The sequence below is a fragment of the Sphingomonas longa genome (genome assembly GCF_016892685.1).
Classification (GTDB): Bacteria; Pseudomonadota; Alphaproteobacteria; order Sphingomonadales; family Sphingomonadaceae; genus Sphingomonas; species Sphingomonas longa.
In genome coordinates this window covers 164441-218978 of record NZ_JAFEMC010000003.1, presented here as the reverse complement: position 1 = coordinate 218978, position 54538 = coordinate 164441, and the positions used below count along the sequence as shown (strand labels likewise).

Annotated in this window: 57 protein-coding genes, 1 tRNA gene and 2 pseudogenes (2 of these 60 cut by a window edge); 40 read left to right on the top strand and 20 right to left on the bottom strand. The window is 67.4% G+C overall.

Annotated features, from left to right (window positions below; translation table 11 throughout):
* From ribB to gltX, 6 genes are all read right to left on the bottom strand, one after another.
* Positions 1-418 carry the beginning of a 3,4-dihydroxy-2-butanone-4-phosphate synthase gene (gene ribB, locus ILT43_RS10965; protein WP_204199008.1) on the bottom strand. It extends 716 nt beyond the left edge of the window, so only the first 418 of its 1134 coding nucleotides appear in the window; the start codon lies at positions 416-418; its stop codon lies off the left edge, out of view.
* Positions 408-1010, bottom strand: coding sequence for a riboflavin synthase (locus ILT43_RS10960; protein WP_204199007.1), 603 nt, complete (start codon positions 1008-1010; stop codon positions 408-410). The genes ribB and ILT43_RS10960 overlap by 11 nt, the downstream gene beginning before the upstream one ends.
* Before the next feature lie 10 nt (positions 1011-1020).
* Positions 1021-1959 (bottom strand): bifunctional diaminohydroxyphosphoribosylaminopyrimidine deaminase/5-amino-6-(5-phosphoribosylamino)uracil reductase RibD, encoded by a 939-nt coding sequence (gene ribD / locus ILT43_RS10955; protein WP_204199006.1) that lies wholly within the window; start codon positions 1957-1959, stop codon positions 1021-1023.
* A gap of 20 nt (positions 1960-1979) precedes the next feature.
* The gene (locus tag ILT43_RS10950; protein WP_204199005.1) at positions 1980-2327 is read right to left on the bottom strand and encodes a hypothetical protein; all 348 of its coding nucleotides are present in this window, start codon (positions 2325-2327) and stop codon (positions 1980-1982) included.
* An 88-nt stretch (positions 2328-2415) separates the two neighbouring features.
* Positions 2416-3096 (bottom strand): energy transducer TonB, encoded by a 681-nt coding sequence (locus tag ILT43_RS10945; protein WP_204199004.1) that lies wholly within the window; start codon positions 3094-3096, stop codon positions 2416-2418.
* Between the two features lie 108 nt (positions 3097-3204).
* A complete protein-coding gene (gene gltX / locus ILT43_RS10940) occupies positions 3205-4530 on the bottom strand; it encodes a glutamate--tRNA ligase (RefSeq protein ID WP_204199003.1) in 1326 nt (441 codons plus the stop codon).
* Positions 4531-4631: 101 nt separating this feature from the next.
* On the opposite strand from gltX, the gene ILT43_RS10935 reads away from it, so the two are divergent.
* The gene (locus ILT43_RS10935; RefSeq protein WP_204199002.1) at positions 4632-5567 is read left to right on the top strand and encodes a ribose-phosphate pyrophosphokinase; all 936 of its coding nucleotides are present in this window, start codon (positions 4632-4634) and stop codon (positions 5565-5567) included.
* A 184-nt stretch (positions 5568-5751) separates the two neighbouring features.
* On the opposite strand, the gene ILT43_RS10930 is transcribed toward ILT43_RS10935, so the two are convergent.
* Positions 5752-6084, bottom strand: coding sequence for a PilZ domain-containing protein (locus ILT43_RS10930; RefSeq protein ID WP_204199001.1), 333 nt, complete (start codon positions 6082-6084; stop codon positions 5752-5754).
* A gap of 203 nt (positions 6085-6287) precedes the next feature.
* Between ILT43_RS10930 and sucC the strand changes: the two genes are divergently transcribed.
* The 3 genes from sucC (at position 6288) to ILT43_RS10915 (ending at position 9348) form a co-directional block, all read left to right on the top strand.
* Positions 6288-7487, top strand: a complete 1200-nt coding sequence (gene sucC, locus ILT43_RS10925; protein ID WP_204199000.1) for an ADP-forming succinate--CoA ligase subunit beta — start codon at positions 6288-6290, stop codon at positions 7485-7487.
* A gap of 185 nt (positions 7488-7672) precedes the next feature.
* Positions 7673-8422, top strand: coding sequence for an electron transfer flavoprotein subunit beta/FixA family protein (locus ILT43_RS10920; protein ID WP_204198999.1), 750 nt, complete (start codon positions 7673-7675; stop codon positions 8420-8422).
* Positions 8419-9348, top strand: coding sequence for an FAD-binding protein (locus ILT43_RS10915; protein WP_204198998.1), 930 nt, complete (start codon positions 8419-8421; stop codon positions 9346-9348). Before ILT43_RS10920 ends, ILT43_RS10915 begins: the two co-directional genes overlap by 4 nt.
* On the opposite strand, the gene ILT43_RS10910 is transcribed toward ILT43_RS10915, so the two are convergent.
* Positions 9314-10273, bottom strand: coding sequence for an acyl-CoA desaturase (locus ILT43_RS10910; protein WP_204198997.1), 960 nt, complete (start codon positions 10271-10273; stop codon positions 9314-9316). The genes ILT43_RS10915 and ILT43_RS10910 overlap by 35 nt on opposite strands.
* Before the next feature lie 81 nt (positions 10274-10354).
* Between ILT43_RS10910 and ILT43_RS10900 the strand changes: the two genes are divergently transcribed.
* Complete coding sequence (locus ILT43_RS10900) at positions 10355-11194, top strand: metalloregulator ArsR/SmtB family transcription factor (RefSeq protein WP_239474549.1); 840 nt, start codon at positions 10355-10357, stop codon at positions 11192-11194.
* Between the two features lie 503 nt (positions 11195-11697).
* Positions 11698-12108 (top strand): response regulator, encoded by a 411-nt coding sequence (locus ILT43_RS10895; RefSeq protein WP_204198996.1) that lies wholly within the window; start codon positions 11698-11700, stop codon positions 12106-12108.
* A gap of 168 nt (positions 12109-12276) precedes the next feature.
* Here ILT43_RS10895 and ILT43_RS10890 read toward each other — a convergent pair whose 3' ends face one another.
* Positions 12277-12540, bottom strand: coding sequence for a hypothetical protein (locus ILT43_RS10890; protein ID WP_204198995.1), 264 nt, complete (start codon positions 12538-12540; stop codon positions 12277-12279).
* Positions 12541-12988: 448 nt separating this feature from the next.
* Positions 12989-13062: transfer RNA gene (locus ILT43_RS10885), tRNA-Gln, on the bottom strand.
* A gap of 164 nt (positions 13063-13226) precedes the next feature.
* Between ILT43_RS10885 and ILT43_RS10880 the strand changes: the two genes are divergently transcribed.
* Together ILT43_RS10880 and ILT43_RS10875 are read left to right on the top strand one after the other, a co-directional pair.
* Positions 13227-14267: a Ppx/GppA phosphatase family protein gene (locus ILT43_RS10880; RefSeq protein ID WP_204198994.1), complete on the top strand. Its 1041-nt coding sequence runs from the start codon at positions 13227-13229 to the stop codon at positions 14265-14267.
* Between the two features lie 13 nt (positions 14268-14280).
* Complete coding sequence (locus ILT43_RS10875; RefSeq protein ID WP_204198993.1) at positions 14281-14961, top strand: RlmE family RNA methyltransferase; 681 nt, start codon at positions 14281-14283, stop codon at positions 14959-14961.
* 621 nt (positions 14962-15582) lie between these two features.
* Here the strand turns inward: ILT43_RS10875 and rpoZ are convergent.
* The gene (rpoZ, locus tag ILT43_RS10870; protein ID WP_204198992.1) at positions 15583-15927 is read right to left on the bottom strand and encodes a DNA-directed RNA polymerase subunit omega; all 345 of its coding nucleotides are present in this window, start codon (positions 15925-15927) and stop codon (positions 15583-15585) included.
* Positions 15928-16047: 120 nt separating this feature from the next.
* Between rpoZ and ILT43_RS10865 the strand changes: the two genes are divergently transcribed.
* The 3 genes from ILT43_RS10865 to ILT43_RS10855 all read left to right on the top strand — a co-directional run bounded on the left by ILT43_RS10865 (position 16048) and on the right by ILT43_RS10855 (position 20301).
* Entirely contained in the window at positions 16048-17250 is a 1203-nt protein-coding gene (locus ILT43_RS10865; RefSeq protein ID WP_204198991.1) for a phospholipase D-like domain-containing protein, read from the top strand.
* Between the two features lie 43 nt (positions 17251-17293).
* Positions 17294-19189, top strand: coding sequence for a copper resistance system multicopper oxidase (locus tag ILT43_RS10860; protein ID WP_204198990.1), 1896 nt, complete (start codon positions 17294-17296; stop codon positions 19187-19189).
* A gap of 80 nt (positions 19190-19269) precedes the next feature.
* Entirely contained in the window at positions 19270-20301 is a 1032-nt protein-coding gene (locus ILT43_RS10855) for a copper resistance protein B (protein WP_239474642.1), read from the top strand.
* On the opposite strand, the gene ILT43_RS10850 is transcribed toward ILT43_RS10855, so the two are convergent.
* Entirely contained in the window at positions 20298-20909 is a 612-nt protein-coding gene (locus ILT43_RS10850; RefSeq protein ID WP_204198988.1) for a class I SAM-dependent methyltransferase, read from the bottom strand. The two genes, ILT43_RS10855 and ILT43_RS10850, sit on opposite strands and share 4 nt — an antisense overlap.
* 121 nt (positions 20910-21030) lie before the next feature.
* Here ILT43_RS10850 and ILT43_RS10845 point away from each other — a divergent pair, with 121 nt between their 5' ends.
* The 9 genes from ILT43_RS10845 to ILT43_RS10805 all read left to right on the top strand — a co-directional run bounded on the left by ILT43_RS10845 (position 21031) and on the right by ILT43_RS10805 (position 29896).
* Entirely contained in the window at positions 21031-21414 is a 384-nt protein-coding gene (locus ILT43_RS10845) for an antibiotic biosynthesis monooxygenase family protein (protein ID WP_204198987.1), read from the top strand.
* Positions 21411-22709: an MFS transporter gene (locus ILT43_RS10840; RefSeq protein ID WP_204198986.1), complete on the top strand. Its 1299-nt coding sequence runs from the start codon at positions 21411-21413 to the stop codon at positions 22707-22709. Before ILT43_RS10845 ends, ILT43_RS10840 begins: the two co-directional genes overlap by 4 nt.
* A gap of 6 nt (positions 22710-22715) precedes the next feature.
* Complete coding sequence (locus ILT43_RS10835) at positions 22716-22913, top strand: putative signal transducing protein (protein WP_204198985.1); 198 nt, start codon at positions 22716-22718, stop codon at positions 22911-22913.
* A gap of 159 nt (positions 22914-23072) precedes the next feature.
* Positions 23073-23411 carry a P-II family nitrogen regulator gene (locus ILT43_RS10830; RefSeq protein ID WP_055844722.1) on the top strand — a complete coding sequence of 113 codons (339 nt, stop codon included), beginning with the start codon at positions 23073-23075 and terminating at the stop codon, positions 23409-23411.
* Between the two features lie 11 nt (positions 23412-23422).
* Complete coding sequence (locus ILT43_RS10825) at positions 23423-24847, top strand: ammonium transporter (RefSeq protein WP_211534494.1); 1425 nt, start codon at positions 23423-23425, stop codon at positions 24845-24847.
* A gap of 126 nt (positions 24848-24973) precedes the next feature.
* On the top strand, positions 24974-25570 hold the full coding sequence (locus ILT43_RS10820; RefSeq protein WP_204198983.1) for a peptidylprolyl isomerase: 597 nt from the start codon (positions 24974-24976) through the stop codon (positions 25568-25570).
* A 488-nt stretch (positions 25571-26058) separates the two neighbouring features.
* Positions 26059-27627 (top strand): DUF4153 domain-containing protein, encoded by a 1569-nt coding sequence (locus tag ILT43_RS10815; protein ID WP_204198982.1) that lies wholly within the window; start codon positions 26059-26061, stop codon positions 27625-27627.
* Positions 27628-27638: 11 nt separating this feature from the next.
* On the top strand, positions 27639-28349 hold the full coding sequence (locus ILT43_RS10810) for a response regulator transcription factor (protein WP_204198981.1): 711 nt from the start codon (positions 27639-27641) through the stop codon (positions 28347-28349).
* Complete coding sequence (locus ILT43_RS10805) at positions 28346-29896, top strand: ATP-binding protein (protein ID WP_204198980.1); 1551 nt, start codon at positions 28346-28348, stop codon at positions 29894-29896. The genes ILT43_RS10810 and ILT43_RS10805 overlap by 4 nt, the downstream gene beginning before the upstream one ends.
* A 156-nt stretch (positions 29897-30052) precedes the next feature.
* Here the strand turns inward: ILT43_RS10805 and ILT43_RS10800 are convergent, their stop codons facing one another.
* The 3 genes from ILT43_RS10800 to ILT43_RS10790 are packed head-to-tail and all read right to left on the bottom strand — an operon-like array spanning position 30053 to position 32651.
* Positions 30053-30523, bottom strand: coding sequence for a nuclear transport factor 2 family protein (locus tag ILT43_RS10800; protein WP_204198979.1), 471 nt, complete (start codon positions 30521-30523; stop codon positions 30053-30055).
* On the bottom strand, positions 30520-31635 hold the full coding sequence (locus tag ILT43_RS10795) for an alkene reductase (RefSeq protein ID WP_204198978.1): 1116 nt from the start codon (positions 31633-31635) through the stop codon (positions 30520-30522). The genes ILT43_RS10800 and ILT43_RS10795 overlap by 4 nt, the downstream gene beginning before the upstream one ends.
* Before the next feature lie 20 nt (positions 31636-31655).
* Positions 31656-32651 carry a TIGR03571 family LLM class oxidoreductase gene (locus tag ILT43_RS10790; protein ID WP_204198977.1) on the bottom strand — a complete coding sequence of 332 codons (996 nt, stop codon included), beginning with the start codon at positions 32649-32651 and terminating at the stop codon, positions 31656-31658.
* A 92-nt stretch (positions 32652-32743) separates the two neighbouring features.
* Here ILT43_RS10790 and ILT43_RS10785 point away from each other — a divergent pair, with 92 nt between their 5' ends.
* The 6 genes and pseudogenes from ILT43_RS10785 (at position 32744) to ILT43_RS10765 (ending at position 38389) form a co-directional block, all read left to right on the top strand.
* Positions 32744-33661: a LysR family transcriptional regulator gene (locus tag ILT43_RS10785; protein WP_204198976.1), complete on the top strand. Its 918-nt coding sequence runs from the start codon at positions 32744-32746 to the stop codon at positions 33659-33661.
* A 331-nt stretch (positions 33662-33992) separates the two neighbouring features.
* Complete coding sequence (locus tag ILT43_RS10780) at positions 33993-34583, top strand: PEPxxWA-CTERM sorting domain-containing protein (RefSeq protein WP_204198975.1); 591 nt, start codon at positions 33993-33995, stop codon at positions 34581-34583.
* Between the two features lie 75 nt (positions 34584-34658).
* A pseudogene (locus ILT43_RS10775) lies at positions 34659-35687 on the top strand (NF038122 family metalloprotease); the annotation flags it as partial.
* An 87-nt stretch (positions 35688-35774) separates the two neighbouring features.
* Positions 35775-35882: pseudogene (locus ILT43_RS19875) on the top strand (PEPxxWA-CTERM sorting domain-containing protein); the annotation flags it as partial.
* A 615-nt stretch (positions 35883-36497) separates the two neighbouring features.
* The gene (locus tag ILT43_RS10770; RefSeq protein ID WP_204198973.1) at positions 36498-37091 is read left to right on the top strand and encodes a PEPxxWA-CTERM sorting domain-containing protein; all 594 of its coding nucleotides are present in this window, start codon (positions 36498-36500) and stop codon (positions 37089-37091) included.
* A 74-nt stretch (positions 37092-37165) separates the two neighbouring features.
* A complete protein-coding gene (locus ILT43_RS10765) occupies positions 37166-38389 on the top strand; it encodes an NF038122 family metalloprotease (protein ID WP_204198972.1) in 1224 nt (407 codons plus the stop codon).
* 361 nt (positions 38390-38750) lie between these two features.
* Here the strand turns inward: ILT43_RS10765 and ILT43_RS10760 are convergent, their stop codons facing one another.
* The gene (locus tag ILT43_RS10760; protein WP_204198971.1) at positions 38751-39347 is read right to left on the bottom strand and encodes a TlpA family protein disulfide reductase; all 597 of its coding nucleotides are present in this window, start codon (positions 39345-39347) and stop codon (positions 38751-38753) included.
* A gap of 16 nt (positions 39348-39363) precedes the next feature.
* On the opposite strand from ILT43_RS10760, the gene argH reads away from it, so the two are divergent.
* From argH to ILT43_RS10735, 5 genes are all read left to right on the top strand, one after another.
* Positions 39364-40728 carry an argininosuccinate lyase gene (gene argH / locus ILT43_RS10755; RefSeq protein ID WP_211534492.1) on the top strand — a complete coding sequence of 455 codons (1365 nt, stop codon included), beginning with the start codon at positions 39364-39366 and terminating at the stop codon, positions 40726-40728.
* Positions 40725-40958: a hypothetical protein gene (locus ILT43_RS10750; protein WP_204198969.1), complete on the top strand. Its 234-nt coding sequence runs from the start codon at positions 40725-40727 to the stop codon at positions 40956-40958. The genes argH and ILT43_RS10750 overlap by 4 nt, the downstream gene beginning before the upstream one ends.
* Positions 40959-41080: 122 nt before the next feature.
* A complete protein-coding gene (gene lysA, locus ILT43_RS10745) occupies positions 41081-42343 on the top strand; it encodes a diaminopimelate decarboxylase (protein ID WP_204198968.1) in 1263 nt (420 codons plus the stop codon).
* Between the two features lie 170 nt (positions 42344-42513).
* Positions 42514-43269: a precorrin-2 dehydrogenase/sirohydrochlorin ferrochelatase family protein gene (locus ILT43_RS10740; RefSeq protein WP_204198967.1), complete on the top strand. Its 756-nt coding sequence runs from the start codon at positions 42514-42516 to the stop codon at positions 43267-43269.
* Entirely contained in the window at positions 43266-44219 is a 954-nt protein-coding gene (locus ILT43_RS10735; RefSeq protein WP_204198966.1) for a zinc transporter ZntB, read from the top strand. Before ILT43_RS10740 ends, ILT43_RS10735 begins: the two co-directional genes overlap by 4 nt.
* 6 nt (positions 44220-44225) lie before the next feature.
* Here the strand turns inward: ILT43_RS10735 and ppc are convergent, their stop codons facing one another.
* Positions 44226-46910 carry a phosphoenolpyruvate carboxylase gene (gene ppc / locus ILT43_RS10730; protein WP_204198965.1) on the bottom strand — a complete coding sequence of 895 codons (2685 nt, stop codon included), beginning with the start codon at positions 46908-46910 and terminating at the stop codon, positions 44226-44228.
* Positions 46911-47112: 202 nt separating this feature from the next.
* Here ppc and ILT43_RS10725 point away from each other — a divergent pair, with 202 nt between their 5' ends.
* The 3 genes from ILT43_RS10725 to ILT43_RS10715 all read left to right on the top strand — a co-directional run bounded on the left by ILT43_RS10725 (position 47113) and on the right by ILT43_RS10715 (position 48058).
* Positions 47113-47313, top strand: a complete 201-nt coding sequence (locus ILT43_RS10725; protein ID WP_204198964.1) for a hypothetical protein — start codon at positions 47113-47115, stop codon at positions 47311-47313.
* Between the two features lie 148 nt (positions 47314-47461).
* Positions 47462-47761, top strand: a complete 300-nt coding sequence (locus tag ILT43_RS10720; RefSeq protein WP_204198963.1) for a hypothetical protein — start codon at positions 47462-47464, stop codon at positions 47759-47761.
* Between the two features lie 36 nt (positions 47762-47797).
* Positions 47798-48058 (top strand): hypothetical protein, encoded by a 261-nt coding sequence (locus ILT43_RS10715; protein WP_204198962.1) that lies wholly within the window; start codon positions 47798-47800, stop codon positions 48056-48058.
* A 27-nt stretch (positions 48059-48085) separates the two neighbouring features.
* Here the strand turns inward: ILT43_RS10715 and ILT43_RS10710 are convergent, their stop codons facing one another.
* The gene (locus ILT43_RS10710) at positions 48086-48490 is read right to left on the bottom strand and encodes an EF-hand domain-containing protein (protein ID WP_204198961.1); all 405 of its coding nucleotides are present in this window, start codon (positions 48488-48490) and stop codon (positions 48086-48088) included.
* A 26-nt stretch (positions 48491-48516) separates the two neighbouring features.
* On the bottom strand, positions 48517-49083 hold the full coding sequence (locus ILT43_RS10705) for an HNH endonuclease (RefSeq protein WP_318293487.1): 567 nt from the start codon (positions 49081-49083) through the stop codon (positions 48517-48519).
* An 80-nt stretch (positions 49084-49163) separates the two neighbouring features.
* On the opposite strand from ILT43_RS10705, the gene gluQRS reads away from it, so the two are divergent.
* The 5 genes from gluQRS to egtD are packed head-to-tail and all read left to right on the top strand — an operon-like array spanning position 49164 to position 53092.
* The gene (gene gluQRS, locus ILT43_RS10700) at positions 49164-50018 is read left to right on the top strand and encodes a tRNA glutamyl-Q(34) synthetase GluQRS (RefSeq protein WP_204198960.1); all 855 of its coding nucleotides are present in this window, start codon (positions 49164-49166) and stop codon (positions 50016-50018) included.
* A 9-nt stretch (positions 50019-50027) separates the two neighbouring features.
* Entirely contained in the window at positions 50028-50255 is a 228-nt protein-coding gene (locus tag ILT43_RS10695) for a twin transmembrane helix small protein (protein WP_204198959.1), read from the top strand.
* Positions 50256-50279: 24 nt separating this feature from the next.
* The gene (locus ILT43_RS10690; RefSeq protein WP_204198958.1) at positions 50280-50828 is read left to right on the top strand and encodes a cob(I)yrinic acid a,c-diamide adenosyltransferase; all 549 of its coding nucleotides are present in this window, start codon (positions 50280-50282) and stop codon (positions 50826-50828) included.
* A gap of 37 nt (positions 50829-50865) precedes the next feature.
* Positions 50866-52113 (top strand): ergothioneine biosynthesis protein EgtB, encoded by a 1248-nt coding sequence (gene egtB / locus ILT43_RS10685; RefSeq protein WP_204198957.1) that lies wholly within the window; start codon positions 50866-50868, stop codon positions 52111-52113.
* 1 nt (position 52114) lies between these two features.
* Positions 52115-53092 carry an L-histidine N(alpha)-methyltransferase gene (gene egtD, locus ILT43_RS10680; protein ID WP_204198956.1) on the top strand — a complete coding sequence of 326 codons (978 nt, stop codon included), beginning with the start codon at positions 52115-52117 and terminating at the stop codon, positions 53090-53092.
* Here egtD and ILT43_RS10675 read toward each other — a convergent pair.
* A complete protein-coding gene (locus ILT43_RS10675) occupies positions 53089-54231 on the bottom strand; it encodes a DUF1176 domain-containing protein (RefSeq protein ID WP_204198955.1) in 1143 nt (380 codons plus the stop codon). The two genes, egtD and ILT43_RS10675, sit on opposite strands and share 4 nt — an antisense overlap.
* Before the next feature lie 73 nt (positions 54232-54304).
* Here ILT43_RS10675 and ILT43_RS10670 point away from each other — a divergent pair, with 73 nt between their 5' ends.
* A protein-coding gene (locus tag ILT43_RS10670) for a 3-hydroxybutyryl-CoA dehydrogenase (protein WP_204198954.1) crosses the window boundary here: on the top strand, positions 54305-54538 show its 5' end (the start). 636 nt of this gene lie beyond the right edge of the window; only the first 234 of its 870 coding nucleotides appear in the window; the start codon lies at positions 54305-54307; its stop codon lies beyond the right edge, outside the window.

The following is a 54538-nucleotide window of genomic DNA, read 5'->3' as shown; positions in this document are numbered from 1 at the left end:
AGACGTGGCCGGGCGTCACGATGTCGGCCGCGCCCTTCGTGCCGTCGATCGCCACGGCAATCGTGCGCGCGCGGTCGGCGGCGGAGATGCCCGTCGTCACGCCCTCGCGGGCCTCGATCGAGACGGTGAAGGCGGTCTCGTGACGGGTGCCGTTGTTGCGGCTCATCAGGTCGAGGCCGAGTTCGTCGACGCGGCGCTTGGCCATCGCGAGGCAGATCAGACCGCGGCCGTGGCGGGCCATGAAGTTGATCTTTTCGGGCGTCGCCATCTGCGCGGGGATGACGAGGTCGCCCTCGTTCTCGCGATCCTCGTCATCGACGAGGATGAACATGCGGCCGTTGCGCGCCTCGTCGATGATCTCCTCGGGCGAGGACAGGAAGGCGTGGCGGAGGCGCGCCAGCTCCGGATTAGCGGCCACGATAATGCTCCATCCGTTGCAGGTAGCGCGCCAGCACGTCGATCTCGATGTTGACGGTGTCGGCCACGGTCAGGGCGCCGAGCGTCGTCGCGGCCTGCGTATGCGGAATGACGTTGACGCCGAACTCGGTCGCGTCCGCCGCGTCGGTGACGGCGTTGACGGTCAGCGACACGCCGTCGACCGTGATCGAGCCTTTGGTGGCGAGGAAGGGTGCGAGGGCGGGCGGAACCGAGAACAGGATGCGCTTGGAATCGCCGTCGGGTTCGACCGAGACGATATGCGCGACACCGTCGACGTGACCGGTGACGATGTGGCCGCCGAGTTCGTCGCCCAGCTTCATCGCGCGTTCCAGGTTCAGCGTGCGACCTTCGCGCCACTGATCGGCGGTGCGGGCGATCGTTTCCCCGGACACGTCGACCGCGAACCAGCCGGGACCCTTGTCGACCACCGTCAGGCAGACGCCCGAACAGGCGATCGACGCGCCCAGATCGACGGTGCCGGTGTCGTAGGCGGTCGCGATCCGCACGCGCGCGTCGCCGCGATGCTCCACGGCCTCGATCGTGCCGATGTCGGTGATGATGCCGGTGAACATGGACCCTCGTCTATCTGGCGCGCTCGTAGACTTCCAACCGGTCGCTGCCAAGCGCACGCGCATCGTAGAGCCGCCAGCGGCCATGCGCGTCGCCCAGATCGGACAGGCCGACATCGGTGACGGCCGGGCGACCGCCGCCGATCAGGATCGGCGCGCGGTAGAGCAGCAGCCGGTCGACAAGGTCATGGCGCAGGAAGGCGGCGGCGGTGGCGGCACCACCCTCCACGAACAGATGGTCGCCGGGAAGGTCGCCGATGGCGTCAGGAGCAGCGATGACGCTGTCGCCGGTCGTGGCCGCGGACAGGATGAACCGGCGCGGCGAGCGGTCCTCCAGTCCCCGCAGGCGGACGTCGAGCTTCGGCGCGTCGGCATCCTGCGTGCCGCGGCCGACCAGGATCGTTTCGTGCCGGCTGCGTTCGAGGTGGACGTGCGCGCGGGCTTCGGGGCCGGTGATCCAGCGGCTTTGCCCCGATGCGGTCGCGATCATGCCGTCGAGCGAGGTCGCGAGCTTCAGCGTGACGAACGGGCGGTCGAGCGTGTGCCGGGTCAGGAAGCCGGCCATCGTCCGGCGGGCACCGGCCGCGCCGGTTCCGACATCGACGATGATGCCTGCGCTGCGCAGGCGGGCAAAGCCGGCCCCGGCAGTGCGGGGGTCGGGGTCCTCGATCGCACCGACCACGCGCATGACGCCGGCCGCGACGAGCAGGTCGCTGCACGCGGGGCCACGCGGCGACACATGCGCGCAGGGTTCGAGCGTGACGTAGCAAGTCGCGCCGCGCGACTCTGTGCCGGCCTGCGCCAGTGCCGCAGCTTCGGCGTGGGGGCGTCCTCCTGCCGCGGTCCAGCCGCGGCCGATGACACGACCGGCTTTGACGATGACGCAGCCGACATTGGGGTTGGGGGCAGTGCGCCCCCGCGTCCGCTCCGCCAGCGTCAGCGCCGCCGCCATCCAGCGCGCGTCGGCGTGGGTCAGATGCCCCAGCCCTTCAGCTTGTCGTCCAGGCGCTTGAACGACGCGCGCTTCTCCGCCTCCGCATCGGCCTGCGCCTTCAGGGCGGCGGCCTTGATCGGCGCGTCGATCTTTTGCTGGGCGACGATCTCCGCATCGGTGCGGTTCTCCGGCCATTGTTCGACATAGACGATGTCGCGCTTGTACGTCGGGTCGACGCGGCTGTCGTGCGCGAAGGCGTAGATGAAGAAGCCGGTGATGAGCATCGACGCGACGAGGAACGCGAGATCGATCCGCGTGCGCGTGGCGAGGAAGGCACGGAGATCGCGGATCGCGCTCACCGGCGACATGCGGGAAAAGAACTGCATCTGGAGAAAATAGGCCCGTTGGCGCGCAGTTGCCAGTGGTGTCGTTCCTCTCGTGCTCTCGCAGCGGCGGGAGCACGAGAGGGGCGGGTCAGTCCTCCATCCGGAACGTCACGGTCATCACCCGCCACGCCGCCTCGGCGACGCCGTCGCGGGTGCCGGCGCGGAAGCGCCAGCGCGACAGGGCGCGTTGTTCGGTGACGCGGAAGAACGCGTCGCTGCTCGCACTGACCCGCTCGACCTGTTTGACGCGACCATCCGCGCCGACGAGCACGCGCACCGTGACCTTGCCCTCGTTGCCGAGACGGCGTTCGGACGGGGGATAGTCGGGCTGGAAATCGCCGGCGTAGCGCGAATCGACGGCAGGCCCGACGATCAGTGGCGGAGGCAGCGGCTTGGGTTCCGGGACCGCCTCCGTCGCGGTGCCCGTGCCGGGCTGGGCGTTGTAGGGGAGCGGCGGCAGGGGATCGACGGTGCCGGTCAGGGGCGAGTCGATCGGCGTCTCGACGATCGGTTTCGGCGCATCCAGTGGCGGCGCCGGGCGAGGTTCCGCGCTGACCCGTGGATCGGCCGGCTTGGGCTCGGGGGGTGGGGGCGGGTCGATCGGTCTGAAGATCGTGACGAGCGGTGGATCGGCGGTCGGGCGTCCCGTCACGATCGGCGCGGCAACCATGAGTGCCGCGATGACCGCCGCGTTGATCCCGATCGCCGCCGCAAGGCCGCCGGGGTTGAACCGGGCACGCGCAGGCCCGCCATAACGATCCGCATACATCAGCAACGCTCCTTCACCAGAGTGACAAGGTGCGAGTCGGCCAACCGCATGAAGGATGTTACATCATATCGTAACCGGTGCAAGCGCCGGTTTCATTGCGTTATGCGCCTATTCCAGCGTCAGCCGGGCCAGCGCGCGCTCCCGCCCGATCAGCGGCAGCAACGCCGCCATGTCGGGCCCGTGGTCGAGGCCGGTCAGCGCCCGTCGCAGTGGCAGGAACAGCGTCTTGCCCTTGCGGCCAGTCGTCGCCTTCAACGCGCCGGTCAGCGCGTGCCAGGGATCGGTAGCCCAGTCGATCGTCGCGGCGACCTGCGCGGCATCGGCCAGATAGGCGCGGTCGTCCGCGTCGAGATCGAGCACGGCGATCGGTCCTTCCACGACCCCCCACCAGTCGGCGGCGTCCTTGACCGCACTCAGGTTCGGGCGGACCGCGTTCCATGCCGCGGCGTCCATGCCCGCCGGCAATCGGTCAGCGACCTCCTCGTACGGCAAGGTGTGCAGGATCTTGGCGTTCAGTTGCGCGAGTTCCGCCTCGTCGAACCGTGCCGGCGCACGACCGAAGCGGGCGAAGTCGAACGTCGCGATCAGCGCGGCGTCGTCGATTGCCTCGACCGGGTCGCTGGTGCCGAGCCGCGCGAGCAGGGCACGGATCGCCTGCGGCTCGATGCCCTCCGCACGAAAATGATCGAGGCCAAGCGCACCAAGCCGCTTCGACAATTTGCCCTCGCTGCCGGTCAGCAGCGCCTCGTGCGCGAAGGCGGGCGGGGGCGCGCCCATCGCGTCGAACATCTGCAATTGCAGTGCGGTGTTCGACACGTGATCCTCGCCACGAACGACATGAGTCACGCCCATCTCCACATCGTCGATCGCGGAAGGCAGCATATACAGCCACGATCCGTCGGCGCGGCGGACGACGGGGTCGCTCATCGTCACCGGATCGAAGCGCTGCGGCCCGCGGATCAGATCGTCCCACGTGATCGGCGCAGCGTGGTCCAGCCGGAAGCGCCAGTGCGGCGTAATGCCATCCGCCTCCAGCGCCGTGCGCTGGTCGTCGGTCAGCGTCAGGGCGGCGCGGTCGTAGACCGGCGGCAGGCCGCGGCCGAGCAGGATCTTGCGCTTCAGGTCCAGTTCCTGCGCCGTCTCATAGGCCGGATAGACGCGCCCCGCCGCGACCAGCGCGTCGAACCGCGCCTGATACAGCGCGAATCGTTCCGACTGGCGGACCTCCGCATCGGGTGTCAGGCCGAGCCAGCCGAGATCGCTGCGGATAGCATCGACGAAACGCTCCTCGCTCCGCTCCGCATCGGTGTCGTCGATGCGCAGCAGGAAGCGTCCGCCGTTCGCCCGTGCCCACATGAAGTTATGCAATGCGGTGCGGATGTTGCCGACATGCAGGCGGCCGGTGGGCGAGGGGGCGAAGCGCGTGACGATCATGCTGCGCGCTCTAGGTCGCACGCGACCCTGGGCCAAGAACATTGCATCCATGTTGCACGGGGGTAAGGGGAGCGTCCTACGGGGCGGTTCAGGAACGACGCATGAAACTCATCACCGGCAATTCGAACCTGCCGCTCGCGACCGCGATCGCGCAGTATCTGGAACTGCCGCTGACCGACGCGCTGGTCCGCCGCTTCGCCGACGAGGAGGTGTTCGTCGAGATCCAGGAGAACGTCCGGGGCGAGGACGTGTTCGTGATCCAGTCGACCGGCTTTCCGGCCAACGACAACCTGATGGAATTGCTCATCATCATCGACGCGCTGAAGCGGGCGTCGGCGCGGCGGATCACCGCCGTGATCCCGTACATGGGCTATGCGCGACAGGACCGGAAGCCGGGGCCGCGCACGCCGATCTCCGCCAAGCTGGTCGCGAACCTCATCACCGTCGCCGGCGCGGACCGCGTGCTGTCGGTCGACCTGCACGCCGGGCAGATCCAGGGCTTCTTCGATATCCCGACCGACAACCTCTACGCCGCGCCGGTGATGTCGGCGGACATATTGGCGCGGTTCAAGGGCAAGAACCTGATGGTCGTATCGCCCGACGTGGGCGGCGTGGTTCGTGCGCGCCAACTCGCCAAGCGACTCGACAACGCACCGCTGGCGATCGTCGACAAGCGCCGCGAGCGCGCGGGCGAGTCGGAGGTGATGAACATCATCGGCGATGTCGAGGGCCGCTTCTGCGTCCTGATCGACGACATCGTCGATTCGGCGGGCACGCTTTGCAACGCGGCGGCGGCGTTGCGCGAGGCAGGGGCGGAGGATGTCGTCGCCTATGTCACGCACGGCGTGCTGTCGGGCGGCGCGGTGGCGCGGGTCGACGGGTCGAGCCTGACCGAGCTGGTCATCACCGATTCGATCGGCAACCACGAGTCGATCGGTGCGACGACCCGCATTCGCCACCTGCCGATCGCGCCGTTGCTGGGCGAGGCGATCAAGCGCATCGCGGACGAGACGAGTGTGAGCAGTCTCTTCGATTGAGCGCCTTTGCCGATCAGTCGAAGAGACTGCTCGGACGGCGAGCCGGCGGTGCCGGACTCTTTCGACTGCGGCTTTGCCGGCGGCGCGGCGCAGGATAGCGAACGTTTTGAGGTAATTCCGGCGGCAAAGCTGCCGTCGGTCGGGTTGGGCTTCGCCGACCCGCCGGCCGGGCCTGTGGAACCGTTTAGCGGTTTCCCAGGCCGACGATATGCTCGAACACCGCCGGGTGCAGCGGCTTGTTGAACGCACAGCCGTAACGGAACTTGTCCCGCCACGCGACGACCGCCTCCAGCGGTGCCAGCCCCGGCAGCGTCAGCCACACGATCGTGCCCGGCCACAGGGTGAAGCTCGTCTCCGCGCGAAAGCCCGACATCGACAGGTCGACTACGTCGATTTCGAACTTGGTCTGGCCGCGGTCGCGCAGGTGCGCACGCATCTTCACCGCGCGGCGCAACGCGTGGCGGTGATCCTCTCCGGGGACGGATTCGAAGGGCGGCGTGAAGACCGGGCGTTCCATGAACACCTCACTGCGCCTTGAATGGTTATTTTTCGGATAACGGCGCGTTCGACCGATCCGACCGACACCGAACTGGCTTATTGCAAACGGCATGCAATAGCAGCGACGCAAGGGGTGGATTTGATCGCCCCCCTGTGCTTTAGGGGCGCGCAAAGCCTCCAGACCCTCTCGCATGATGCGTAGCCAGAAAGGCGGATGATCCCATGAACATTCACGAATATCAGGCCAAGGAACTCCTCGCGAAGTTCGGCGTGCCCGTGCCTGCCGGTTTCGCCGCGATGAGCGTCGAGGAAGCCGTCGCCGCCACCGAGAAGCTGCCCGGGCCGCTCTACGTCGTGAAGGCGCAGATCCACGCGGGTGGCCGCGGCAAGGGCAAATTCAAGGAACTCGGCCCCGACGCCAAGGGCGGCGTACGCCTCGCCAAGACGGCCGATGAAGTTCGCGCGGCGGCGACCGACATGCTCGGCAACACGCTCGTCACCATCCAGACCGGTGATGCGGGCAAGCAGGTCAATCGCCTGTACGTGACCGACGGCGTCGACATCGCCAAGGAATTCTACCTCGCGCTGCTCGTCAACCGCGCGACCGGCCGCGTGTCGATGGTCGCCAGCACCGAAGGCGGCATGGACATCGAAACCGTGGCGCACGACACGCCGGAGAAGATCCACTCGATCGACATCGACGCCGCGACCGGCTTCATGCCGCACCACGGCCGCGCCGTCGCCGCTGCGCTGGAACTGACCGGCGACCTCGCCAAGCAGGCCGCATCGACCGCTTCGAAGCTCTACGACGCGTTCCTCGGCACCGATGCCGAGCAGATCGAGATCAACCCGCTCGCCGTCACCGATGACGGCAAGCTCATGGTGCTCGACGCCAAGGTCGCCTTCGACGGCAATGCGATGTTCCGTCACAAGGACCTGATGGAACTGCGCGACACCACCGAAGAGGATGCGATGGAGCTGGAGGCGTCGAAGTACGACCTCGCGTACATCAAGCTCGACGGCGATATCGGCTGCATGGTCAACGGCGCCGGCCTCGCGATGGCGACGATGGACATCATCAAGCTGAACGGCATGTTCCCGGCCAACTTCCTCGACGTCGGCGGCGGCGCCAACAAGGAAAAGGTGACCGCGGCGTTCAAGATCATCCTCGCCGATCCCGCGGTAAAGGGCATTCTGGTCAACATCTTCGGCGGCATCATGAAGTGCGACATCATCGCCGAGGGCATCGTCGCCGCGGCGAAGGAAGTGAACCTGTCGGTGCCGCTGGTCGTCCGTCTGGAAGGCACCAACGTGCAGGCCGGCAAGGACATTCTCGCGAACTCCGGTCTCGCGATCGTCCCCGCCAACGACCTGGGCGATGCGGCGAAGAAGATCGTCGCCGAGGTCCAGAAGGCGGCGTGAGCCGCGCCTGACCCGATGTTCGAAGGGGCCCGGCGGAAACGTCCGGGCCCTTTTTCGTTGAGGGCATGCGGCATAGTCCTAAAGCCGCTGCGGCAAGGCCGGCCGACCATACCGGACTTGCGAAAACCGGGTTTTAGCGCCTAGGACCATCCTAAGCGAACGCGACGAAATTGAGAGGAGCTCCGATGAAGGTGCTGGTGCCGGTCAAGCGCGTGCTTGACTATAATGTGAAGCCCCGCGTGAAGGCGGACGGGACGGGTGTCGACCTCGCCAACGTCAAGATGTCGATGAACCCGTTCGACGAGATCGCCGTCGAGGAGGCGATCCGGTTGAAGGATCGCGCCGGCGTGACCGAGATCGTCGTCGTGTCGATCGGCGAGCAGAAGTCGCAGGAGACGCTGCGCACCGCACTGGCGATGGGCGCGGACAGGGCGATCCTGGTGACGAGCGACACCAAGGTCGAGCCGCTGGGCGTCGCCAAGATCCTCGCCAAGATCGTCGAGGAGGAGCAGCCGCAACTGGTAATCCTCGGCAAGCAGGCGATCGACGACGACAACAACCAGACCGGACAGATGCTCGCCGGCCTGCTCGGCTGGGCACAGGGCACGTTCGCCAGCAAGGTCGAGATCGAGGGCGACACCGCGAAGGTGACGCGCGAGGTCGATGGCGGGCTGGAGACGGACGACCTGAAATTGCCCGCGATCGTCACCACCGACCTGCGCCTGAACGAGCCGCGCTATGCGTCGCTGCCGAACATCATGAAGGCCAAGTCGAAGCCGATGGCGACGAAGACCGCGGCCGATTTCGGCGTCGATGTGACGCCGCGCCTGACGACGCTGAAGGTGGTCGAGCCGAACAAGCGCTCGGCGGGCGTCAAGGTCGCCGATGTCGACGAACTGGTGATGAAGCTGAAGGCGATGGGAGTGGCGAAGTGAAGACGCTGGTCTGGGTCGAGCATGACGGGTCTGCCGTCAAGGACGCCACGCTGTCGGCCGTGACAGCGGCATCGAAGCTGGGCGAGGTGCATCTGCTGGTGGCAGGGCAGGGCGTCGGCGGTGTCGCGGAGGCGGCGGCGAAGATCGCCGGCGTCGGCAAGGTGCATGTCGCGGACGACGCGGCCTATGCGCATGCGCTGGCGGAGAATGTCGCGCCACTGGTCGTCGAGCTGATGGGCCACCACGACGCGTTCGTCGTGCCCGCCACGACGACGGGCAAGAACATCGCTCCCCGCGTCGCGGCGCTGCTCGACGTGATGCAGATCAGCGAAGTCCTGTCGGTGGAGAGCGAAGACACGTTCACCCGTCCGATCTACGCGGGCAATGCGATCGCCACGGTGCAGTCGTCGGACGCGAAAAAGGTGCTGACGATCCGCGGCACCGCGTTCGACAAGGCGGCGACCGAGGGTGGTTCGGGCTCGATCGAGGCGGTGGCGTCGACCGGCGACAAGGGTCTGTCGGCCTTCGCCGGTTCCGAGATCGCGGCGAATGCCCGTCCGGAACTGACCAGCGCCAAGATCATCGTCTCGGGCGGCCGTGCGCTGGGGTCGTCGGAGCAGTTCCATGCGCTGATCGATCCGCTCGCCGACGCGCTGGGTGCCGGCGTCGGCGCGTCGCGGGCGGCGGTCGATGCGGGTTATGCTCCGAACGACTATCAGGTCGGCCAGACCGGCAAGATCGTCGCGCCGGAAGTCTATGTCGCGGTCGGTATTTCCGGCGCGATCCAGCATCTGGCGGGGATGAAGGACTCCAAGACGATCATCGCGATCAACAAGGACGAGGATGCGCCGATCTTCCAGGTCGCGGACCTGGGTCTGGTCGGTGACCTGTTCAAGGTGATCCCGGAACTGACCGAAAAGCTGTGATCCGGTGGCGGGTGGGGCAAGGCCGCTCCACCCGCCGCAATCCCGCGCGCGGCACCAGCATCGGCGGCTCCTTCAGGTCCCAGACCAGCCCCAGCCGCCGCATCGCGAGCAACACCCACCAGCCCGGATCATGCTGGCCGGGTTCCACGCCCAGCCTTGCGGATTCGGGCCATGCGTGATGATTGCCGTGCCATGCCTCCCCGAAGGTGATGAGCGCGGCGGCGGGCAGGTCGTGACCCTGTACCGCGACATCGTCCACGATCCACCCCTGCGGCCCGCGGCGATGCGTCAGGTGTCCGACGAACCAGTGGCCGGTGACGCTGACGGCGACCCGCACCGGCACGCCCCAGATCAGCCACGGCAACCCGCCGATCCCGAAGAACACCACGGCCAACGGCAGTTGCTGCAACATCCACGTCGCCTCCAGCCAGCGCAGCACGCGGTCGCGTGCCAGCCGCTCCTCCAGCACGAAGGTCGGTGGGTGCGACAGGATCAGGCGGCAGTGCATCTGCCACCATGCATCCCGCAGCATCGTGGTGCGATGCGCGTGCAGATCGTGGCACGCCGTCTGCCGCTGCGCCCAGTCGCGTGTGTCGTGCAGCCGGACCATGCCGAGCGGTCCCACCATGCCGACAAGGGTGCCAAGATACGCCAGCACCTGCTCCAGCCAGCGCGGCGCCGACAGGCTGCGATGGATGAGCAGGCGGTGAAGGCCGATCGAGTGGCCCAGACACAGGGTGGCGACGGACGTGGCGAGGAACAGCAATATCGCGCCGGATGTGGTGTAGAAGGGCGCAAGGGTGATGGCGGAGAGCGTCATCCCGCCTATCCACAATGAGCGGGCGGGCGCCCATTCGACACGGCCGGTGACGGCGCAGCTTTCGTCATCCGCTTCCATGCGGTCGGTCGAGGAGCATGGCATCATCGTCTCCCAGTTATTTAGGCAACTACCTAAACGACGATACGACGCTTGTCGATAGTTAGGCAAGCACCTAATTCTCCAGTGATGCAGCGTATCTTCGAAGCCCTGTCCTCGTCCGTCCGCCGGAAGATACTCGCCTATCTCAGCCATGCGGAGCTGAGTGCCGGCGAGATCGCATCGCGCTTCTCGATGTCGAAACCGTCCATCTCGCAGCATCTGTCGGTGCTGGAGGCGGCGGGCCTCGTCACCAGCGAGAAGCGTGGGCAGTTCGTCTTCTACGCGATCGTGCCGGACAGCCTGACGAATACGCTCAACGGCTACGTCCAGGAGGTGTGCCCCGTCTCACGCCCCCTGAAGCGCGAGTCGAAAACGCTGACCCCGTCGGACCGGCTGCACGTCATCACCGGTGGGCCGGGATCGGGCAAGTCGACGCTGATCGACGCGCTGGCGGCGGCGGGTGTCGCCACCAGCGAGGAAGTCGGTCGACGGATCATCCGCGAACAGGTGGCGGCGCGGGAGAATGCCTTGCCCTGGGGCGATCAGCGTCGCTTTGCCAAGCTGATGCTGGCGGGCGAGACGGCGGCGCGCGAGGCGGCGCTGGAGCGGGGAGAGACGGTGCTGCTCGATCGCGGGGTCCCCGATGTCGCCGGCTTCCTGCGCGTGTCCAGGATTGCGGTACCGCCCGTGCTGGATCACGCGGCGCGTTCGCACCGGTACAACCGCCGCGTGTTCCTCGCGCCATTCTGGGCGGAGATCTTCACCGAGGATGCGGAGCGCCAACAGTCGATGCAGCTCGCCGCCGCGACCGAATCGATCATGCGCGCGACCTACGCCGATTATGGCTACACGATCGTCGAACTGCCACGTGCGTCCGTCGCCGAACGGGTCGGCTTCGTGCTTGAACACCTGAACGCGGGGGACTGACATCTCCGGGGAGCGGTTCGACGTTACTGGCTCCGAGGCAATCCTGCGTTCGTCGCTGGCCGAGGTTGCCTGCAAGGCCACCGTCGCGCTCCGGCCCAGCCGGTCCGGAGCTAACTCGAACCCTCGGCCTCCGGCGGCATCGTCCGAGCGGGCAGGATGTGACTGCGCGCAGACCCGCCAAGCCACTGTAATCCAGGGAGGTGACGTGCAAATCTTACCGATCGAAGCGTGTAAGGCGCTTTTCGGGGCAGCGACCGTCTGTTGTGCATGCCTTTGGGCCGAAGCCCGGATCGTGTCGCCACGTGCACTCGCCGCCCCCGGCAGCAGAAGACGACGAAGCTGGCTCCAGAGGAATTTTGTCGAGCGAACACCGGCGCTGGCGGGATGTCGCATTTCCCCTGCGGAGCTGTGCAGGCGCTGTGGCGAGCCGTGGCTGCACGCTGCTGATGTCGATCTCACCACGGCAGTGAGGATCGGAAGCGATCTCAGCGGGTTAGAGCGGGATGGAGCCTTCTACAACGCCGTTTGCCCTCGTAGTCGAGGACGAACCTCTCATCCTCATGGAGACCTGCGCGATTCTGGAGGATGCAGGCTTCCGCGTCTACGATGCGGACGACGGCGATCGCGCCAAGGAACTGCTCGATCGGCACAGTGACAGCGTCATTCTTCTGTTCAGCGACGTCGATATGCCGGGATCGACGCTGGACGGGTTTGCTCTCGCGCGGCATGTCGCGGCGACCCACCCCCACATCGAAATCGTGATCGCCAGTGGGCGGGTGAAGCCCTCGGATGGCGACATGCCGGACAAGGCGACGTTCATCAACAAGCCATTCAATCAGCAGATGGTGATCGGCCATCTCGCGAAAACCCTTCCGGATCACAAGAAGCCGGAACCGCTGAAGACGGCGATCTAGGCTCCGCATCCGCAGGAGCCCCTGACACTATCGACGCTCGACCCTCGGAAAAGCCGAGCATCCACAGCGTTCGCTGGGCAGGAGCATCGTGGTCGATCGGGCATTGTCCTGCCCAGGATGCTTCGTCCCGCCCCGCAGCAAAGCCAGCGGCCCGAGGGCCCAAGGCCGTCACTCCTGCCCACCGTCGCTCGCCGATCTCGTCAACCAGTGAGTATTACCGTCTACAGCACCACGAGCCGCCGTTCGACGCCTCAGCAAACCCAAGGTGCTTACCCGCGTCTTGACCGCATGATCGCTGCATCCCAGCGAAGCCGCTATGTCGATGATCGACGTTCCGGCCGCGTATTGCTTCGCCAGCATCTGATCTTTTTGCATCGTCCAATGGGAAGCTGGCACGTTATGGTTTCCGGGCCTGTTGATCAGGATCAACATCCTGCGTTCCCGTCGAGATGTCGCTGATCCGGATCGCAGCGTCCTGCTCGACATGGGTTAGCGTCGGCCGCGCTAACTTGTTGAGCGAAGTTCGATCCGGCCGTGTGTCGCGGATCGGCATCGGCCAGGAAAAAGCCTCCTGTCGGCAGCGAGCATCCCCGATGCGACCGTTTCGCAGCCGGGATCAAGCGGCTGGATGACGAGCGGGCCGCTTGTGGTGGGCTGCTCTGGGATGATGCGTCGATCGTCGGCGAGTGGGTAGTGTACGCTGAGCGGCGCGGGCGTCAGGCCCGCAGCAGCGGCGCGACCTCTTCCAGCGAGAGCGGGAGATCCCCCGGCACGCTATACCCTCGCGACGACGGACAACGCCGGTGCGCACGATAACGTTTGGATAGCGCAGCGGCTATATCGCCGTTCGTGCCGATTCATCTACTTGGCTAAGTAGCGCTGGATGCCCCGTGAGGATTCGAACCTCAATTGACGGAGTCAGAGTCCGTAGTCTTACCTTTAGACGACGGGGCAACAGGTGGGCGCGTCTAGGCGGGCGGGCGGGGCATGTCAACGCCCCGCGTCCGGCGCCGGCGGCGCGGGCGGCTTGTCGCGGGGGCCGGTGCCCGCTACGTTGCACCTCAAGCACCGGACGGGATTTCCCGCGACGGCAGAACAGAACAGAAAGATCACGGCACATGGGGGATGTTTCCGCCCGATTGCCGTACCGGCAGGATCGCCCTGCCCGTCCGGCGCCCGCCCGGCCGCCACGCGGTCGCTGGCACGATGCGCACGCTTATGCCGCGCTGGACCTTGGCACCAACAATTGCCGCTTGCTTATTGCCCGCCCGCAGGGGCCGGGATTTGCAGTCGTCGACGCCTTTTCGCGGATCGTCCGGTTGGGCGAGGGGCTGGCCGCCAGCGGCCGGCTGAGCGATGCGGCGGTGGAGCGGACGATCGCGGCGCTTCGGGTGTGCGCCGACAAGCTGAAGCGGCGCAACGTCACGCTGGCGCGGTCGGTGGCGACGGAGGCGTGTCGGCGGGCGGTGAACGGGCCCGCCTTTATCGAGCGGGTGCATGAAGAGACGGGCATCCGCCTCGACATCATTTCCGCCGAGGAGGAGGCGCGGCTGGCGGTGCTCGGCTGCCACGCGCTGATCGAGCCGGGCGGCGGGCCGGCGCTGGTGTTCGACATCGGCGGCGGATCGACCGAGCTGGTGCTGGTCGACACCGAGGGCCCCGCACCGCGCGTGATCGACTGGCATTCCGCGCCCTGGGGCGTGGTGTCGCTGACCGAAAGCGCCGGGGGCGGCGAGGATGCCGAGGGGCGGGCGAAATCCTATGCGGCGATGCGCGCGCTGGTCGCGGACAGCATGGCGGCATTCGCGGCACGGCTGCCGCGCGGCGTGGCGCGACCGCGGCTGCTCGGTACCAGCGGCACGGTGACGACGCTGGGCAGCGTGCATCTGGGCCTGTCGCATTACGACAGGTCGGCGGTCGACGGCCTGATCGCGCCGGCGTCGGCGATGCGAGACATCAGCCGCTCGCTGGCGGAGAAATCGATCGCCGAGCGCGCCAAGGTGGCCTGCATCGGCAACGAGCGCGCCGATCTGGTCGTCGCGGGCTGCGCGATCCTGGAGACGATCATGGATCTGTGGCCGGCCGAGCGCCTCGGCATCGCCGACCGCGGAATCCGCGAGGGTATCCTGCGCAGTCTGATGGGAACGCCCAAGCCATGAATCGGCCAAAACGATGAACCGGAACATTACTGGCGGCCGCAAGCGCGTGAAGACCGCGCGCGGCCGCACCGCCGCCTCGACCCGCTGGCTGGAGCGGCAGTTGAACGACCCCTATGTCCGCCGTGCCAAGGCGGAGGGGTATCGCAGCCGAGCGGCGTACAAGCTGCTGGAACTGGACGAGCGGTTCGGGCTGCTCAAGGGGTCGCGCCGGGTCCTCGATCTGGGCATCGCGCCGGGGGGCTGGAGTCAGGTCGTGCGGCGGCGCTCGCCGGGCGCGCAGGTGGTGGGCATCGACCTGCTGCCGGTCGATCCGCTGGACGGGGTGACGATCCTGGAGATGGACTTCATGGACGACGCCGCACCGGCGAAGCTGAGCGAGGCGCTGGGCGGCGCACCCGACCTCGTCCTGTCCGACATGGCGGCGAACACGGTCGGGCATCCGCAGACCGACGCGCTGCGAACGATGGGGCTGGTCGAGGCGGCGCTGGCGTTCGCCGTCGAGGTGCTGTCGCCGGGCGGCGCGTTCGTGGCGAAGGTGTTCGCGGGCGGCGCGGATTCGGAACTGGTGGCGGAGATGAAGCGGAACTTCACGACGGTGAAGCACGCCAAGCCACCGTCGAGCCGGAAGGGGTCGGTCGAGTGGTTCGTGGTGGCGCAGGGGTTCAAGGGTAGGGCAGCGGATCAGCGCAGCTGATCCGCGTCTCGGCTTGACCTGCGGCCCTTCGGGCGCAGCCCGGTCGACGGCGCGGCTTTGCCGCGGCGGGATTATGGGCGAGCGCGACGCAGCGTGGTGCAGACCGTCGAAGGCGACCCGGTCCCTGCGGGACGTTTTCCGCGTTTCGTCGTGCAGGGCCGGTCCGGCATGACGGGAGGCGTATCGGAGCTGAGGGGCGGCACGGCCATGCTACTCTGGTTCAAGCAAGAATAGCGGATCAGCGTACTGATGCCGACCTACGATACAGCCGGGTGTGCCTATCGAACACGGGGCGAAGCGGGGTCGGTGTGGCGAGCGAACACGAGCGACGGGTCCCGCTGTTGAGCCGAACACCAGCTTACCCGCTCGTCACGCCATCGAACGCTGGGCTCTGGGTGAGGAGAGGACGTCCCGTCCCACGGGGAGGTCCCCGCTTTCGCGGGGGCGACGGGTAGGCGGAAGGGACGCCCTCCTGAAGCCGCTACGGGAAGGTCCGGAGCGCCGTCGACAAGTCGCACAAGAAGTCAGAAGAGCGACACGGCCAAGCCGTGTCGTCGGTCGGGCTAAAGCCCGCCAGCCGGCGTTCGCTTTAGGATCGCGAGACGATCCTAAAGCTGCCGCTCACCCGTCATAATCCGCGCCCAAATTCTGATTCCGCGGCGGTGCCGAGGCGGTCAGGCGAAGTGCCTCGGCGGAGGCCGAGAGGCTGCCGATGGCGTCGGCCTCGTCGTCGTCGTCCATCTGAACCTTTTGCAGGCTGTTGACGACCGATTCCTCCAGATGCGCCGGACGCACCGTCTCCTCGGCGATCTCGCGCAGGGCGACGACCGGGTTCTTGTCGCGGTCGCGGTCCAGCGTCAGTTCGGCGCCGCCCGAGATCTGGCGCGCCCGCTGTGCCGCAAGCAGCACGAGGTCGAACCGGTTGGGAATCTTGTCGACGCAATCCTCGACGGTGACGCGCGCCATGCCGTGTCCTTAACTACACCAATAGGGAGAATGGCGGCGCTTACGCTGCGGGGGGGCGAAAAGCAAGGTTTGCGGCATCGGCAACATGGATCAACGCCGTTGCCCATGCGTAATGGTTGCATGGCCACCGCTCCCGCCGACCGCAAGCACACCCGTTCCGGGTCGATCGATAGGCCGGCGTTCATGGTGGAGGGCAACCGGCTGACGCTGTTACCCGAAGGGCCGGAGCGGATGGATGCGCTGATCGCCCTGATCGAGGGCGCGAAGCACGACCTGCGCATCCTCTACTACATCTACGCCGCCGACGATTCGGGGCGGCGAGTCAACGCTGCGCTGGCGGCGGCGGCGCGGCGCGGGGTGCGCGTCGCGCTGATCGTCGACGGGTTCGGCAGCGACAAGACGCCCGACGCCTTCTTCGATCCGCTCGCCGAGGCGGGGGTCGACAAATGCGTGTTCTCCGCGAAGTTCGGGCGGCGCTATTTGCTGCGCAATCACCAGAAGCTCGCCTTGGCCGATGCGGAGACGAACCCGCGCATCATCATCGGCGGCTTCAACGTCGAGGACGATTATTTCGGCACGATCGCCGACAAGGCGTGGCGCGATCTGGGCCTGTTGGTCGAGGGGCCGGCGGCGGCGCGCATGGCCGGGTATTTCGATGCGCTGAAGACCGCGGTCGAGCGGCCCAAACTGCGCATCCGGCCGATCAACCGCGAACTCGGCCGCTTCAGCGAGACGGAAGGGCGGCTGCGCTGGCTGATCGGCGGACCGACGCGGCGGCTGTCGCCTTGGGCGAAAACGCTGCGCAGCGATCTGGCGACCGGCCGCTGCATCGACATGATCGCCGCCTATTTCACGCCCAGTCCGATGCTGCTGCGGCGGATCGAGCGGAGCGGGAAGACGGGACAGCGGGTCCGGATCATGACCGCCGCGAAATCGGACAACAATGCGACGATCGCCGCCGCGCGCTTCAGCTATGCCGGCCTGCTGAAGCGCGGGGTCAGGATGTTCGAATATCAGGCGACGAAGCTGCACACCAAGTTGTACGTCGTCGACGATGCCGTGCATGTCGGCTCCGCCAATTTCGACATGCGCAGCCTGTTCATCAACCTGGAGCTGATGCTGCGGATCGACGACGCCGCCTTTGCCGCGCATGTCCGCGACTATGTCGACGGCGAACTGGCGAACGCGCGCGAGATCACGTGGGACGGGTACCGCGCCACGACCGGCTGGTGGCAGCGCGTGAAGCAGTTCGGCGCCTATCTGGTGCTGGCGGTGGTCGATCCCGGCCTGTCGCGGGGGCTGAATTTCGGGATCGACGAATAGTCGCGTTCGCTTTGTTCGCCTGCGCACCCTAGATGCGAGCGCGATGAACCCTTCGATCGATCGCCGGACGATGTTGCGCACCGCCTCGCTGGCTGGCGTGGGCTGTGCCGCGACGCCCATATGGGCGCAGACCGGCGCGTCCGGTCTGGAGCGACCGGTGCTGTCCGGCGAGGAGATCGTGCTGCGGATCGCGCGGCAAACGATGGCGATCGACGGCACCGCATCGCGGGCGATCGGCATCAACGGCGCCGCACCCGCCCCGCTGATCCGCCTGCGCGAGGGGCAGCGCGTGCGCCTGCGCGTCGTCAATGCGCTCGATGTCGATACGTCTCTGCACTGGCACGGGCTGCTGGTGCCGTTCCAGTATGACGGCGTGCCGGGCGTGTCCTTTCCCGGCATCCGGCCGGGCGACGCGTTCGTCTATGACTTCACCGTCCGGCAGAACGGGACATACTGGTATCACAGCCATTCCGGCGGGCAGGAGCAGGAGGGGCTGTACGGGCCGATCGTCATCGACCCTGCCGGCCCCGATCCGGTCGCGGCGGATCGCGATCACGTGGTCATGTTCTCCGATCACAGCGAGCAGAGCCCGGCGGCGATCTTCCGCCGGATGAAGCTGCAACCCGGCTATTATAATTTCCAGCGGCAGACGCTCGCCGGCCTGCTGACGGGGCGCGATCAGACAGCGAAGGACCGCAAGCACTGGGGGGCGATGCGGATGGACCCCGCCGACATCGCCGATGGTACCGGCGCGACATACCGCTACCTTGTGAACGGTCACGGCCCGCGCGACAAATGGACGGGCCTGTTCGAACCGGGGCAGCGGGTGCGGCTGCGCCTGATCAATGCGTCGGCGATGACGACCTTCAACGTCCGTATCCCGGGTCTGGCGATGACGGTGGTGCAGGCGGATGGGCTGAACGTCCGGCCGGTGACGGTGGACGAACTCCAGATCGGCGTCGCGGAGACGTACGACGTGATCGTCACGCCGACGGGCGACCGCGCCTATACGCTGGTCGGGGAAAGCATCGACCGGTCGGGCATGGCGCGCGCCACGCTGGCGCCGCGAACGGGGATGGATGCACCGGTGCCGCCGCTTCGCGCGCGTCCGCTGGCGACGATGGCCGATATGGGCATGGGCGGCATGGCAGCGGGCGAGGCGCGCGGTGTCGATCCCGGTGCGGAGCAGAACGCGTCGCGGACCCTCGCGACGCCCGGCTACGTCCCGCCACCCGCAACACCGGTGGATCACGCGACGATGGATCATGCCGCGATGTCCGGCATGGATCATGCGGCGATGGGACACGCGCCGATCAGTGACCCTGCGACGGGCGGCGCGGCGGGTCAGGGTGCGATGGACCACGGCGCGATGGACCACGGCGACATGACGATGCGCGACTTCTCGCGCGCGCCGCAGGTGCATAAAGGCCCCGGCGTGCAGACGATCGCGCCGATGCCGGTCGATCGCACCGGCTATCCGGGGCAGGGGCTGGAGGATGTCGGCCACCGCGTGCTGACGTACCGCGACCTGATCGCGCTCGATCGCAACCCCGACGTGCGCGCGCCGGATCGCAGCCTGACGATCCACCTGACGGGCAACATGGAACGCTTCATGTGGGGCTTCGACGGGCAGCGGATGGTCGACACGCACGAACCCTTCGCCTTTACCGAGGGGGAGCGGGTGCGCGTCACCCTGATCAACGACACCATGATGGGCCACCCGATCCACCTCCACGGGCATTTTTTCGATCTGGTCACGGGCAAGGGCGATCACGCCCCGCGCAAGCACACCGTACTGGTACAGCCGGGCGGGACCGTGACGTTCGACCTGACCGCCGATGCGGTCGGCGACTGGGCGTTCCACTGCCACATGCTGTATCACATGCTGGCGGGCATGATGCGCGTGGTCAGCGTCCGGCCGCGTGAGGAGGCGGCGTGATCTGGGGGCTGGCGCTGCTCGCCGTCGCCACGATCGGCATCGCGCCGGGGGGCGTATCGGCCGGTGCGCAGGATCATGCGATGCACGGCATGCCGGGCATGGCGATGCCGGGGGCAACCGCGAAGCCTGCGCCAGCGAAGCCGAAGCCTGTGGCGAAGATGCGCGCCGCCAAGCCAACGGCGAAGCGCGCCGCGCGGCCGCAGCTCCGTGCGACGGCACCCGCGCCGGTGGATCACGCGCAAATGGACCATAGTCGAATGGACCATAGCGGGATGAACCACGCGGCCGCCGGGGCGGCGACGGATTCCATGCCGATGGATCAAGGCGCTATGGCGTCGCCGGCGGCGAAGGCCGGCACTGACCTGCCCGCCGGCGATGCGCCCGCGCCGGCTGTGCCGATGCCGCATTATGCCGATCGCGTCTGGGACCCGGCGGCGATGGCGCGCGCCCGCGATGTGATGATGCGCGAGGAGGGCGGCGGCCAGACCTTCGCGCAGGTCATGCTCGACCTCGCCGAGCTGCAGGTGCGGGACGGTCGCGACGGTTATCGCTGGGAGGGGGAGGCGTGGTTCGGCGGCGACATCCACCGCGCCGTCGTGAAGAGCGAGGGCGAAGGCGATCTCGGCGACCGGCTGGAGGCGGCGGAGGTGCAGGCGCTGTATGCGCGCGCGATCGGGCCGTACTTCAACCTTCAGGCCGGCGTGCGACACGACATCCGCCCCGGTCCGGCGCGCACCTATGCGACGATCGGCGTCGAGGGCCTCGCGCCCTATTGGTTCGAGGTCGACGCCGCCGCGTTCGTCGCGACGACGGGAGAGGTGCTGGGCCGGGTCGAGGGGTATTACGACCAGCGGCTGACGCAGCGCTGGATCCTGCAACCGCGCGCGGAAGTGAACCTGTCGGTGCAGGACGTGCGTCGGCGCGGGATCGGGTCCGGCATCACCGACGCCGAACTCGGGTTGCGACTGCGCTACGAAATCCGCCGTGAGTTCGCACCGTATGTCGGCGTGTCGTGGGAGCGGCGACTGGGCGACACCGCCCGCTTCGCTCGCGGCGCTGGCGAGGACACCGGCGGGATCGGTGTTGTTGCCGGGCTTCGTGCCTGGTTCTAGTCCTTCCAGGCCCAGTAGAGCTGCGCCGGCGGCACGTTCCACCATTCCATGTCGTGGTCGATGCGCTGCCAGTGCGGGGTCAGGAAGTCCTTCACCTTCGGGCTGAACTGATAGACGAGGAACGCGCCGCCCGGACGCAGCGTCGCATGCGTCGCGGCGGCGATCGCCGGGCCGACGCCCGCGGGCAGCGTGGAGAAGGGCAAGCCCGACAGGATGTAATCGGCATGCGCGAAGCCGCGGTCGGCAATGATCGTCGCCACGTCCGCTGCCGATCCCTCGACCGCCTGGAACCGCGGATCGACGATCGTCGCGTCGAGATAGCGGATGAAATCGGTGTTGGTATCGATCGCGATCAGCGTCGCGTCCGGCGCCATGCGTTCCAGAATGGGACGGCAGAAGGTGCCGACGCCCGGACCATATTCCACGAACAGCTTACACTGGTCCCAATCGACCCGTCCCAACATGTTGCGGATGAGCTTGTCGGAGGATGGGATGATCGACCCGACCATCACCGGGTGCTTCAGAAAGCCCTGAAAAAACATCTGCGCCGGGGACGGTATCCCGGCGGGGCGGCGCGCGCGGCGGGCGGCGGTGGACGAGCTTGCCATCGGAATCCTGTCGGTCGTGGTCCCCACACGATCGGCGAGGCTGCCCTCTCCGTCGCACAGGTGCCGAACGTGTTGCAAGCCATCGGGTTTCGCCATGCGGCTAATCGAGTGATCGAAAGACGTGGCGGAGTGGGTTGGCGCACCTCCGCCCGCCTCCTACAGCGGCGTCATGCGAGGGGCGGACGATCATGGTCGGGAGGGGCAGGTCGCGGTCGTGTTCCTGTCCCGACGCAGCAGCGCCGACGAGGCGGGTTACGCCGACGCGGCGGCGGCGATGGACGCTTTGGCTGCGGTTCAGCCCGGCTATCGCGGTGTCGACAGCGCCCGCGGCACGGACGGGTTCGGCATCACCGTCAGCTGGTGGGCGGACGAGGCGTCGGCGGTGGCATGGCGCGCGCATCCCGACCATACGGCGATCCGCGACCGTGGCCGAAGTCTCTGGTACGACGGATACGAGGTCGCCGTCGCCGGCGTGACGCGGTCCTACGCGTGGGAGCGGGAATGACCGCCCCCGACCGCAACTTCGCGCTGATGTTCCTCGTGATGCTGACGATCGCGGCGGGCAATACGGCGCTGCAATCCGTGTTGCCGGCACTCGGGCGATCGCTGGGCGTGGCGGATGCGATGGTCGCGGCGGCGTTTTCCATCTCGGCCTTGTTGTGGGTGGTCGCCGCGCCGTTCTGGGCGAACCGGTCCGACATCTATGGGCGCAAGGCGATGATCCTGCTGGGCATGGGCGGGTATACGCTATCGCTGCTGCTGTGCGGACTGTTTCTGGCGGCGGGGATCAACGGCGTGGTCGGTGGGACGATGGCGTTCGTCCTGTTCGTGCTGGGGCGTGTCCTCTACGGCGCGCTCGGCGTCGCCGCGCCGCCGGCGGTGCAGGCTGAGGTCGCCGGATCGACCACGCCGGAGGAGCGGACGCGCGCGCTGACGCTGCTGGCGAGTGCGTTCGGGCTGGGCACGATCCTGGGACCGGCGATCGCGCCGTATCTGCTGCTCGGCCATGTCGGCGGCTTCGAGATCGGGCTGGCGGGGCCGGCGTTTCTGTTCGCGTTGTTTGGCGCGGGCGTTTGGCTGACGGTGTGGCGGTTGCTTCCCGACGATCGGCGTCTGCGGGGTGGCGGCACGAGTTCGGCCTATCCCTCGATCGGCGGTGCGCCGACCGGTGCGACGGTGGCAGCGGCGACCCAGTCGCACGGCGAACAGGTCGGCTATCTCGACCGCCGCGTCCGCGCGTGGATGATCGCGGGGCTGGTGATGGGGCATGCGCAGGCGATGGCCAGTCAGGTGATCGGCTTCGTCGTGATAGACCGGCTCCACGTCGCACCGTCCGCCGCGCTGGAGCCGACCGGGATCGTGCTGATGATGGGCGCAGGCGCGGCGTTGCTGGTGCAATGGGGGCTGATCCCGCTTTTGAACCTGACCCCCCGGCGGCTGGTGCTGGTCGGCCTGACGCTGAGCATCGCCGGTACCGCGCTGACCGGGTTGGCGACGTCGCTTTATGGCATCTCGCTGGCCTATGCGCTGGCCAGCCTGGGGTTCGGCTTCACCCGCCCGGGCTTCACCGCGGGCGCGTCGCTGGCGGTCGGGGCGGAGGGGCAGGGCTCGGTCGCGGGCAAGGTCACCAGCGTCAACGGCGCCAGCTTCGTGCTCGCGCCGTCGATCGGCATCGGTCTGTACGGTCTGTGGCAGCCGCTGCCGTACCTGATCGCCGCCGGCTCGCTGGTGCTGGTGTTCGGCTATGCGTGGGGCGGCTTGCGCGGCGCGGCGGATCGATCCGCCGCCCCGATCGCTTGAGCGTCGATGGCACTCGTCGAACTCGGCCGCTACGATCGCAACGCGGCGCATATCATCGTCGGCCGGCTGGACTCGGAGGGGATCGATGCGGTCGCGTTCGACGGCGGCTCCAGCATCGCCGACGGCAGCTACCTGCTGATCCCGGTGCGGGTCATGGTCGACGAGGATGATCTCGTCGAGGCACGGGCGATCATCCCCGACTGAGTGCTGCCCGATAATCGGGCACTGCATCGCCGCTGCCCGATAATGTTTCGTTAACTAAACGGTTCTTTAAGCCTTCCGCTACGGAATGGCTGCGTCCTCCGAATGGCACGCCTGTTGCACAGCAGCATCCTGCATCAATAGCCAATCAAAGGGGGCGGGATGAAACTGGTCATAGCGGTCATCAAGCCGTTCAAGCTCGACGAGGTCCGCGAAGCGCTCACCACGCTGGGCGTCGCGGGCATGACGGTCACCGAGGTCAAGGGTTTCGGCCGCCAGAAGGGGCAGACCGAGATCTATCGCGGTGCCGAGTACAGCACCAACATGGTGCCCAAGATCAAGGTCGAGGTCGTCTGCGCCGCATCGATCGCCGACCGCGTGGTCGAGGCGATTCAGCAGTCGGCGAACACCGGCGCGATCGGCGACGGCAAGATCTTCGTGCTCGACGTCGGACAGGCGGTGCGCATCCGCACCGGCGAAACCGACGATTCGGCGCTTTGAAGGGGGGAATGATGACGCTTTCTCGCATGATCGCGGGGATCGGGGCGATCGCCACGACGACCGCACTCGCCGCACCCGCCTGGGCACAGGCCGCCGCCGCCGGGCCGATCAAGGCGCCGACGCCCGAACAGATGGCCACGATGGTCAACAAGGGCGACACGACGTGGATGCTGATTTCCTCGGCACTCGTGCTGCTGATGTCGGTGCCGGCACTCGCGCTGTTCTACGGCGGCCTCGTCCGCACCAAGAACATGCTCAGCGTGCTGATGCAGGTGTTCATGATCGTCTCGGTCGCGGCCCTCGTCTGGGTCTGCTGGGGCTACAGCATGGCGTTCACGGGCGGCTCGCCCTATGTCGGCGGGCTCAGCAAGGCGTTCCTCGCCGGGGTCAGCGCCACGACTTACGGCGCGACCTTCTCCAACAACGTCTACATTCCCGAATACGCGTTCGTCGTGTTCCAGATGACCTTCGCGTGCATCACGCCCGCGCTGATCGTCGGAGCATTCGCGGAGCGGATCAAGTTCACGCCGCTGCTGATCTTCGTCGTGCTGTGGCTGACCATCGTCTATTTCCCGATGGCGCACATGGTCTGGTACTGGGCCGGCCCGGACTTCCTGTCCGACGCACCGACCGACAGCGGCCTGCTGTACGGCTGGGGCGCGCTCGACTTCGCGGGCGGCACGGTGGTCCACATCAACGCAGGAATCGCCGGTCTCGTCGGCTGCCTGATCATCGGCAAGCGCGTAGGGTACAAGCAGGAGCCGATGCCGCCGCACTCGCTGACCATGACGATGATCGGCGCGTCGCTGCTGTGGGTGGGCTGGTTCGGCTTCAACGCCGGGTCCAACCTGGAGGCGAACGGCCTCGCCGCGCTGGCGTTCATCAACACCTTCGTCGCGACCGCGGCGGCGGCGGTCGCCTGGGCGGTGATCGAACAGATCGTCCACAAGAAGCCGTCGCTGCTCGGTGGCGTGTCGGGTGCGGTCGCGGGTCTCGTCGCGATCACCCCGGCGGCGGGCTTCGCCGCACCGATGACGTCGATCCTGCTCGGCTTCGTCGCCTCGGCGGTCTGCTTCTGGTTCGTCACCACGGTAAAGAACAAGCTCGGTTATGACGACACGCTCGACGTGTTCGGCATCCACTGCGTCGGCGGCATCATCGGCGCGATCGGCACCGGCATCGTCGCCGCGCCGTCGCTCGGCGGTCAGGGCTGGGTCGACTACACCGTCTTCCCGTCGGTCGCCGGCACGTACGACATGGCCGGTCAGGTGCTGACCCAGATCAAGGCGGTCGTGCTGACGCTGGTTCTGTCCGGCGGCGTCTCGGCGGTGCTGTTCTACGGCCTCAAGGCGACGACGGGCCTGCGTCCCAGCAAGGAAGTCGAAACCGAGGGCCTCGATATCAACGAGCATGGCGAGCGCGCCTACAACTACTGACCCGTTCGGGGCGGGGCCGCCAGACGCCCCGTCCCCCCCGATGTTCCTCCTGCGGACATCCTTGAAGCCCGGTGCGGAAACGCACCGGGCTATTTTTTGGCCGGCCGCTCCGGTAGCGTCGGCGCCATGCTGATCCGATTCCTGCTCGCCCTGATGATCGCCGCTCCGGTTGCGGCCCAAGTCGCCGCGCCGGCCGGGCCACCGCCGGTTCGCGTCGTCATGACCACGACCGAAGGACCGATCACGATCGAGGTGGATCGCGCCGCCGCGCCGGTCACGTCCGCCAACTTCCTGCGCTACGTCGATGCCAAGCGGCTGGACGGCATCACCTTCTTTCGCGCGATGCGGCTGGCGTGGGGGCCGGGGCTGATCCAGGCGGGGCAGCACGACATGAAGAAGCTGTATCCGCCGATCGCGCATGAGCCGACAACGAAGACCGGGCTGACTCATACCGAGGGCGCGATTTCGATGGGCCGCATGGCCCCGGGCACCGCACACGCCGACTTCACGATCGCGATCGGCGATATGACCGGGCTGGACGCGCATCCCGAGGCACCCGGCGACAATGTCGGTTATGCGGTGTTCGGCCGCGTCGTCGAGGGGATGGACGTGGTCAAACGCATCTGGTCCGGCCCGCGCGACCCGACTGCTGGCGCCGGCGCGATGAAGGGCGAGATGCTGAAGCCGGAGGTCAAGATCCTGACGGTGCGGCGGGTTCCGTAAGGGTGCAGTGCATCGAGGAATGCCGGTTCTAGCCCGACGGTTGGTGCCGGGCGACGTCGAAGCATTTCGCCCGGGGCATGGCCTTCGACTTCGCTCAGGCCGAACGGAGATGGGCCGCCACGGTGCGGCGAGCGCGATAGGCGGGCTGCCAACGCGTTCTTGATGACGTGATTGCCATTTCGCCATGCCGGGCCCGTTCCGGCATCCACGGTGGTGCACGACACAGCGCCTGTTGGTGAGCGGTCCAGTGAATGCCGGGACGGGGCCGGCATGACGATCGATGCGTGATCCGGGTTTGAGCTCAACCCGTGACGGCTATTCGACGGCAGGCATGCCGTTGAAGCTAAATCACTGCACGTGCGACATCGCCAGGATCAGCCTGCACCCGATCTGCACAGGCTTCGCGCAGCAAGCGCATCGTTCGCGCCACCGTGGCTCAATCGTGACAGCGCATCCCGTCAGCCTGAAACAGAACGGGATGCACAGGCATGACGGGGTTTGGACGGGGCGGCGTCGGTCGCAAGCTGATCGCGAGCGCGGCGCTGATCGCGCTGGGCGAGGCGATCGTGTTCGAGGAGGGGATGATCGGCGCGGCGCTGGGCGGGTTCGCGCTCGCATGGCTTGCCGTACTGGTGGTGACTCGGCCGGCGGTTTTTCGCGACCGCGCCGCGCGCATTGCGGCGCTCGCCGCGGGCGGGTTCGCGCTGGTGCTGGTCGACGATCCGGGCTTCCTCACGCTCCTGCTGTTCGCGATCGCCGTGTCGCTGGCCGCGCTGCTGCCGCGGCGGCGGTTCGACGATGCGATCGCCTGGGCGGGGCGGCTGGTGTGGCACGGCGTCAGCGGACTCGGCGCGCCGCTGCGCGATCTGGGCAAGATCGGCCGGGTCCGCGAGCGGCGACGTTATCAGGGTCTGCGTCTGACCGGGATGATCTCACTGGTGGCGCTGCCGATCGTCGGCGGCGCGCTCTTCCTGACGCTGTTCGCCAACGCCAATCCGCTGATCGCCAATGCTTTCTCGGGCGTGACGCTGCCGGGCCTCGACACCGTCGTCCTGCGCACGATCCTCGCCGCCGTCATTACGGCGGGCGCGTGGCCGATGCTGCGTCCGGCCGCGTCGACGACCCGGCAGCGTCAGGAGCGCGCCGGTTTCGACCTCGACGCGGTGCAGCCCGGCCCGGCCACGCTGACGCTGTCGCTGGTCGTGTTCAATGCGATCTTCGCGGTGCAGAACGCGCTCGACATCGCTTTTCTGTGGAGCGGCGCGCCGCTGCCGTCGCGCGTCACGATGGCCGAATACGCGCATCAGGGGGCCTATGGGCTGATCGTCACGGCATTGCTGGCGGGCGCGTTCGTGCTGGTTGCGTTGCGCCCCGGCAGCGTCGGGGCAGCGAGTGCGACGGTGCGGCGGCTGGTGACGGTGTGGATCGCGCAGAACGTCCTGCTCGTCGCGTCCAGCGCGTTGCGGACGCTCGACTATGTCGACGCCTACGGGATGACGACGCTGCGGCTGGCGGCGCTGGCGTGGATGGCGTTGGTCGCGACCGGGCTGGTGCTGATCGGCTGGCGATTGTTGCGCGGACGCTCCGCTGCGTGGCTGATCAACGCCAATGCGCTCGCGGCGGCGCTGGTGCTGGCGCTGTGCAGCGTCGTCGATCTCGGCGCGGCGGCGGCGGCGTGGAATGCCCGCGTCGCGCTGGCGATGGGGCGGAAGGGGCCGCCGCTCGATCTCTGCTACCTGCACGAACTCGGGCCGTCCGCGATCGTGTCCGTCGCGGAGCTGGAGCGGCACGCATCCGACCCGGCGATCCGTGATCGCCTCGCGTTCCTGCGCGTGGAGGCGCAGGACGAGATCGCGATCCGCCAGTCGTACTGGCGCGGCTGGACGTGGCGCAATGCGCGCCGGACCGCGCAGGTCGAGATGATGGTCCGGCCGGTCCGCCTCCGCCCTGCGCCATATGGTCGCGAGTGCAACGGCGCCATCCGGCGACCCAATCCACTCACCACGGCGTCCATGCCACCGCAAAACTCTTCGTTGACGGGAGCGGCGCAACGATGATCCTGTGCCCGATGCCGCGCACCATCCTTGTCGTCGACGACGATCCGCATATCCGCCAGTTGCTCGTCTTCGCACTGGCTAAGGCCGGGCTCGGCGCGATCGAGGCCGCGGACGGGGAGGCGGCGCTGGCGCTGGTCGAAGTGCAGCAGCCCGACCTCATTATCCTCGACATCAACATGCCGCGGATGGACGGGCTGGAAGTGTGCCGCCGCGTCCGCGCCGACAGTCAGGTGCCGATCCTGTTCCTTTCCAGCCGCGACGACGAGATCGACCGCGTGATCGGCATCGAACTGGGCGCGGACGATTATGTCGTGAAGCCCTTCTCCCCGCGTGAGGTCGTGGCGCGCGTGATGGCAATCCTGCGCCGCGTCGCCGCCCCCGCACCGCCGCAACCCGCCGCCGCGACGATCGCGCAGGGGCTGCTGCGGCTCGACATGGATGGCTGGCGCGCCAACTGGGCGGATGTCGAGGTGCCGCTGACCGTCACCGAATTCTCGATCCTGCGCCTGCTCGCGGCGATGCCGGCCAAGGTGTTCGGGCGCGACGCGATCATCGACCGGCTGCACGGGCCGGGTTTCGCGGTCACGGACCGCACGATCGACAGTCACATCCGCAATTTGCGCGCGAAGTTCGCGAATGTCGGCGGCACCGACCTGATCGAAACACGCGCGGGTATCGGCTATGCGCTGGGGCCGTGCCGCGGCGAGCAGCCCGTGGCGTGAAAGCCTGGGCGAAGCGTCACTGGCCGCGGCTGCGGCTGCGGACGATCCTGTTCGCGACGCTGTTTCTGGTGGCGGCGCTGCCCGGCGTCGGTGCGGTGGGGTTGCGCGTCTACGAGAATACGCTGGTGCGCCAGACGGAGGCAGAGCTGGTCGCGCAGGGAGCCGCGCTCGCCGCCACCGCCGCGTTGCTCTGGCCAGACGTGCTGCCTGGACGTGCGGTGGTGGCGAGTCCGGCGCGATCGGATGCTTCGGACCCATACGGGTACGACGCGCCGGATAGCGGCATCGATCTCAGCACGACACCGATCCTGCCTGAGCGGCCCGCCGCCACCGCAGCGCGCGACATGACGGCGGATGCGGTCGCCGCGGCGCGGAGGCTCGCTCCCGTCGCCGCCGCCACCAAGGCGGAAACGCTGGCGAGCCTGACGCTGCTCGATCGTGACGGCGTCGGTCCGGACGGCAGCTATGCCGCCCTGACGGAAGTCGCCGCCGCGTTGCAGGGCCGCGCCACCACCGTCCTGCGCCGCAACGGGGCGTACCGCGCCGTGTACCGGTTCGAATGGCTGTCGCGCGCCGCTGCGATCCGCGTCCACCACGCGCGGCCGATCGTGGTGAACGGCCGCGTGGTCGGCGTGCTGCTGCTGTCCCGCTCCGCCCGCGCGCTGTTCAAGGGGTTGTACGAGGATCGCGGCAAGATCGCGCTCGGCATCGTGCTGATCTTCGGGACGTTGGTGTTCCTCAGCGGGCTGCTGTCGCGCGGGATCGCCCGCCCGATCGAGGCGCTGGGCGCGGCTACCCGCGCCGTCGCCAGTGGCCGCGGAGAAGTGCCACCCGCGCCGGTCACCGCCGCGATCGAGATCCAGGGGCTTTACTCCGACTTCGCGATCATGGCGGAGGCGATCGAGCGGCGGTCCCGCTATTTGCGCGACTTCGCGCATGCGGTCAGCCACGAGTTCAAGACGCCACTCGCGGGCATCCGCGGCGCGCTCGAACTGCTGGCGGAACATGGCGACACGATGTCGCCCGACGAGCGGCATCGCTTCCTGACCAACGCCGATGCCGACGCCGATCGCCTCGCGTTGCTGGTGACGCGCCTGCTCGATCTGGCTCGGGCAGACATGGGCACGGGTGGCGACGGCCGGGCCGATCTCGCTGCCGTCGCGCACCGCGTAGCGGATGCGGAGCGGGGCAATGGGTTCGCGGTCGAGGTCGCGGTGCCGGCCGGATTGTCGGCGCGGATCGATGCGGCGACGCTGGAGGCAGTGCTGGCGGGCCTGCTGGCGAACAGTCGTCAGGCGGGGGCGTCATCGGCGTCGATCGTGGCGGTGGGCGAGGGGGATGGGGTGTCGGTGCGCGTGTCGGACACGGGTCCGGGCATCCCGCCTGCCGATCGCGCGCGGGTGTTCGAACCGTTCTTCACGACGCGGCGGACGACGGGCGGGACGGGACTAGGCCTGCCGATCGCGGCCTCGCTGCTCGACGCGCATGGCGGGTCGTTGGTGCTGGAGGACGGGCCGGGCACGGTGTTCGTGGTGCGGTTGCGGTGAGGGCCAAGCCTGTGGCTGTGGCTGCTGGCAGGTCGAGCGTGGGCGGAGATGTGTCCCGTCGGATTGCTTCGGGGTTACCTCAATCGCTCCCCAGTCGCGCCGAGGGGCTTCGGGATGCAAGGTGTCATCCCGTCGCCGCTGGTGCCGGTTGCCGGATCAGTGTGCACGATCCGGGCTACCCTCCGCTGCCGGCCAGGCGACCTCCAGCACCGTGCTGGCGATCCGCCAGGCGCTGTCGATGCGCACGTATCGGTCGGCATACAGGCCGAGCAGCAGCAGGGGATTGGGGTCGGGCTTCGACGCGGTTTCGAAATCGATCAGGTAGCAGCGTCCCTCCGCCGTGTCCGGTCCGGTCAGCGTGACCTGATGATTGGTGATCGCGTGCAGGAAGGGGTAGCGGCCGCGTCCGTCGCGATCGAACTGGCGGAAGGCCTCGGCCAGCCCCGCCTTGATCGCGGACAGCCCCGTCATCGTGCCGACGGTGACGCTCACCGTCGCATCGGGGGCGAACACCCGATCGAGCCCGTCGATGTCGCCGCTGTCGAGGCTGGCGGAATAGCGCAGCCGAAGTTGGCGGATGTCCTCCATCTCCAGCAGCGCCGCGAGGCGGGTGTCGATCATGCTCATGCCGCCGCCTCCATGTCGGCGGACCAGACCGGATAGTCGGTATAGCCCCGCGCACCCGACGTGCCGTAGAAGGTAGCGCGATCGGCCTCCGCGATCGGGTGGCCATGACGCCAGCGCTCGACGAGATCGGGGTTGGCGATGAAGCCGCGCCCGACCGCGATCAGGTCGAGCTGGCCGGCCTGCAACGCCGCCTCGCCCGAGTGTCGATCGAAGCCGCCCGCCGCGATCAGCGTCCCGCGATAGGTGCGGCAGAAGTCGGCCGCGAACGTTTCCGGCATCTTCTCGGCGCCGATCGTCAACTGATCGCTCAGGTGGACGTAGGCGAGCCGTCGCGATTGGAAGGCTGCCGCCGCCTGCACCCAGGTCTCCGCCTCGTCGGCGAAGGGGCGCATGTCGTAGAGCCGGCCGAAGGGCGAGATGCGGACGCCGGCCCGCTCCATCCCGATCTCCGCCGCCACCGCGTCGATCGTCTCCATCAGAAAGCGCAGCCGGTTCTCGACCGACCCGCCGTAGCGATCGTCCCGGTCGTTGAGCGCACCGTTGATGAACTGTTCGAACAAATACCCGTTGGCGCCGTGAAGCTCGATCCCGTCGAAACCGGCATCGATCGCACGGCGGGCTGCGCGGACGAAATCCGCCGTGACACGCGCCACATCGCCGGTCGACAGCGGCCGCGGCGTGCTGACCGGCACCGGGCCGGCTTTCCCGTCGTCGCCGATCGTGAAGGCGGTTACGTCGGCAGCCGCTTGTCCGGTCGGGCCCACCGGTGCCGCGCCACCGGGTTGCAGCGATACATGCGAGACTCGCCCGACATGCCATAACTGCGCGAAGATGCGGCCGCCTTCGGCGTGCACGGCATCGGTGACCTGGGTCCACCCGGCCTGTTGCGCGTCGTTGAAGATTCCGGGCACGTAGAGATAGCCGCGTGCCTCCTCCGACACCGGCAGCCCTTCGGTGACGATCAGGCCGGCGCCGGCGCGTTGCCGATAGTATAGCGCCGTCTGCGCGTCCGGGATCTCCTGCGGTGCGCGCGCGCGCGTCATCGGCGCCATGACGACGCGGTTGGCAAGCCGCCGGTCGCCGAGATCATAGGGTTCGAACAACATGGTCATGATATGCTTCCTCAATGGGTTCAGGCCGCCAGCGCGTGCGCAGGTGGGCAAAGGCTCGGGAAATGGGGCAGCACGTCGCGCACCAGATCGTCCATCAGCGCGGCATGCGGGCGACGGCTGATCTTGGGATTGAGCGCCGCATGGTTGATGCCGGCATCGCGCGCCTGTCCCAGAAACTCCGCCAGCGCCTTGCTGCCGGTACGGAAGCCGGCGCGGATCTGCTGCAACGGCTGATCGCGGTCGGCGACGAGATCGAGATAGCCGGCGATGCCGATCGGCTTGAAGACGGTGTCACCCGCTGCGCGCTCGACCAGATCGCGCCAATTGCTTGCGAAGTCCCCGAGCCGGTCGATCGACGGCGACGGCGCGATGAAGCCATGCATGTTGGCGGCCACCCACTCCAGCGACTGCTGGCCGCGGCCGATGCCGATCGTCGGGACCGGTCCGAACGCCGGCTTGGGTACCAGATCGAGGCGGCCGTCGCCGCGGCCGAAGCGCGACGAGGCAAAATGCGGAAAGTCGCTGCCGATCACCGTCCGATACACGTCGAAGGCGTCGCGGAACCGTTCGCCGCGCGTGGCGAAGTCGATGCCGAACAGCGGATATTCGGACGGACGATCGCCCGACGACAGGCCGAGCATCATGCGTCCTGCCGACAGTTGATCAACCGTCGCCACCTGCTTGGCAAGCAGCTTGGGCTCGCGCAGCGGCAGGACGATGCCTGCCGTCCCCAGCGCGATCGACGTCGTGACCGATGCGATCGCGGCGAGATAGGTCAGCGGCTCGAACACCTGACCGGCATCGCCGTAGCCCGGATCGTAGAACGGCACGTCGCGCATCCACAGCGCGCTGAGGCCCGCGGCATCGGCCGCGACCGCCGAAGCCATATGGCCGCGCATCGTCGGTGCGGGCGCATCGGGGTAGGTTTCCAGCGGCATGATGAGGCCGAGCGTCAGCGCCTTGGGCGCGAACAGGCTGCGGTAGCCGGGATGACGGGACAGGGACGCGGCAGACATCGGATAACTCCTTCGTACCGTCACAATCTAATGCGCCGTTGGCAGACGATAATCCGTTGCCCACGACGATCACTCCGTCCTAGCATTCCACAATGGATGTGCAGGACCTTGCGGGCGTGATCGAGTTCGTGCGGGTGGCGCAGGCCGGCAGTTTCACCGCCGCAGCCGCCACGCTGGGCCTGACCGGCTCGGCCGTCGGCAAGAGCGTGTCGCGGCTGGAGGCCCGCCTCGGCACGAAATTGTTTCACCGGACGACCCGGCGGATCACGCTGACCCATGAGGGCGAGGACTATTACGAAAGCTGCGTCCGCGCGCTGGAGGAACTCGACGATGTCGAACAGCGACTGCTGACCGGCCGCAGCGAGCCGGTCGGACGCGTGCGGCTGGACCTGCCCGGCGCGTTCGGGCGACGCCATGTCCTGCCGATGCTGCAGGAACTGGTGCTGCGGCACCCGCGGCTCGACCTGTCGATCAATTTCAGCGAACGCACCGCCGGTATCGTCGAGGAAGGGGTCGATCTGGCGGTGCGGATCGGGCGGCTGGCCGACGATGCCGACCTGGTCGCCGTGCCGCTGGGTCGCCAGCGGCTCGTGATCTGTGCGTCACCCGCCTATCTCGCCCAACATGGTGCGCCGTCGACTCCGGCCGACCTCGCAGCGCGGGATTGCATCACCGGCTGGCAGCGGAGCGCGCATCCCGTCTGGCTGCTGCGGCAAGCGGATGGGACCATCACCTCCGTGCCGGTGCGCGTGCGCCACGAACTGAGCGACGGCGAGGCGATGGTGGCGGCGACGCTCGCAGGGTGCGGCCTATGTCAGCTCCCCACCTGGCTGATCGCCGACCACCTCGCGACCGGGGCGCTGCGCACGGTGCTGGACGATCACGCCGGCGCGGACATGCCGATCCATGCGATCTGGCCGCGGTCCCGCTACATGCGTCCCAGCATTCGGATGATCGTGGCGATGTTGCGACAGGGCGCCCAGACGCGCCCCTCGCCCTTTCACGCCTGAAGGGACCGGCAGGCTACCGTTCCAGTTCGGCTACTTCCGCAACAAATTGCCCTGACGACCAAAAGCAACGCTCTGCCGCATATTTTGAGCTGTCACGCAACATTACAATTTTAAATTGCGAGTGCCGACAACTTTTGAATGTGAACCATCGAGCGTTCCTGTGAAGTTTTAGCCGAGCCCATGAACTTAATGATTTTGCTAGTGAAAGTCATTCTTTGACTCAATCACAGTTGCTGCTAGACCTTGTTAACCAAACATTCAGACACGTGATCTCGGCGAAACGCTAAAAGTTCTATGCTGAAGCAGTTTGCGCAATAAGGGGGCTCATAAAATGATCAAGTATCTTGGTGCGGTTGCAGCGCTTGCGTTGTGGTCCGGGGCCGCGGAGGCCCGTGTCGTGACCATCGAATATGCCACCACGACGGGCATATTGGGTGGAGACGTGTCGGGTCGATTCACGTTCGATACGAGAACAGCCTTCAGTGAACGCAGGATTGTTCAGGGGATCGAAACAGCCAATTACGGCGGGTCGCCGACGTGGGTGCATACCTTCGATCTCTTCGGCGAGGTGTTTACGCGCCCGATGTTCATCCAGATATCCGATCAGTTTTTTGGCGACCTCATTCAGTTCTTCTCCGAAGTTCCAGGAATACCCGTGTCCGTCGCTTTCACTCTTCAATATGGCGTCGGAGCACGCCCCACTCTGGATCTGCCCGAAACGGGATATGAAGATGCCGTGCTGAGCGCCGTGACATTTTATGGTGTATCGGGTCCGATCAGCGGCGATTTGGCCAGGTACAGCGTCTCCTACGCCAACTCGGTGCCGGAACCCGCGACCTGGGCGATGATGATCGGCGGGATCGGTATGGTCGGGGGCGCTCTGCGTCGCCGTTCGCGGAATGCGCTCGCCGCCGCCGCTTGACACACCAACCGACACATCGATCCGGCGGGCGCCGGATCGATTTCCTGATGATGTTCTGAAATTCGAGGGTGATTCATGCACGCATTGCTTCGTAAACTTCTGCTGACGGCCACCGCGACGACGCTGGCGGGCCTTTCGATCGCGCCAGCGCAGGCGGTGACCTTTACGCTGATCGACTCCGGTGGGGCCGGAATCGGATCGCAGGCCCGCCTCGGTTTCGAGGTCGCCGCCAGCTATTGGTCGTCCGTCCTGCGCGACAACACCAATATCAATCTCAGTATCGGCTTCTCCTCGCTGGGCTCCGGCGTCGTAGGTCAGACCGCTTCGAACATCGTCTTCGCCGACAATTCCGCCGTCTATGGCCGGCTCGCATCGGATGCGACCTCGTCGCTGGATCGTACGGCGGTCGGATCGCTCCAGCCGCTGACGAACGGGGAGCGGGGCCAAACCTACCTCTCCGCGACGACGAATGCCTTGAACGCCACACGCACCGGCTACATCGACACCCGCACGCGCTTCGACGATGACAGTTCGATCAATAACGCTATCTCCGTGGTCAACACCGCCAACGCCAAGGCTCTGGGCATGACGAGGGACGCCTTTGGCAGCCCCATCTCTCAGAACGGCTTGGATGGCGTGGTCACGTTCAGCAGCGATTTCAACTTCGATTTCGATCCGCGGGACGGCATCACCGCCAACAGCTTCGATTTCATCGGCACCGCCATCCACGAGATCGGACATGCCCTGGGGTTCATCAGCGGTGTGGATATCTACGACGCGCTCACGGGGCCCACGGGATTTCAGTTCGATCGGGCGGCAGAAAGGAGCGCGCTCGTCAGGCCCCTGGATTATTTCCGCTACAGCGCGCCCGGCCGTCTGGACTGGTCGACGCAGAACACGCCCTACATGTCGGCCGATGGCGGGCGGACCCAGCTGTTCGGCAACTCGCTGATGTCCACCGGTCGCCTGAACGGCGACGGGCAACAGGCGTCGCATTGGAAGGACTCGCCGCGCGGCGACCCGTCGGAGGGGATCCTCGATCCGACCGTCGGGTTCGGGCAGACCCTGGAGGTGACTGCGCTCGATCTGGCGGCGTATGACATGATCGGCTGGGATCTGGCGTTCGATCCGCTGAGCCGTCCGGGCTACCGGATGAGCACGGCATCGATCTACCGGAATTTCCTCGGCGGCGCGGTGCCGGAGCCGACCAGCTGGGCGATGATGATCGCGGGCGTCGGCCTCGCCGGCGGCGCGCTGCGGCGGCGGCGTGCCATGACGGTCAGGCTGTCCTTCGCCTGATCGCGAGGCCGCCCCACCGTCGCGACGAGGCGCTACCGGGTTCTCCCGGTAGCGCCTTGCCGTCTTGGACAGCGCTGTTGCTAGAGGGGGACCCACCATGGACCCGTGCGCAACGCGGCTTAGGACCCATGTCCCGCTGGGCGACCAAGCATCGACACGGACGCCCTTGTCGAAGACGCGCGCGATATCGCGACCATCTGGAAAGGTGCCGAAACGGGAACCGAAGTCTGCCGCATGTCGGCTCCGCCGCGTGGGGGTCGCTGGAAACCTTGGAGGAATAGCGCTCCGCCAATTCACCGGCTCGCCGGTCAAGCGCAGTCATTCCCCTCACACTCCGTTCGCCCAGACAAAAGACCGCTTCACCGCAAACATCATACCGCTACGCAACATAGTAACACCTAATCTATAGTGAATATAAGTTTCAAATATGACGATAGTGTTGTCATCAGGTGGGGCCGTACAAACCGGCTAATGCCTGAGTTCACCTGCGAAATGCATTTTTGACTCGGCCGTGATTGTTGCTACACCTTGTTAACCGGTCGTTCACACAGGCGATCCCGGTCGATCCGGGCAATGCTCGTACCGAGACAATTGGCGTAATAAGGGGCTCATAAGATGATCAAGTATCTTGGTGCAGTTGCAGCGCTTGCGTTGTGGTCCGGGGCTGCGGAGGCTCGTGTCGTGACCATCGAATATGCCAGTACGACAAATCGACTGAATGGCGACGTGTCGGGTCGATTTACGTTCGATACGAGAACAGCCTCCCGCCGGGACTTCAGTCAGCCAGGAACTGACATTGCTGTCTATACAGGAACTCCCCCGTGGCAGCATTCTTTTGATCTCTTCGGAGAGACGCGTGCAACGCAACCGCTGTCCATCGACGTTAGCAGCGACGCGTTCCTGGATATCATTTCCTTCTACTCGCAAATCCCTGAGACGACGGACTTTATTGTGCTTTCTCTCTTCTATCCGCTTGGTACAAACATCAATCGTGATCTGCCTGACTCTGGATTCGAGAATGCTACTTTCGGAGTTGTTGCATTCTTTGGTCAACCGGGATTCTTGAGCCAGGATCTGGCGAGGTACAGCGTCTCCTACGCCAACTCGGTGCCGGAACCGGCGACCTGGGCGATGATGATCGGCGGGATCGGTATGGTCGGGGGCGCTCTGCGTCGCCGTTCGCGGAATGCGCTCGCCGCCGCCGCCTGACACCAACCGACGCATCGGTCCGGCAGGTGCCGGACCGATTTCCTGATGATGTTCTGAAATTCGTAGGGTGATCCATGCACGCATTGCTTCGCAAACTTCTGCTCACGGCCACCGCGACCACGCTGGCGGGCCTTTCGATCGCGCCGGCGCAGGCGGTGACCTTTACCCTGATCGACTCCGGCGGAGCCGCGGTCGGATCGCAGGCCCGCCTCGGCTTCGAGGTCGCTGCCAGCTATTGGTCGTCCGTCCTGCGCGACAACACCAACATCAATCTCAGCATCGGCTTCTCCTCGCTGGGCTCCAACATCGTGGGACAGACGGCTTCGGCTCGCGCCTTCGTGGACAATTCCGCTGTCTATGGCAGGCTCGCATCGGACGCGACCTCGTCACTGGATCGTATGGCAGTCGGATCGCTCCAGCCACTGGCGAACGGGGACCGGGGACAAACCTACCTCTCCGCGACGGCGAATGCCTTCAACGTCACGCGCACCGCCTATATCGATACCCGCACGCGGTTCGATAATGACGGTTCAATCAATAACGGCGTCGCCTCCGTCAACGTGGCCAACGCCAAGGCTCTGGGCCTGACTAGGGATGCCAATGGTATTCCCATCAATCAGAACGCCTTCGATGGCGCGATCACGTTCAGCAGCGATTTCAACTTCGACTTCGATCCGCGAAACGGCATCGCCGCCAACAGCTTCGATTTCATCGGCACCGCCATTCACGAGATCGGGCACGCCCTGGGGTTCGTCAGCGGCGTGGACATCTATGACGCGGTCACCGGGCCAAGGGGAATGCAGTTTCCCGGGGCGGCAGAGACGAGCGTGATCCTGACACCTCTCGATTACTTCCGCTACAGCGCGCCCGGCCGTCTGGACTGGTCGACGCAGAACACGCCCTACACGTCGGCCGACGGCGGGCGGACACAGCTGTTCGGCAATTCGCTGATGTCCACCGGTCGCCTGAACGGCGACGGGCAACAGGCGTCGCATTGGAAGGACTCGCCGCGCGGCGACCCTTCGGAGGGGATCCTCGATCCGACCATCGCGTTTGGACAGACCCTCGAAGTGACCGCGCTCGATCTGGCGGCGTATGACATGATCGGCTGGGATCTGGCGTTCGATCCGCTGAGCCGCCCCGGCTACCGGATGAGCACGGCATCGATCTACCGGAATTTCCTCGGCGGCGCGGTGCCGGAGCCGACCAGCTGGGCGATGATGATCGCGGGCGTCGGCCTCGCCGGCGGCGCGCTGCGGCGGCGGCGTGCCATGACGGTCAGGCTGTCCTTCGCCTGATCGCGAGGCCGCCCCACCGTCGCGACGAGGCGCTACCGGGTTCTCCCGGTAGCGCCTCGTTCCGTGTGAATGGCTGCCGAGCGTTTTTGTGGCGCTGGAAGATGTGGCAGCCACCCGTGAAAGCGGCGAGGTGCGTCCGCAGCGCTCATGGTATCCGTCGTCAAAGCCCCTGATAGTCCGCTTCATGCGCTCGACCTTGCTGTTGGTCCACGGGTGGTCCCGTTCGGCGAGACAGTGTTCGAGGTCGTTGGCCTCGCAGATCAGGGCGAAGCGCATCTGGCGCGACCAGTGGTGCTGCGGTTTTACCGGCTCTCCCATTCCCTCTGGGTGGGACAGAGGGAGAGCGACCCGCCCGCGACGATCACCCCGCCTCGGCCACCGCCTTCGTCGCCGCCTCGCCCGTCCAGTCGAGGTCGCCGATCGTCCGCCACACTTCCTTGCCCTGCGCGTCGAACAGGATGCTGGTCGGCAGGTTGCTCGCGACCGCAGGCACCCACGCCATTTTCGGGTCGGTCCACGATTTCAGCGCCTTGAACTTGCGCTCCGTGAGGAACGCGGTCGCCTTGGCCGGGTCCATGTCCTGGCTCAGTGTCACGACGCGCAACTTCGCCCCTTCGCGCACGGCCAGCGCGTCGAGCGTCGGCAACTCCTTCACGCACGGACCGCACCATGTCGCCCACAGGTTCAGCAGCACCGGCGTGCCGCGATAGGTCGCCAGCGTCACCGGCTTGCCTTCCGGGTCGACGAACGCCAGCGTCGGCGCGGCTTCCCCCTTGTGACTGCGGTCGATCGTGCCGGCGGGCTTCGCTGCGACCGCACCGGACGGCGCGGCTTCGTCGGGCGACACGGCATTCGCCATCTGGTCCGGAGACGCCTGTTCTTGCCCGGCGGGGGTCGAGGCCCTATCGCAACCGGCGACCGCCAGCCCGGCGACGAGAACGAGACCGATCGAGCGCATGAGTACCTCCAACAGCATGTGGGGCGGCCGCTTCGCCGAAGGGCCGTCCGCGGTGATGCGCGAGATCAACGCCTCGCTCCCCTTCGACCAGCGAATGTGGCGTCAGGACGTGGCGGGCAGCCGCGCGCATGTCGCCATGCTCGGGAAACAGGGCATCGTCCAGCCCGCCGACGCAGAAGCGATCGCCGAAGGGCTGACGCAGGTCGCCGCCGGCTATGAGCGGGACGGCGTGCCCGACGACCTGTCGCTGGAAGATATCCACATGCTGACCGAGGCGCGGCTGGCGGATGCGATCGGCCCCGTCGCCGGTCGCCTTCACACCGCGCGGTCGCGCAACGATCAGGTTGCGACCGATTTCCGCCTCTGGGTGCGCGATGCGATCGATCAGGTGCTGGATGCGCTGACGGCGTTCCAGGCGGCGCTGCTGGTGCGGGCGGAGGAGCATGCCGGGGCCGTAATGCCCGGCTTCACGCACCTGCAATCGGCGCAGCCGGTGACGCTCGGCCATCATCTGATGGCGTATCACGAGATGATCGCGCGCGACGTGTCGCGCTTCACTGATGCGCGAGCGCGGATGAACCTGTGTCCGCTGGGATCGGCGGCGCTGGCGGGGACTGGCTTTCCGATCGACCGGCACGCGACCGCAGAGGCGCTGGGGTTCGACGGGCCGACGCGCAACTCGCTCGATTCGGTCAGCGACCGCGATTTCGCGCTCGATTACCTTGCCGCGGCGGCGCAATGCTCGCTGCACCTGTCGCGCCTCGCGGAGGAGTTCGTGCTGTGGGCGTCGCAGCCCTTCGGCTTCGTCGCGCTCAGCGATCAATGGTCGACCGGCAGCTCGATCATGCCGCAGAAGCGCAACCCGGATGCGGCCGAGCTGGTGCGCGGCCATTCCGGCCGGATCACCGGGTGCCTCGTGTCGCTGATGATGACGATGAAGGGCCTGCCGCTCGCCTATTCGAAGGACATGCAGGACGACAAACCGCCGGTGTTCGAGGCGCACGACCTGCTCGGCCTCAGCATCGCGGCGATGACCGGCATGGTCGAGAGCGCGACGTTCCGCACCGATCGCATGCGCGCGCTGGCCGAATCGGGCTATGCCACCGCCACCGATCTCGCCGACTGGCTGGTGCGGGAGGCGGGGGTGCCGTTCCGCGAGGCGCATCATATCACTGGCCGCGCGGTGGCGCGGGCGGAGGCGCTGGGGGTGACGCTCGACGCGGTGCCGCTGGGCGATTTGCAGGCGATGGATGCGCGGATCGACGCGCGGGTGTTCGACGTGCTGTCGGTCGATGCCTCGGTCGCCAGTCGCACCAGCTTCGGCGGCACCGCGCCGGCCAATGTCCGCGCGGCGATCGCCGTCGCCAGGGGGGAAGCATGACGCGTCTCGTTCTTTTCGCGGCGTTGCTGCTCGCCGGGTGCGGCGCGGCGGACGGGTTGCAACCGCCGCCGGGCGGCAAGCTGCCCGTCGCCCCGGTCGGCGCGCGCGCGACGCCGACGCCGGCGCAGTTGCTGACCCCGACGACGCAGCAACGCCCGCTCCGCAACGACGAGCTGCTGCGCCGTTCGGAAGAGCGCCGCTCCGACGATTTCAACCTGCCGCCGCAGTGATCTTTCACCCCTCCCCTTGAGGGGGGCGGGGGGTGGGGTGCTTCCGCAAGCCCGTCGCTGGCGGAGAGGCCCCACCCCAACCCCTCCCCTGAAGGGGAGGGGCTATCGAACTTAGGAATCGCATGGACCATTTCGCCTATCGGGACGGTGTCCTCCACGTCGAGGACGTATCCGTACCCGCGATCGCAGAGGCGGTCGGGACGCCCGTCTACATCTACTCCGCCGCCACGTTGCGCCGCCATGCGCAGGTGTTCCGTGAGGGGTTGAAGGATGTTTCGCGCAAGCACCTCGCCTACGCGATCAAGGCCAATCCCAACCTCGCCGTCCTCCGCGTCCTCGCCGACGAAGGCTACGGCGCGGACGTAGTGTCGGTCGGCGAGATGAAGCGGGCGCTGGCCGCTGGCATGCCGCCCGCCGACATCGTCTTCTCGGGCGTCGGCAAGACCCGCGCCGAACTGGCCGCCGCGCTCGACGCCGGCATCGGCCAGTTCAACCTGGAGCTGGAGGAGGAGGGCGTCGTCCTCGCCGCGCTCGCCGCCGAACGGGGGCTGACTGCCCCCGCGACGCTGCGCGTGAACCCCGATGTCGACGCCGGCACGCACGCCAAGATCTCGACCGGCATGAAGGAGAACAAGTTCGGCGTGCCGATCGATCAGGCGGCGGACATGTATGCGCGCCTGTCGGGTCTGCCGGGCCTGAACCTGCGTGGGATCGCGATCCATATCGGCAGCCAGTTGTTCGACCTCGCCCCGCTGGAGGCGGCCTATGCGCGCGTCGGCGATCTCGTCGCGGAGTTGCGCGCGAGCGGCCACACGGTCACGCATGTCGACCTTGGCGGCGGTCTGGGCGTGCCGTACAGGAGCGGCGACATGCCGCCGTCTCCCGCCGATTACGGCGCGATGGTCGCGCGCGTCACCAAAGGGTGGGACGTAGAGCTGATGTTCGAACCCGGCCGCGTCATCGCCGGCAATGCGGGCGTGCTCGCGACCGAAGTTATCTGGGTCAAGCCGGGCGTCGTCCACCCCTATGTCATCGTCGATGCGGCGATGAACGACCTTGCCCGCGTCGCGCTGTACGATGCCTATCACGATTTCGTTGCGGTGGAGCCGACCGGCGAGCGAATGATCGCGAACATCGCCGGCCCGGTGTGCGAGAGCGGGGACACCTTCGCGATGGGCCGCGATATCGATGCGGTCGCGTCGGGCGATCTCGCGGTGTTGCGGACGGCGGGGGCGTACGGCGCGACGATGGCGTCGACCTACAACAGCCGCCCGCTGGTGCCCGAAGTGCTGGTCGACGGCGATCGGTATGCGGTGGTCGCCGACCGCGTCGCGGCGGAGGCGCTGATCGCGGCGGAGCGCGTGCCGGATTGGCTGGCGGGGTAATCCCTGACTGGGCTTTTGCTGAGGTAGGAACCCGACCCGTCATGCCGGGCTTGTCCGGGCATCCACGGTTCGCCACTAGGATCAGCCGGCCGGTTCGCGCACCGGTGGATGCAGGGACCGGCCCGGCATGACGCGACACAGAAAGCCCATCGGATGAGCAGCTACCGCCGATGACCCTCCACAGCCTTCCGCTCTTCGTCCGCCTCGTCGCTCGCCCCGTGATCCTGCTGGGTGAGGGCGAGGCGGCGGACGCCAAGCGCCGCCTGCTCGACCGTGCGGGGGCAGTCGTCGTGGGTGAGGACGTGTCCGCCACACTCGCCATCGTCGCGCTCGACGACGAAGCGGAGGCGCTGGCCGCGGTCGCCCGGCTGAAGGCGCGCGGGATCCTCGTCAACGCCGTCGATCGCCCCGATCACTGCGACTTCACGCTGCCCGCGATCGTCGACCGCGACCCGGTGCTGGTCGCGATCGGCACCGGCGGCGTCTCCGCGGGCCTCGCCGCGGCGTTGCGCCAGCGGCTGGAGGCGTTGCTGCCCGCCTCGCTCGGCACGCTCGCGAAGGGGCTGCACGCCGGTCGCGCGACGCTGCGCGCCCGCTTTCCCGACGGAGGCGAGCGGCGTCGCGCCATCGCCGCCGCACTCGCCCCTGCCGGGCCGCTCGATCCGCTGGAGGAGCGCGATGTCGCCGCGTGGCTGGTCGATCCGCAGGCGCCCGCGCCCGCTACGCTCGTCCGCATTGCGCTGACCTCGCCCGATCCGGACGACCTGACCCTGCGTCAGGCGAGACTGCTCGCCTCCGCCGACCGCGTCTTCCATGCCGCGGACGTGCCGCGCGCGATCCTCGACCGCGCCCGCGCCGATGCCGCGCGGATCGCGGGCGGACCGACCGACGAACCCGGCCTCTCGATCCGGCTGGACATGGCATGAAGGCGTATTGCTACCGGATCGTCGATGGTCAGGCGGAGGCGATCGACCTCGATCGCGCGATGGCGGAGCAGTGCCAGCTCATCTGGGTGCATTTGCCGCAGATCGACGCGGAGACGATCGCGTGGCTGCACGATGTGGCGCAGCTCGACGACTATATCGTCGATGCGCTGACCGCGACAGAAACGCGCCCCCGGTGCGAGGCGATCGGCCACGGCGCGTTCCTTAACCTGCGTGGCCGATCGCACGATCCGCTCGACAGTTCGGATCTGCTGGCGTCGGTGCGTATCTGGGCCGTGAAGGGCCGCTGCTACTCGGTCACGCGCAAACCGATGATTGCGGTCGGCGTCGTCAAGGAAGAGGTCGCAAAGGGCGAGATTCGCGATCCCGGCGACCTCATCACCGCCTTTGCCGCGGCGATTACCAACGACCTCGATCCCGACGTCGCCGATCTGGGCGATCAACTGGACGATTGCGAGGAGCGGCTGGACCCCAACCACGTCTTCGACCTGCGCCGCACCGTCAGCAAGGTGCGGGTCGCGGCGATCACCTATCGCCGTTTCCTCAGCCCGCAGCGGGCAGCGCTGGAGAAGCTGGCGTCGTTGTCGGGCGACTGGCTGGGCGACGACGACCGCCTCCACATCGCCGCCGCCGCCGACCGCGCCGCGCGCATGGCCGAGGAACTGGAATCGATCCGCGAACGCTCCGCATTGATGCACGAAACGCTGTCCGACCTGCGCGCGGAGCAGATCGACAGCCGCTCGCTCGTCATTTCGATCGTGGCGATGGTGTTCCTGCCGCTGACGTTCCTGACCGGTCTGTACGGCATGAACGTGGAAGGGCTGCCGTTCGCCAAGGAGCCGTGGGCGTTCGATATGATCGCCGGCATGTGCATCGCGATTTCGGTCGGGGTGATCGGGTGGTTCCTGCGCAAGCACTGGTTTTCGGGCTGACGCGCGTCAGCCCGAGTTGCGCAGGCCCGTCGCGATGGCGTTGATCGACAGCAGGATGCCCTCCCCGATCCGCTCGTCCTGATCGCCGGCGCGGTGGCGCTTCATCAGTTCGATCTGGAGCAGGTTGAGCGGCTCGATATAAGGCAGCCGCAGCCGGATCGAGGCGTCGAGCGCCGGGTGATCCTCCAGCAGGCGCGACTGGCCGGTGGTGGCGAGCAGACCGTCCTGCGTCAGGTGCCACGCGTCGCGGATCGTCGTGAACCGGTCGCGCAGACCGTCCTCGACCAGCTCCGCATAGCGCGCCGCGACGGTCATGTCCGACTTCGCCAGCACCATTTCCATGTTGGCAAGCGTGGAGGCGAACAGCGGCCAACCCTTCGCCATCTCGCGCAGCAGGCCCTTGTCCCCGAACGCCGCGATGGCCTGACCGACCCCGTACCAGCCGGGCAGCATCACGCGCGCCTGTGCCCAGCTGAACACCCACGGGATCGCGCGCAGATCCTCGATCCGGTCGGACTTGGTGCGGCTGGCGGGGCGGCTGCCGATCTTGAGGTTCGCGATCTCCGCGATTGGAGTCATCTGGCGGAAGAAGGTCCGGAAATCGTCGGAACCGTAGACGAGGTCCCGATAGGCGCGGAAGGCGGTGCCGGACAGCGTCTCCATCGCCGCGGCGAAGGCGCTGTTTTCCGAGTTGGACAGGCGTGCGGGTTCGAGACTGGCGAGCAAGGTCGCCGACGCGATCGCCTCCAGATTGGTCGCCGCGCTTTCGCGGGTGCCGTATTTGGCGGCGATCACCTCGCCCTGTTCGGTGATGCGGATGCGGCCCTGCACGGTGCCGGTCGGCTGCGCACGGATCGCCGCGAAGGCGGAGCCGCCGCCGCGCCCGACCGCGCCGCCGCGTCCGTGGAACAGCTGCATGCCGACGCCCGCCGCCTCGAACACCGGGCGGAGCGCCGTCGATGCCTTGGACAGACCCCAGGTCGAAGACAGGTAGCCGCCGTCCTTGTTCGAATCGGAATAGCCGATCATCACCTCCTGATGCCCGCGGGCGGCGGCGATCGCGGCCACTTCCGGGAGCGCGAACCAGTCGGTCATGATCGCCGGTGCCGCCTCCAGATCCTCGATCGTCTCGAACAGGGGCACGGCCATGATTGCGGCAGTCGGCGTGTCGCCAGGACGGTAGAGGCCGGCTTCCTTGAGCAGCAGGTGCACCTCCAGCAGGTCGGACACCGATTTGGCCATCGACACGATGTAGATGCCGATCGCGGCGGGGCCGTAACGGGCATGCGCCTCCGCCGCGGCCTGGACGATCGCGAGTTCGGACGCGGTTTCGTCCGAATAGGCGTGGAAGCGGCTGGTCAGCGGACGTGGCGATGCGAGTTCGCGGCGGAGAAGCGCGATCCGCGCCGCTTCGTCGAGCGCGAGATAGTCGGCGTCGACCCCGGCGACCGCGAGCAGTTCCGCAACGACGCGTTCGTGCACCGCGGAATTCTGGCGCAGGTCGAGCGCGGCGAGGTGAAATCCGAACACGTCGACCGCGCGGACCAGCCGGCCGAGCGCGCCGCTCGACCGCAAGGCACCGTCCCCGCCCTTGATCGCGCCCATCGTCGCCAGCGCGCGGGCGAGCGTGACCAGATCGGCGCGGAACGCCTGTGGGTCGGGGTAGCGTGCGCCGCGGAGCGCGCCGGGCCGGGGCGCGCCCTTGCCGGTCAGCGCCTGATAGGTGGCGGCGAGGCGCGCGTAGATGCCCGACAGCGCACGGCGGAACGGTTCGTCCTGACGGCTGGTGGCGGTATCGCCGCTTGCATTCGCCAGCGCCTCGACCGCGGGATCGATGTCGATGCGCAGCGAGGAGATCGACAACTCCGCCCCCAGCGCGTGGATCGTATCGCAATAATAGCCGAGCACCGCCTCGCTCGCGCGGCCCAGCGCCAGCGTCAGCGAGGCCGCGGTGACGTTGGGATTGCCGTCGCGGTCGCCGCCGATCCAGCTTCCCGGTCGCAGGAAGGGCGGCGTGCGATGCCCGAGCGCGCGGTCCCAGCGCTGGTAGAGGGCGGGCAACACCGGCAGGAACACGTCGCGCAAATAGGACAGCGCGGTTTCCACCTCGTCCGCCACCCCCAGCCGGTCGCGGCGCAGGACGCGCGTCTGCCACAAAAGGGCGATTTGCCGCGTGATCGCTTCGTCGACGAGATCGCCTTCGGTCGTTTCCTCGCGCCCCGCGTCGCGGATCGCCAACAGTTCGGCAATGCGGTTGCGATGGTCGATCATGCTCTTGCGCCGCACCTCGGTCGGGTGAGCGGTCAGCACGGGCGCGACCAGCGCGTGGTCGAGCAGCGCCAGTACCGACGCGGCATCGACGCCCTCGTCGGCGAGCCGGCGCAGCGCGGAGGCGACGTCCGCGCCCTCCTCGGCGGCGATGCCCTGACGATCCTCGGCGAGGTTCGCCAGCATCGAGAACAGCATGAAGCCGCGAACGAAATCCAGCGTCTCGTTGAGGTCGAGCTTTTCGAGCTGGAGGTCGACGGACGCGCCGTCGTTCAGGCCGCGGTGCCGTTCGACCGAGGCACGGCGGATCGTCTCCGTCGCCGCGAACAGCCGCTCGCCGCCATAGGCGCGGATCACGTCGCCGAGCAGCGCGCCGAGGTATCGGATGTCGGGATTGTTCGCGATGGGGGGAAGGCTGGCCATGCGACGATGCTGCGCTGCGGCAGGGCGGGCGTCAACTGTCATGCTCTTACCGGCCAAGAGCGGACCTGCCGGTCGCGATCTTCAGAATCGTTAAACGTCTTCGGCGTATTCGGGCGATGTGCGGCATGACCATGCTCCGATCCGTCAGTCCAGCGACCCCTTCGGGAGCCGCTCCGCTGGCGTTACGCGGGAGTTCGCGGCGATGGCGGCGGATATCGGCGAGCTCGAGCGCATTGCCGCCGATCCGCTCATCGGCGACGGCGCGGAGCCGCTGCGCGCGCTGGCCGAACGCCTTCGGTCGACGATGGAAGACCAGTTCGACGGTATGGCGGCACAATCCGCCGTCTTCCCCTGGTGGGAGGCGCGATGCCGCGATGTGCAACAGGCCATCCGGCGGTCCTGACACGCAACAGGTTAATTTTCATGCGCGATGTCCCGGTCCGGGGCGGTGGCTGCAGACGTTAACCACGATGCTCGATTAACGCCATTTTAGGCGCGTCGATGCGCCAGTAATTGAGGAACATCCGTCAGGACGCTGCCATTCGGACGTGGTGGCCATCATCATCGACATCACCGACAAGCTCACCCTGCTGCGCAGGGCGCGTCGGTTGGCGAAGGATGTGCAGAGATCGCAGCTTCGGATGGCGCAGGGCCTGCTTCAGGCGACCGAGGACGAAGTGAAGCGGCAGATGCAGGTGCTGTGCGATCAGGAGGCGGGGAAGGACGAGGTCGATGCGGCGATCCAGATCATGCCGCTGTTAACCAAACTCCTCCTCCAGCGGCGCGAGAAACTGGGTCGCCTCGAAGCCGAATTCCTCGGCAACCCCTATGGGGACGTCAAGGAGGAGTAATCATCGTCAGCGTACACGCGTAGAGGAGATGACGGCATGGATATGGGTCTGGATCAGGGCTGGCGCGATGACGCCAGCCCGGTGGAGCTTCTCACGGTTGACGATGGGCTCGGCGACGGCGGGTTGGGCGATGATGGGCGTGGCGCGGAGGAGCGGAACGAGCTGCACTTCCTCGCCGCGCTGTGCGACGAACTGATGCGCAGCCTGTTGGCGGCGGGCGTTCTCAGCCGCGCGCAGCTCAACGAGGTCGAGGCGGCGGTGGCCAAGCGCGTCGGCCATTCGCCCAGAAGCTGGTAGGGCGGCTGGTCTTCACGGAACCAGGGCTTACGGCCCCGGCGCGACCGGGGTCGGCGCGCCGCGCTGACCACCGCGATAGGCTTCACGCTCCTCGGAGGTGACGGTCCCGTCGTGGTTCAGGTCCATCGCATCGAACCGCGCGAGCAGCCCTTCGGAATATTCGATCTGGGTGATCTTGCCGTCGCCGTTGCGGTCGAGGGTGGTCAGCCGCGTGTTGGCGCGAGGCAGTTCGTCCGTGGTCAGCGCGTCGTCGCCATTGCGATCGAGCGTGCGGAACCGGCGGCTGATCGCGCCGCCGTAATCGAGTCGCGACGTGACCGAGGGCGGCGTGAAGTTCGCGGCCTTCGCATCGGCCGCCGCCATATTGTCCTGCGCCTTGTCGCCGCACGCCGCCACTGCGAGCGCCATCACGCCCGCCACCACGATCCGCATCGATATCCCCAATTCAGCCCAGTCGTTCAGGCTTCCAGCTCGATATCCCAGTAGAGCCAGTCATGCCACGTATCGTGCAGGTAATTGGGCGGGAAGGACCGCCCATGTTCCTGCAGATGCCAATTGGTGGGGCGTATAGGCTCCACATACAATGGCATCGCCGCCTGTTTCGGCGTTCGACCGCCTTTTTTCAGGTTGCAGGGGGCGCAGGCGGTGACCACGTTTTCCCATGTCGTCCGTCCGCCCTGCGCGCGCGGGACGACATGGTCGAAGGTCAGATCGCGCGCGACGCCGCAATATTGGCAGGCGAACCGATCGCGCAGGAACAAGTTGAAGCGGGTGAAGGCGGGAAATTGCGACGGCTTCACATATTGCTTCAGCGCGATTACGGACGGCAGCTTCAGCGACACCTTGGCGCTGTGCACCTCCCGCTCGTAATGCGCGACGACGTCGACGCGGTCGAGGAACATCGCCTTGACGGCGGTCTGCCACGGCCACAGGCTGAGCGGGTAATAGGACAGCGGCGTATAGTCCGCGTTGAGCACGAGCGTGGGACAACTGTCGGGGTGCCGGATCAGGTCGGGATGAAACACGCGCCCTCCCAAGCGAATTCGCCGATGATCTCGCGGGCGCTGTCGCCCATCGGCGTGACGCCATGATGACAGCACGGAGCATGATTCCGGGTCAAGGGGGGATAGTTACCCGCTTCGCCCCAAGCCCGACCGGGCGGCTGCATCTGGGGCATGCCGCCTCCGCGATTCGCGCGCATGACTTCGCGGTTACGCGGGGCGGGCGGTTCCTGCTGCGGATCGAGGATATCGACGGGACGCGGAGCCGGCCGGAGCATGTCGCGGCCATCCTGGCCGATCTCGCCTGGCTGGGGCTCCGCTGGGAAGGGCCGGTGTTCCAGTCGCAGCGGCTGGACCTGTACGCCGAAGCACTTGCGAAGCTGGACGCGATGGGGCTGGTCTATCGCTGCTACTGCACGCGTGCGGCGATCGCGGCCAGCCTGTCGGCGCCGCACGGGCCGGAGGCGGTGTATCCGGGTATCTGCCGAAACCGGCCGCGCCACGAGGACACGGATGCGCCGCATTGCTGGCGACTGGATGTCGCGAAGGCGCTGGCGCGGACCGGGCCGCTGAACTGGTGGGACGAAACTGCGGGGACCATTGCGTGCGAGGCGGCGGCGCAGGGTGATGTCGTGCTGGCGCGGAAGGATGCGCCGTCCAGCTATCATCTGGCGGTCACCGTCGACGACGCGGCGCAGGGCGTGACGGACGTGGTGCGCGGTATCGACCTGTTCGCCGCGACGCACATCCACCGATTGTTGCAGGCGCTGCTCGCGGTGCCGACGCCGCGCTATCGTCATCATCCGCTGCTGACCGGCCCGAACGGCGAGCGGCTGGCGAAGCGGCACGGTGCGCCGACGTTGGCAGCCCTGCGTGAGGCTGGGGAGGATGGTCGTGCGCTGGCCGACCTGCTGCGGGCGGGCCGCTTGCCCACTGGTTTTTCGGCGCGGAACGCCTAGATTAGCGTCATGAACACGTTCCTCGTCATCCTGCTGATCGCCGCGATGATCGCGACGGTCGTGGCGCTCGTCCGCGGCGTCGTCTCCTTCCTTCAGGAATCGCATGCACAGGTGCATGGCGAGGGGCCGAGCCAGGCATCGCTCAAGTCCAACCGCATGATGCAGCAGCGCATCTTCTTCCAGGCGCTGGCGGTGCTGATCGTGGTCGTGATCCTGTTCGCGGCGGGCCGTACCTGACGCTGTCCGCGCGCTGATCCCCCGATGGTCAAGCTCACCAAGATCTACACCCGCACCGGCGACACCGGCACCACCGGGCTGGTCGACGGATCGCGCGTCGCGAAGTCCGATCCGCGCATCGCCGCGATCGGCGACGTGGACGAGGCCAACAGCGTGTTAGGCGTGGCGCTGATCGACGTCCTGGCCGGGCCGGTGCGCGATGAGCTGGCTCGCATCCAGAACGACCTGTTCGACCTGGGGGCCGACCTTGCGACGCCCGGTGGCATCGACGGCGCTTTGCGTATCGTGCCGACGCAGGTCGAGCGGCTGGAGCAGGCGATCGATGCACTGAACGCCGACCTGTCTCCGCTGACCAGCTTCATCCTGCCCGGTGGCGATGCCGGTGCGGCCGGATTGCATTTGGCGCGTGCCGTGGTCCGGCGCGCCGAACGCTCGGTCACCGCAATGCCGGACGTGAGCCACGTAGCTGCAACCTATATCAATAGACTGTCGGATTACCTGTTCGTAGCCGCGCGGGCGCTGAACCAAAGCGGCGCAGGCGACGTTCTGTGGGTTCCGGGGGGAACGCGCTGAGCTTAAGGTCCGCGCAACATTGGCGAAAGGCGCGGGCATGACGATAGCGGCGGTAGCGGACGCACGGTCACCCCTTGGCGAGCGACTGAAGGCGGTCCGGGCATTGAGTCTGGCGCTGGCAGGGCCGCTGTCGGATGCCGATGCGACGGTGCAGTCGATGCCGGACGCGTCGCCGACCAAATGGCATCTGGCGCATACCACGTGGTTCTTCGAGACGTTCGTGCTCCGCGATCACGTGCCCGGATACCGGCTGCACGATCCGCGCTGGCCGTTCCTGTTCAACAGCTATTACGAGGCCGAGGGTCGTCGCCATGCGCGTGACCGTCGCGGCATGCTGACGCGTCCGTCGCTGGACGAGGTGCGGGCGTACCGCGCACACGTCGACGCGGCGCTGGTCGCGGCGCTGCCGACATTGGCGGACGCGGCGCTGGAACTGGTCGAACTCGGCTGTCACCACGAGGAACAGCATCAGGAACTGCTCGTCACCGATATCCTGCATGGCTTTTCCGAAAACCCGCTGGAGCCTGCATTGTGGCCGGCGGCGCGCAAGGTGCCGGTGGCGATGCCGGGGCCGATCGCATGGGTGGAGGGACGGACCGGCATCGTCCAGATCGGTCATGCCGGCGATGGTTTCGCGTTCGATTGCGAAGGGCCGCGTCACGATGCGTTGCTGACCCCGCACGCGCTCGCCGACCGGACGGTCACCAATGGCGAGTGGCAGGCGTTCATCGCCGATGGCGGCTACCGCGAGGCGCGCTGGTGGCTGGCGGACGGCTGGGCGTGGGTGAAGGCGGAGGCGATCGTCGCGCCGTTATACTGGGAGGAGCAGGACGGCGTCTGGACGCGCTTCGGCCTAGACGGTCGGCGCGCGATCGATCCGGCCGCGCCCGTCACGCATGTCAGCTTCTTCGAGGCGGACGCCTATGCCGCCTGGGCCGGTGCGCGCCTGCCGACCGAGTTCGAATGGGAAGCGGCGGCGGCCGGACTTGACCCCGCCGGTGGCAACCAGATGGCCGATGCGGGTCCGGTCGAGCCACGACCGGGCGGCGGGCTGTTCGGAGATGTCTGGGAATGGACCGGCAGCGCGTACCGCCCCTATCCCGGCTTCAAGCCGGTCGAGGGTGCGGTCGGCGAATACAACGGCAAGTTCATGAGCGGGCAGTTCGTGCTGCGAGGCGGATCGTGCGCGACGCCGCGTGGTCACGCGCGGGCCAGCTACCGCAACTTCTTCTACCCGCATCAACGGTGGCAGTTCACCGGCGTGCGGCTCGCCAGGGATCTCTGACATGCTCAAGCAGGACGACGCGGACGGCACGCGCAGCTTCGCCGATCCGGCCTTCCGCGCCGACGTGCTGGCGGGACTGGAGCGCCGACCGCGCGCGATCCCGGCGCGCTGGTTCTACGATCGTCGCGGGTCGGAACTGTTCGAACACATCACCGATCTGCCGGAATATTACCCCACGCGAACCGAAGTCGCGATCCTGTCGCGGATCGGCGACGATGTGCGTGCGCGGATCGGCGAGGGACGTGCGGTGGTCGAGTTCGGCTCCGGCTCCTCGACCAAGACTCCGCTGCTGCTGGAGGCGATCGCGCCGTCCGCCTATGTCCCGATCGATATCTCGGGAGATTTCCTGCGCGCGTCGTCGAAGGTGCTGGCGGCACGCTTCCCCAACCTGCTGGTGCTGCCGTTCGAGGCGGATTTCATGCGGCCACTGACGCTGCCGCGGACGATCGCAGACGCACCGAAGCTGGGGTTCTTCCCGGGCAGCACGATCGGCAACATGACGCCGGCGATGGCGACCGACCTATTGCGCGCCATGAAGGCGTCGCTGGGCGAGGGCGCGATGCTGCTGATCGGGATGGACCGGATCAAGGATGCGGACGTGCTCGTTCCCGCCTATGACGATGCGGCGGGGGTGACGGCGGCGTTCAACATGAACCTGCTGGAGCGGATCAACCGCGAACTCGACGGGACGGTGCCGATCGACGCGTTTCGGCACGAGGCGCGGTGGAACGACGATCGCGCACGGGTCGAGATGCACTTGACCGCCACGCGCGACGCGACGTTCGACGTCGACAAGCGGCCGTTCGCGATCGCGGCGGGCGAGTCGATCCACACCGAGAACAGCCACAAATACGGTGCACGCGATGCCCGCATCCTGTTGCGCGCGGGTGGATGGACGCCGGTAGCGGAGTGGACCGATCCGGACGGGCTGTTCGCGGTGTACCTGGCGGAGGCGCAGGCGGAACGCGTCGCGCCCTAGTCGGGCTGTTGCCGCACCACCTGCGCGCGCCAGGTGGTGATGTAATGGGGATTGCCGCGGCACTCGCCCATTTCCGATTGTTCGGACAGGCGGAAGCGGGTGCCGTCCCAGACCAATGTCTGCATGACCCCGCAGTCGCCAAGGCCGCGACCCTTGGCGTAGCTGGTGAGTTCGCCGTTTTTCCACGCGCCGTTGACGACGGAGGTCGTCGCGTCCTCGGCGGCGGCGGGGGTGGGACCGAAGCCGGTGGGGACATCGGCCTTGGCGACCTCGACAGCATCGCCGCGGATCACGAACAAGGCCGACGACAGGTTATACGCCCCCGACGAGCAGGGCAGCATCACCAGCGTCGTGCCGCCGCCGAGCGCGTGCACCTCCGGCGGCATCTTGGCGGCGAAACTGTCGTCGCCGCAGGCCGCCAGCCGCTTCATGTCGGCAAGTTGCTTCGGCGTCGGCTTCGACGTGCTACCGGTCGCGACCACGGCGCGGATGACGGGAGCTGCGCGGCGATCCGGGACCGTCACTGCGGGCCTGTCGCCCTTCGCGACCAGCGCGGTTACCGTGCCGGCGCGACCCTGTTGCGCGTCGATCCAGCGCATGGCGGCGGACGCGCCCTTCAGCGACAGGGTGGCGCGGCGTTTGTCGCCGGCCTCCAGCACCGCGAGCGTCGTGCCGTTCGCCATCGCTGCGCCGGTCGCGGCAGCGGCCGAGCCGTTCAGCGCCGGCAGCGGCATGCGGCGACTGTCGATCGTCACTGCTACGGGGCGGACGGGCTTTTCGTCGCCCGCGACGTCGAAGGACAGATCGATCGCGCCGTCCGGTCCCGGCTGCCGCAAGACGGCCATCGTCACCGGCGGGAACGGGTAGGCTCCATCCTCCGGCCCCAGCGAGGCCATCTGGCACAGGGCGGTATTGTCGCACGCGACGATCCAGTCGCCGAACGTCTTCTGTTCGCCCGGCTTCACCGGTGTCGGGGCGGCGTCCGCCACTGGTGTCGGTGTCGGTGCCGCCTGTGGTGAGGCGGCGGCGGCGTTGAGAGTCGGGCTGGGCGCGGACTCCGGCGCGTCGGAGACGGTGCACGCCCCCAGCAGGACGGAGCCGAAGACGAGCGCCGTAGCGGCGGGCAAAGCGATACGCATGCAGGGACAAACCCCGATGCTGGCGAGCGCGTTCCGCAGCCGCTATGCGCGCGGACATAGAGGAGAGAGCAGCATGCGGACTATCGGCGTGATCGGGGCGGGGCAAATGGGCGCAGGCATCGCGCAAGTGTCTGCCCAGGCAGGATTCAAAGTCCTGCTGGCCGACGTGTCGCAGGCACAGGCGGACAAGGGCAAGGCGGGGATCGCCAAGCAGCTCGACCGGGCGGTGACGAAGGAGAAGATCACCGGCGACGCGCGGGACGCTGCGCTGATGCTGATCGAACCGGTCGAGTCGGTGGCGGCGATG

What these genes read in the sequence shown, in the direction of transcription:
- ppc (WP_204198965.1), bottom strand. Translation starts at nt 46,910, where the DNA reads ATGGCCAGCCTTCCCCCCATCGCGAACAATCCCGACATCCGATACCTC.
- ILT43_RS10725 (WP_204198964.1), top strand. Translation starts at nt 47,113, where the DNA reads ATGGCGGCGGATATCGGCGAGCTCGAGCGCATTGCCGCCGATCCGCTC.
- ILT43_RS10825 (WP_211534494.1), top strand. Translation starts at nt 23,423, where the DNA reads ATGACGCTTTCTCGCATGATCGCGGGGATCGGGGCGATCGCCACGACG.
- ILT43_RS10795 (WP_204198978.1), bottom strand. Translation starts at nt 31,635, where the DNA reads ATGACCATGTTGTTCGAACCCTATGATCTCGGCGACCGGCGGCTTGCC.
- ILT43_RS10820 (WP_204198983.1), top strand. Translation starts at nt 24,974, where the DNA reads ATGCTGATCCGATTCCTGCTCGCCCTGATGATCGCCGCTCCGGTTGCG.
- ILT43_RS10880 (WP_204198994.1), top strand. Translation starts at nt 13,227, where the DNA reads ATGGGGGATGTTTCCGCCCGATTGCCGTACCGGCAGGATCGCCCTGCC.
- ILT43_RS10935 (WP_204199002.1), top strand. Translation starts at nt 4,632, where the DNA reads ATGAAACTCATCACCGGCAATTCGAACCTGCCGCTCGCGACCGCGATC.
- ILT43_RS10765 (WP_204198972.1), top strand. Translation starts at nt 37,166, where the DNA reads ATGCACGCATTGCTTCGCAAACTTCTGCTCACGGCCACCGCGACCACG.
- ILT43_RS10890 (WP_204198995.1), bottom strand. Translation starts at nt 12,540, where the DNA reads ATGTTGATCCTGATCAACAGGCCCGGAAACCATAACGTGCCAGCTTCC.
- ILT43_RS10960 (WP_204199007.1), bottom strand. Translation starts at nt 1,010, where the DNA reads ATGTTCACCGGCATCATCACCGACATCGGCACGATCGAGGCCGTGGAG.
- ILT43_RS10900 (WP_239474549.1), top strand. Translation starts at nt 10,355, where the DNA reads ATGCAGCGTATCTTCGAAGCCCTGTCCTCGTCCGTCCGCCGGAAGATA.
- ribD (WP_204199006.1), bottom strand. Translation starts at nt 1,959, where the DNA reads ATGGCGGCGGCGCTGACGCTGGCGGAGCGGACGCGGGGGCGCACTGCC.
- ILT43_RS10690 (WP_204198958.1), top strand. Translation starts at nt 50,280, where the DNA reads ATGGTCAAGCTCACCAAGATCTACACCCGCACCGGCGACACCGGCACC.
- ILT43_RS10770 (WP_204198973.1), top strand. Translation starts at nt 36,498, where the DNA reads ATGATCAAGTATCTTGGTGCAGTTGCAGCGCTTGCGTTGTGGTCCGGG.
- ILT43_RS10750 (WP_204198969.1), top strand. Translation starts at nt 40,725, where the DNA reads ATGACGCGTCTCGTTCTTTTCGCGGCGTTGCTGCTCGCCGGGTGCGGC.
- ILT43_RS10675 (WP_204198955.1), bottom strand. Translation starts at nt 54,231, where the DNA reads ATGCGTATCGCTTTGCCCGCCGCTACGGCGCTCGTCTTCGGCTCCGTC.
- ILT43_RS10695 (WP_204198959.1), top strand. Translation starts at nt 50,028, where the DNA reads ATGAACACGTTCCTCGTCATCCTGCTGATCGCCGCGATGATCGCGACG.
- ILT43_RS10840 (WP_204198986.1), top strand. Translation starts at nt 21,411, where the DNA reads ATGACCGCCCCCGACCGCAACTTCGCGCTGATGTTCCTCGTGATGCTG.
- ILT43_RS10715 (WP_204198962.1), top strand. Translation starts at nt 47,798, where the DNA reads ATGGATATGGGTCTGGATCAGGGCTGGCGCGATGACGCCAGCCCGGTG.
- egtD (WP_204198956.1), top strand. Translation starts at nt 52,115, where the DNA reads ATGCTCAAGCAGGACGACGCGGACGGCACGCGCAGCTTCGCCGATCCG.
- ILT43_RS10785 (WP_204198976.1), top strand. Translation starts at nt 32,744, where the DNA reads ATGGATGTGCAGGACCTTGCGGGCGTGATCGAGTTCGTGCGGGTGGCG.
- ILT43_RS10945 (WP_204199004.1), bottom strand. Translation starts at nt 3,096, where the DNA reads ATGTATGCGGATCGTTATGGCGGGCCTGCGCGTGCCCGGTTCAACCCC.
- ILT43_RS10800 (WP_204198979.1), bottom strand. Translation starts at nt 30,523, where the DNA reads ATGAGCATGATCGACACCCGCCTCGCGGCGCTGCTGGAGATGGAGGAC.
- lysA (WP_204198968.1), top strand. Translation starts at nt 41,081, where the DNA reads ATGGACCATTTCGCCTATCGGGACGGTGTCCTCCACGTCGAGGACGTA.
- egtB (WP_204198957.1), top strand. Translation starts at nt 50,866, where the DNA reads ATGACGATAGCGGCGGTAGCGGACGCACGGTCACCCCTTGGCGAGCGA.
- ILT43_RS10815 (WP_204198982.1), top strand. Translation starts at nt 26,059, where the DNA reads ATGACGGGGTTTGGACGGGGCGGCGTCGGTCGCAAGCTGATCGCGAGC.
- ILT43_RS10850 (WP_204198988.1), bottom strand. Translation starts at nt 20,909, where the DNA reads ATGGCAAGCTCGTCCACCGCCGCCCGCCGCGCGCGCCGCCCCGCCGGG.
- ILT43_RS10835 (WP_204198985.1), top strand. Translation starts at nt 22,716, where the DNA reads ATGGCACTCGTCGAACTCGGCCGCTACGATCGCAACGCGGCGCATATC.
- ILT43_RS10920 (WP_204198999.1), top strand. Translation starts at nt 7,673, where the DNA reads ATGAAGGTGCTGGTGCCGGTCAAGCGCGTGCTTGACTATAATGTGAAG.
- gltX (WP_204199003.1), bottom strand. Translation starts at nt 4,530, where the DNA reads ATGATCGTCACGCGCTTCGCCCCCTCGCCCACCGGCCGCCTGCATGTC.
- ILT43_RS10710 (WP_204198961.1), bottom strand. Translation starts at nt 48,490, where the DNA reads ATGCGGATCGTGGTGGCGGGCGTGATGGCGCTCGCAGTGGCGGCGTGC.
- ILT43_RS10950 (WP_204199005.1), bottom strand. Translation starts at nt 2,327, where the DNA reads ATGCAGTTCTTTTCCCGCATGTCGCCGGTGAGCGCGATCCGCGATCTC.
- ILT43_RS10875 (WP_204198993.1), top strand. Translation starts at nt 14,281, where the DNA reads ATGAACCGGAACATTACTGGCGGCCGCAAGCGCGTGAAGACCGCGCGC.
- ILT43_RS10830 (WP_055844722.1), top strand. Translation starts at nt 23,073, where the DNA reads ATGAAACTGGTCATAGCGGTCATCAAGCCGTTCAAGCTCGACGAGGTC.
- sucC (WP_204199000.1), top strand. Translation starts at nt 6,288, where the DNA reads ATGAACATTCACGAATATCAGGCCAAGGAACTCCTCGCGAAGTTCGGC.
- ILT43_RS10780 (WP_204198975.1), top strand. Translation starts at nt 33,993, where the DNA reads ATGATCAAGTATCTTGGTGCGGTTGCAGCGCTTGCGTTGTGGTCCGGG.
- argH (WP_211534492.1), top strand. Translation starts at nt 39,364, where the DNA reads ATGTGGGGCGGCCGCTTCGCCGAAGGGCCGTCCGCGGTGATGCGCGAG.
- ILT43_RS10865 (WP_204198991.1), top strand. Translation starts at nt 16,048, where the DNA reads ATGGCCACCGCTCCCGCCGACCGCAAGCACACCCGTTCCGGGTCGATC.
- ILT43_RS10735 (WP_204198966.1), top strand. Translation starts at nt 43,266, where the DNA reads ATGAAGGCGTATTGCTACCGGATCGTCGATGGTCAGGCGGAGGCGATC.
- ILT43_RS10760 (WP_204198971.1), bottom strand. Translation starts at nt 39,347, where the DNA reads ATGCGCTCGATCGGTCTCGTTCTCGTCGCCGGGCTGGCGGTCGCCGGT.
- ILT43_RS10930 (WP_204199001.1), bottom strand. Translation starts at nt 6,084, where the DNA reads ATGGAACGCCCGGTCTTCACGCCGCCCTTCGAATCCGTCCCCGGAGAG.
- ILT43_RS10895 (WP_204198996.1), top strand. Translation starts at nt 11,698, where the DNA reads ATGGAGCCTTCTACAACGCCGTTTGCCCTCGTAGTCGAGGACGAACCT.
- ILT43_RS10810 (WP_204198981.1), top strand. Translation starts at nt 27,639, where the DNA reads ATGCCGCGCACCATCCTTGTCGTCGACGACGATCCGCATATCCGCCAG.
- ILT43_RS10790 (WP_204198977.1), bottom strand. Translation starts at nt 32,651, where the DNA reads ATGTCTGCCGCGTCCCTGTCCCGTCATCCCGGCTACCGCAGCCTGTTC.
- rpoZ (WP_204198992.1), bottom strand. Translation starts at nt 15,927, where the DNA reads ATGGCGCGCGTCACCGTCGAGGATTGCGTCGACAAGATTCCCAACCGG.
- ILT43_RS10855 (WP_239474642.1), top strand. Translation starts at nt 19,270, where the DNA reads ATGCACGGCATGCCGGGCATGGCGATGCCGGGGGCAACCGCGAAGCCT.
- ILT43_RS10860 (WP_204198990.1), top strand. Translation starts at nt 17,294, where the DNA reads ATGAACCCTTCGATCGATCGCCGGACGATGTTGCGCACCGCCTCGCTG.
- ILT43_RS10910 (WP_204198997.1), bottom strand. Translation starts at nt 10,273, where the DNA reads ATGATGCCATGCTCCTCGACCGACCGCATGGAAGCGGATGACGAAAGC.
- gluQRS (WP_204198960.1), top strand. Translation starts at nt 49,164, where the DNA reads ATGATTCCGGGTCAAGGGGGGATAGTTACCCGCTTCGCCCCAAGCCCG.
- ILT43_RS10740 (WP_204198967.1), top strand. Translation starts at nt 42,514, where the DNA reads ATGACCCTCCACAGCCTTCCGCTCTTCGTCCGCCTCGTCGCTCGCCCC.